At 55.0% G+C, this 56,799-nt stretch carries 55 protein-coding genes; 36 read left to right on the forward strand and 19 right to left on the reverse strand.

The window, feature by feature from the left end:
* From ABWV47_RS20445 to ABWV47_RS20465, 5 genes are all read right to left on the reverse strand, one after another.
* Positions 1–1,609 (reverse strand): recombinase family protein (locus tag ABWV47_RS20445; RefSeq protein ID WP_353315248.1); only part of this gene is annotated, 1,609 nt, incomplete at its 3' end.
* A gap of 2 nt (positions 1,610–1,611) precedes the next feature.
* Positions 1,612–1,764, reverse strand: a complete 153-nt coding sequence (locus ABWV47_RS20450; RefSeq protein WP_353315249.1) for a hypothetical protein — start codon at positions 1,762–1,764, stop codon at positions 1,612–1,614.
* Between the two features lie 142 nt (positions 1,765–1,906).
* Positions 1,907–2,329, reverse strand: coding sequence for a hypothetical protein (locus tag ABWV47_RS20455; RefSeq protein WP_353315251.1), 423 nt, complete (start codon positions 2,327–2,329; stop codon positions 1,907–1,909).
* Positions 2,330–2,440: 111 nt separating this feature from the next.
* Positions 2,441–2,875 carry a hypothetical protein gene (locus ABWV47_RS20460; RefSeq protein ID WP_353315252.1) on the reverse strand — a complete coding sequence of 145 codons (435 nt, stop codon included), beginning with the start codon at positions 2,873–2,875 and terminating at the stop codon, positions 2,441–2,443.
* Complete coding sequence (locus tag ABWV47_RS20465; RefSeq protein ID WP_353315253.1) at positions 2,868–3,413, reverse strand: hypothetical protein; 546 nt, start codon at positions 3,411–3,413, stop codon at positions 2,868–2,870. Before ABWV47_RS20465 ends, ABWV47_RS20460 begins: the two co-directional genes overlap by 8 nt.
* Positions 3,414–3,905: 492 nt before the next feature.
* Between ABWV47_RS20465 and ABWV47_RS20470 the strand changes: the two genes are divergently transcribed.
* Together ABWV47_RS20470 and ABWV47_RS20475 are read left to right on the forward strand one after the other, a co-directional pair.
* Positions 3,906–5,120: a plasmid recombination protein gene (locus ABWV47_RS20470; RefSeq protein WP_353315255.1), complete on the forward strand. Its 1,215-nt coding sequence runs from the start codon at positions 3,906–3,908 to the stop codon at positions 5,118–5,120.
* A 145-nt stretch (positions 5,121–5,265) separates the two neighbouring features.
* Positions 5,266–5,598 carry a hypothetical protein gene (locus tag ABWV47_RS20475; protein ID WP_353315256.1) on the forward strand — a complete coding sequence of 111 codons (333 nt, stop codon included), beginning with the start codon at positions 5,266–5,268 and terminating at the stop codon, positions 5,596–5,598.
* 68 nt (positions 5,599–5,666) lie between these two features.
* On the opposite strand, the gene ABWV47_RS20480 is transcribed toward ABWV47_RS20475, so the two are convergent.
* Entirely contained in the window at positions 5,667–5,873 is a 207-nt protein-coding gene (locus ABWV47_RS20480) for a TA system antitoxin ParD family protein (protein WP_353315257.1), read from the reverse strand.
* A 270-nt stretch (positions 5,874–6,143) separates the two neighbouring features.
* On the opposite strand from ABWV47_RS20480, the gene ABWV47_RS20485 reads away from it, so the two are divergent.
* The 7 genes from ABWV47_RS20485 to ABWV47_RS20515 all read left to right on the forward strand — a co-directional run bounded on the left by ABWV47_RS20485 (position 6,144) and on the right by ABWV47_RS20515 (position 14,715).
* On the forward strand, positions 6,144–7,076 hold the full coding sequence (locus ABWV47_RS20485; protein ID WP_353315259.1) for a hypothetical protein: 933 nt from the start codon (positions 6,144–6,146) through the stop codon (positions 7,074–7,076).
* A 209-nt stretch (positions 7,077–7,285) separates the two neighbouring features.
* The gene (locus tag ABWV47_RS20490) at positions 7,286–8,089 is read left to right on the forward strand and encodes an RNA polymerase sigma factor (RefSeq protein ID WP_353315260.1); all 804 of its coding nucleotides are present in this window, start codon (positions 7,286–7,288) and stop codon (positions 8,087–8,089) included.
* A complete protein-coding gene (locus tag ABWV47_RS20495; protein ID WP_353315262.1) occupies positions 8,076–8,627 on the forward strand; it encodes a hypothetical protein in 552 nt (183 codons plus the stop codon). The genes ABWV47_RS20490 and ABWV47_RS20495 overlap by 14 nt, the downstream gene beginning before the upstream one ends.
* Entirely contained in the window at positions 8,614–12,027 is a 3,414-nt protein-coding gene (locus ABWV47_RS20500; RefSeq protein ID WP_353315263.1) for a UvrD-helicase domain-containing protein, read from the forward strand. Before ABWV47_RS20495 ends, ABWV47_RS20500 begins: the two co-directional genes overlap by 14 nt.
* Positions 12,028–12,096: 69 nt before the next feature.
* The gene (locus tag ABWV47_RS20505; protein ID WP_353315265.1) at positions 12,097–12,951 is read left to right on the forward strand and encodes a multiubiquitin domain-containing protein; all 855 of its coding nucleotides are present in this window, start codon (positions 12,097–12,099) and stop codon (positions 12,949–12,951) included.
* Positions 12,951–14,342 carry a ThiF family adenylyltransferase gene (locus ABWV47_RS20510; RefSeq protein WP_353315380.1) on the forward strand — a complete coding sequence of 464 codons (1,392 nt, stop codon included), beginning with the start codon at positions 12,951–12,953 and terminating at the stop codon, positions 14,340–14,342. Before ABWV47_RS20505 ends, ABWV47_RS20510 begins: the two co-directional genes overlap by 1 nt.
* Before the next feature lie 97 nt (positions 14,343–14,439).
* The gene (locus ABWV47_RS20515) at positions 14,440–14,715 is read left to right on the forward strand and encodes a ubiquitination-like system serine protease family protein (RefSeq protein ID WP_353315381.1); all 276 of its coding nucleotides are present in this window, start codon (positions 14,440–14,442) and stop codon (positions 14,713–14,715) included.
* Positions 14,716–15,100: 385 nt separating this feature from the next.
* On the opposite strand, the gene ABWV47_RS20520 is transcribed toward ABWV47_RS20515, so the two are convergent.
* From ABWV47_RS20520 to ABWV47_RS20530, 3 genes are read right to left on the reverse strand one after another with little or no spacing between them, the layout of a single operon-like run.
* Positions 15,101–15,643 carry a tetratricopeptide repeat protein gene (locus tag ABWV47_RS20520; RefSeq protein WP_353315266.1) on the reverse strand — a complete coding sequence of 181 codons (543 nt, stop codon included), beginning with the start codon at positions 15,641–15,643 and terminating at the stop codon, positions 15,101–15,103.
* Between the two features lie 18 nt (positions 15,644–15,661).
* Positions 15,662–16,003 (reverse strand): cupredoxin domain-containing protein, encoded by a 342-nt coding sequence (locus ABWV47_RS20525; protein WP_353315267.1) that lies wholly within the window; start codon positions 16,001–16,003, stop codon positions 15,662–15,664.
* Positions 16,003–16,527: a DUF4142 domain-containing protein gene (locus ABWV47_RS20530; protein WP_353315269.1), complete on the reverse strand. Its 525-nt coding sequence runs from the start codon at positions 16,525–16,527 to the stop codon at positions 16,003–16,005. Before ABWV47_RS20530 ends, ABWV47_RS20525 begins: the two co-directional genes overlap by 1 nt.
* Positions 16,528–16,665: 138 nt before the next feature.
* Here ABWV47_RS20530 and ABWV47_RS20535 point away from each other — a divergent pair, with 138 nt between their 5' ends.
* The 6 genes from ABWV47_RS20535 (at position 16,666) to ABWV47_RS20560 (ending at position 23,834) form a co-directional block, all read left to right on the forward strand.
* Positions 16,666–17,622: an AraC family transcriptional regulator gene (locus ABWV47_RS20535; protein WP_353315270.1), complete on the forward strand. Its 957-nt coding sequence runs from the start codon at positions 16,666–16,668 to the stop codon at positions 17,620–17,622.
* 108 nt (positions 17,623–17,730) lie between these two features.
* Positions 17,731–18,099, forward strand: coding sequence for an SPW repeat domain-containing protein (locus tag ABWV47_RS20540; RefSeq protein ID WP_353315271.1), 369 nt, complete (start codon positions 17,731–17,733; stop codon positions 18,097–18,099).
* A 61-nt stretch (positions 18,100–18,160) separates the two neighbouring features.
* On the forward strand, positions 18,161–18,745 hold the full coding sequence (locus tag ABWV47_RS20545) for a uracil-DNA glycosylase family protein (protein WP_353315273.1): 585 nt from the start codon (positions 18,161–18,163) through the stop codon (positions 18,743–18,745).
* A gap of 704 nt (positions 18,746–19,449) precedes the next feature.
* Positions 19,450–21,039 (forward strand): arylsulfatase, encoded by a 1,590-nt coding sequence (locus tag ABWV47_RS20550; protein WP_353315274.1) that lies wholly within the window; start codon positions 19,450–19,452, stop codon positions 21,037–21,039.
* Positions 21,036–22,826, forward strand: a complete 1,791-nt coding sequence (locus ABWV47_RS20555; protein WP_353315275.1) for a DUF3604 domain-containing protein — start codon at positions 21,036–21,038, stop codon at positions 22,824–22,826. Before ABWV47_RS20550 ends, ABWV47_RS20555 begins: the two co-directional genes overlap by 4 nt.
* 60 nt (positions 22,827–22,886) lie before the next feature.
* The gene (locus ABWV47_RS20560) at positions 22,887–23,834 is read left to right on the forward strand and encodes a SphA family protein (RefSeq protein WP_353315277.1); all 948 of its coding nucleotides are present in this window, start codon (positions 22,887–22,889) and stop codon (positions 23,832–23,834) included.
* Between the two features lie 676 nt (positions 23,835–24,510).
* On the opposite strand, the gene ABWV47_RS20565 is transcribed toward ABWV47_RS20560, so the two are convergent.
* Entirely contained in the window at positions 24,511–24,903 is a 393-nt protein-coding gene (locus tag ABWV47_RS20565; RefSeq protein ID WP_353315278.1) for a winged helix-turn-helix transcriptional regulator, read from the reverse strand.
* Positions 24,904–25,022: 119 nt separating this feature from the next.
* Here ABWV47_RS20565 and ABWV47_RS20570 point away from each other — a divergent pair, with 119 nt between their 5' ends.
* Together ABWV47_RS20570 and ABWV47_RS20575 are read left to right on the forward strand one after the other, a co-directional pair.
* Positions 25,023–25,886 (forward strand): SDR family oxidoreductase, encoded by an 864-nt coding sequence (locus ABWV47_RS20570; RefSeq protein ID WP_353315279.1) that lies wholly within the window; start codon positions 25,023–25,025, stop codon positions 25,884–25,886.
* Between the two features lie 76 nt (positions 25,887–25,962).
* The gene (locus ABWV47_RS20575) at positions 25,963–26,634 is read left to right on the forward strand and encodes an NAD(P)-dependent oxidoreductase (protein WP_353315281.1); all 672 of its coding nucleotides are present in this window, start codon (positions 25,963–25,965) and stop codon (positions 26,632–26,634) included.
* A 229-nt stretch (positions 26,635–26,863) separates the two neighbouring features.
* Here ABWV47_RS20575 and ABWV47_RS20580 read toward each other — a convergent pair whose 3' ends face one another.
* The gene (locus ABWV47_RS20580; RefSeq protein WP_353315282.1) at positions 26,864–27,787 is read right to left on the reverse strand and encodes a LysR family transcriptional regulator; all 924 of its coding nucleotides are present in this window, start codon (positions 27,785–27,787) and stop codon (positions 26,864–26,866) included.
* Positions 27,788–27,891: 104 nt separating this feature from the next.
* Between ABWV47_RS20580 and ABWV47_RS20585 the strand changes: the two genes are divergently transcribed.
* A complete protein-coding gene (locus tag ABWV47_RS20585) occupies positions 27,892–28,773 on the forward strand; it encodes a pirin family protein (protein WP_353315283.1) in 882 nt (293 codons plus the stop codon).
* 69 nt (positions 28,774–28,842) lie between these two features.
* A complete protein-coding gene (locus tag ABWV47_RS20590) occupies positions 28,843–29,925 on the forward strand; it encodes an NAD(P)/FAD-dependent oxidoreductase (RefSeq protein ID WP_353315285.1) in 1,083 nt (360 codons plus the stop codon).
* Between the two features lie 550 nt (positions 29,926–30,475).
* Here ABWV47_RS20590 and ABWV47_RS20595 read toward each other — a convergent pair.
* On the reverse strand, positions 30,476–31,333 hold the full coding sequence (locus ABWV47_RS20595; RefSeq protein ID WP_353315286.1) for a helix-turn-helix domain-containing protein: 858 nt from the start codon (positions 31,331–31,333) through the stop codon (positions 30,476–30,478).
* 213 nt (positions 31,334–31,546) lie between these two features.
* On the opposite strand from ABWV47_RS20595, the gene ABWV47_RS20600 reads away from it, so the two are divergent.
* The 7 genes from ABWV47_RS20600 to ABWV47_RS20630 all read left to right on the forward strand — a co-directional run bounded on the left by ABWV47_RS20600 (position 31,547) and on the right by ABWV47_RS20630 (position 38,287).
* Positions 31,547–32,755 (forward strand): amino acid ABC transporter substrate-binding protein, encoded by a 1,209-nt coding sequence (locus tag ABWV47_RS20600; RefSeq protein WP_353315287.1) that lies wholly within the window; start codon positions 31,547–31,549, stop codon positions 32,753–32,755.
* A gap of 80 nt (positions 32,756–32,835) precedes the next feature.
* Positions 32,836–33,699: a branched-chain amino acid ABC transporter permease gene (locus ABWV47_RS20605; protein ID WP_353315289.1), complete on the forward strand. Its 864-nt coding sequence runs from the start codon at positions 32,836–32,838 to the stop codon at positions 33,697–33,699.
* Positions 33,700–33,701: 2 nt separating this feature from the next.
* Positions 33,702–34,616 carry a branched-chain amino acid ABC transporter permease gene (locus tag ABWV47_RS20610; RefSeq protein ID WP_353315290.1) on the forward strand — a complete coding sequence of 305 codons (915 nt, stop codon included), beginning with the start codon at positions 33,702–33,704 and terminating at the stop codon, positions 34,614–34,616.
* Entirely contained in the window at positions 34,613–35,341 is a 729-nt protein-coding gene (locus ABWV47_RS20615; RefSeq protein WP_353315291.1) for an ABC transporter ATP-binding protein, read from the forward strand. The genes ABWV47_RS20610 and ABWV47_RS20615 overlap by 4 nt, the downstream gene beginning before the upstream one ends.
* On the forward strand, positions 35,334–36,044 hold the full coding sequence (locus ABWV47_RS20620; RefSeq protein ID WP_353315292.1) for an ABC transporter ATP-binding protein: 711 nt from the start codon (positions 35,334–35,336) through the stop codon (positions 36,042–36,044). The genes ABWV47_RS20615 and ABWV47_RS20620 overlap by 8 nt, the downstream gene beginning before the upstream one ends.
* A gap of 12 nt (positions 36,045–36,056) precedes the next feature.
* Positions 36,057–37,508 (forward strand): aldehyde dehydrogenase, encoded by a 1,452-nt coding sequence (locus tag ABWV47_RS20625; RefSeq protein WP_353315293.1) that lies wholly within the window; start codon positions 36,057–36,059, stop codon positions 37,506–37,508.
* Positions 37,509–37,519: 11 nt separating this feature from the next.
* Positions 37,520–38,287 (forward strand): SDR family NAD(P)-dependent oxidoreductase, encoded by a 768-nt coding sequence (locus ABWV47_RS20630; protein ID WP_353315294.1) that lies wholly within the window; start codon positions 37,520–37,522, stop codon positions 38,285–38,287.
* A gap of 2 nt (positions 38,288–38,289) precedes the next feature.
* Here ABWV47_RS20630 and ABWV47_RS20635 read toward each other — a convergent pair whose 3' ends face one another.
* Both ABWV47_RS20635 and ABWV47_RS20640 read right to left on the reverse strand, forming a co-directional pair.
* Positions 38,290–38,832 carry a 2,4'-dihydroxyacetophenone dioxygenase family protein gene (locus ABWV47_RS20635; RefSeq protein ID WP_353315295.1) on the reverse strand — a complete coding sequence of 181 codons (543 nt, stop codon included), beginning with the start codon at positions 38,830–38,832 and terminating at the stop codon, positions 38,290–38,292.
* Positions 38,833–38,865: 33 nt separating this feature from the next.
* A complete protein-coding gene (locus ABWV47_RS20640) occupies positions 38,866–39,600 on the reverse strand; it encodes an IclR family transcriptional regulator (protein ID WP_353315296.1) in 735 nt (244 codons plus the stop codon).
* A 105-nt stretch (positions 39,601–39,705) separates the two neighbouring features.
* Here ABWV47_RS20640 and ABWV47_RS20645 point away from each other — a divergent pair, with 105 nt between their 5' ends.
* Positions 39,706–41,439, forward strand: a complete 1,734-nt coding sequence (locus ABWV47_RS20645; protein WP_353315297.1) for a thiamine pyrophosphate-requiring protein — start codon at positions 39,706–39,708, stop codon at positions 41,437–41,439.
* A 1,029-nt stretch (positions 41,440–42,468) separates the two neighbouring features.
* Here ABWV47_RS20645 and ABWV47_RS20650 read toward each other — a convergent pair.
* The 5 genes from ABWV47_RS20650 to ABWV47_RS20670 form a co-directional block, all read right to left on the reverse strand.
* The gene (locus tag ABWV47_RS20650) at positions 42,469–42,972 is read right to left on the reverse strand and encodes an anthrone oxygenase family protein (protein WP_353315298.1); all 504 of its coding nucleotides are present in this window, start codon (positions 42,970–42,972) and stop codon (positions 42,469–42,471) included.
* Between the two features lies 1 nt (position 42,973).
* A complete protein-coding gene (locus ABWV47_RS20655; protein WP_353315299.1) occupies positions 42,974–43,444 on the reverse strand; it encodes a Rossmann-fold NAD(P)-binding domain-containing protein in 471 nt (156 codons plus the stop codon).
* A complete protein-coding gene (locus ABWV47_RS20660; RefSeq protein WP_353315300.1) occupies positions 43,445–43,591 on the reverse strand; it encodes a hypothetical protein in 147 nt (48 codons plus the stop codon).
* A 207-nt stretch (positions 43,592–43,798) separates the two neighbouring features.
* On the reverse strand, positions 43,799–44,413 hold the full coding sequence (locus ABWV47_RS20665; protein WP_353315301.1) for an isochorismatase family protein: 615 nt from the start codon (positions 44,411–44,413) through the stop codon (positions 43,799–43,801).
* Between the two features lie 40 nt (positions 44,414–44,453).
* Positions 44,454–45,320 carry a pirin family protein gene (locus tag ABWV47_RS20670; protein ID WP_353315302.1) on the reverse strand — a complete coding sequence of 289 codons (867 nt, stop codon included), beginning with the start codon at positions 45,318–45,320 and terminating at the stop codon, positions 44,454–44,456.
* Between the two features lie 109 nt (positions 45,321–45,429).
* Here ABWV47_RS20670 and ABWV47_RS20675 point away from each other — a divergent pair, with 109 nt between their 5' ends.
* The 9 genes from ABWV47_RS20675 to ABWV47_RS20715 all read left to right on the forward strand — a co-directional run bounded on the left by ABWV47_RS20675 (position 45,430) and on the right by ABWV47_RS20715 (position 56,779).
* Positions 45,430–46,353, forward strand: coding sequence for a LysR substrate-binding domain-containing protein (locus ABWV47_RS20675; protein WP_353315303.1), 924 nt, complete (start codon positions 45,430–45,432; stop codon positions 46,351–46,353).
* A 555-nt stretch (positions 46,354–46,908) separates the two neighbouring features.
* Complete coding sequence (locus tag ABWV47_RS20680; protein WP_353315304.1) at positions 46,909–47,865, forward strand: LysR substrate-binding domain-containing protein; 957 nt, start codon at positions 46,909–46,911, stop codon at positions 47,863–47,865.
* 81 nt (positions 47,866–47,946) lie between these two features.
* Entirely contained in the window at positions 47,947–49,512 is a 1,566-nt protein-coding gene (locus tag ABWV47_RS20685; protein WP_353315306.1) for an amidase, read from the forward strand.
* Position 49,513: 1 nt separating this feature from the next.
* Positions 49,514–50,797 carry a TRAP transporter large permease gene (locus ABWV47_RS20690; protein WP_353315307.1) on the forward strand — a complete coding sequence of 428 codons (1,284 nt, stop codon included), beginning with the start codon at positions 49,514–49,516 and terminating at the stop codon, positions 50,795–50,797.
* Positions 50,798–50,820: 23 nt separating this feature from the next.
* On the forward strand, positions 50,821–51,795 hold the full coding sequence (locus tag ABWV47_RS20695) for a TRAP transporter substrate-binding protein (protein WP_353315309.1): 975 nt from the start codon (positions 50,821–50,823) through the stop codon (positions 51,793–51,795).
* Between the two features lie 56 nt (positions 51,796–51,851).
* A complete protein-coding gene (locus ABWV47_RS20700) occupies positions 51,852–52,379 on the forward strand; it encodes a TRAP transporter small permease (protein ID WP_353315310.1) in 528 nt (175 codons plus the stop codon).
* Between the two features lie 92 nt (positions 52,380–52,471).
* Positions 52,472–53,761, forward strand: coding sequence for a malonyl-CoA decarboxylase (locus ABWV47_RS20705; protein WP_353315311.1), 1,290 nt, complete (start codon positions 52,472–52,474; stop codon positions 53,759–53,761).
* A 10-nt stretch (positions 53,762–53,771) separates the two neighbouring features.
* Entirely contained in the window at positions 53,772–55,295 is a 1,524-nt protein-coding gene (locus ABWV47_RS20710; protein WP_353315313.1) for a malonate--CoA ligase, read from the forward strand.
* A gap of 98 nt (positions 55,296–55,393) precedes the next feature.
* Entirely contained in the window at positions 55,394–56,779 is a 1,386-nt protein-coding gene (locus ABWV47_RS20715; RefSeq protein WP_353315314.1) for an FAD-binding oxidoreductase, read from the forward strand.
* Positions 56,780–56,799 lie beyond the last annotated feature (20 nt).

Below are 56,799 nucleotides of genomic sequence, written 5' to 3' on the forward strand. Positions count from 1 at the left end.
CAGAAAATTGACTCCCGAGCAGGCTCACCGCCTCCGGGAGATTTTCTTTTTCCAAACCTCCGTAAGCCTTTAAGATTCCAGCACAATCACCATGTAGCGTGATCTTGTAGCCGTCTTGAGCCGCGGGATCAGGCTTAAGGACGACCTCCTCGATCATCTCAGCAAGGGCTTCGTGAGCGCGTTGAACAACAGCAGGGTCTCGCTGCGTGTCTTCAAGCGAGCGCACCAGAGTGCTGTAAGCCACGGGCAGGTCCGGCATCACAAACGGTTCCTGTGTGGTGTGCTTAAGAGCGTCGAGATCGGCGACCAGCGCGACACGCTCTGCCTGTCGTTGCTCCAGACGCTCCTTGAGGAGAGCCGAGTGGCCAGCGCCATCTTCGATATGGTCCAACATCCGCGTGATCTTCACGTCCAGCTTGATAATCGCTTTCTCCAGTCCCTTCTGGGTTCCACCAGCTGACTTTTGTTGTTCAGTGAGCGCTTTGCTGACTTGCGAGACAAAATTCTGCAGGTTCTCTGGTGCCAGCAAGGTGGCCTTGAGGCTTGCGAGCACTCGGCCTTCGACCTGGACGCGCGTAATACTCGTGGCGTTGTCGCATGTGCCTTTGCGCTTGCGCGTTGAGCAGCCGTAGCGGTCCCTGGCTTGGATCGCCATGTTGCCGCCACAGCAGCCGCATTTGAGCAGGCCGGACAGCAGGAACTTTTTGCGGTGCGCGCGGTTGAGAGCCAGACCGGTCTCCGGGTCTGTGGCCATCTCGCGTGAGATGGACTGCAAGCGGTCTGATACGGCGTCCCAAAGGTCTTGTGGAAGGATCCGCAGATCGGGCGCATCGACGACGAGAGGTTCGGGACCCGGAATGGAGGTGCGCTTGCCTGTCTTGGGGTCTTTGCGAAACTTCATCTGACCATAGATGATTTGGCCGATGTAGGCGCGATTGCGTAGAATGCCGGTTTGGCGTTTTGCATTCCCTCGGATCGTCGATGATTGCCAAAGGCCACCGGAAGGACCAGAGACGCGTTCGGCGTTTAATGCAGCAGCGATCTTGGCTGGAGCCAACCCGTTCGCAAAATCTTCAAAGATACGACGAACGACGTCCGCCTTCTCTTCATTGATGACGCGGTTCTGGTCCGTGCCAGGCGAAACATCGTAGCCATAAGCCATGCCTGCTGCGACGCGACCTCGGTGTGTTGAGCCGACCTGACCACGTTTGGTTTTTGCGCCCAAATCTTTAGAAAACTGTTGCGCCATCATGCCAAAGACCGCCGCGTGAATTGGCGTAATCTCACCGGTGTTGACGGCATGAAGGGACTGACCGCGAAACGCGAGTTGGTCGCACAGATCCGTAACGTCAGCAGTGCGTCGGCTTAGTCGGTCAATGGCTTCTGCCAGGACAATGTCAAACGCGCCAGCTTTGGAGTCACGCAACATGCGCTGGTAGTCTGGGCGTGCTGCAGATTGCCCCGACATCTCTTTGTCTATGTAGACGGCAGCGACCTCCCAGCCTTTGCTTTCCGCATAGGCGCGGCACAGGCGGATCTGGTCTTCAATGGAGCAAGCGTCTTGCAAGACCGAGGAATACCGAGCGTAGAGTGCGACAAGAAGAGCCATAGCTATTGATCCTTTTTGGGGCGAGGTGCGTGGTTGTCGTTTGCGGCTGTAAGCGTCGCGATGTAGCGCTCAGCAAGAAGTCCAATAAGAACTTCAACAGAAGCGGGGGAGCGGGCGGTGGTATCAGGCGTGGTCGACACGGGAGGTATCCTCATCAGGGGGAAGCGAGCTTCCCGGTGGTTGTGATGAAGAAGATGAACTCTTTGAAAATCCGCCAAGCTGGTTTGAAAAGAAAGTTGGTAGGCCTGACGAAAAATCCGCCAGGCCATTGATTTGTAATGAAAAGAAATTTGCGATTTAGTCGCGAATACCTCGATGCCAGCCCACGTCGCGCTCCGCGGCGAGCAGGTCACGCACGCGATTGGAAAGCGAAATTGCTTGCTGAAGTTGGTGCGCAATCCGGTCGAAAACCTCCGCGCAATCTTCCGGGTGTTCTATGTCGGCGATCTGCGTTCTGATGGCATGTGCAGCGTCTACAAAACGATCGTTTAGTAAACGTCGCGTCTCCACAGCCTGCCGAAGTTCTGTGATGTTTGCGGCTGTCGAGCGGTCAAGCTGTATCGCCAGAGACGAGAGGTCTTCGAGGGCTTTGCGCGCGGCTTGCAGGCCGTTTGCGGTGAGTTCTTCCAAGCGGTCGAAGTCATCTCGAGGCGGCGGCTGCAAGAACAACGCAACGCGGTGTGAATTGTCGTTCGGGAAATGTGTTGGGGCAGGGATCATTGTGTCTCTTTCTGGGTAGGGCGAGCACCTGCCGACCTCACTTCGAAGGTCGGCAAGCGCTGGCGAAATGGAAGCAGGTTGCAGGCGCATCGGCGCCTCCAAGCATTTTGATCAGGTCATATCTTGCCCACGCAGGGTCTGTGCGATTTGCTCAGACCGACGTAGACGACCGAGGGTCAAAAGCGCTCTATGCAGCTCCATCAAAGGCTGGATCTTCTCGTGCAGATCCTGAACTCCTGGGCGGAGTATCTGTTTAAGGGGCCTGCCAGCGGTGTGTCGTGATGAGACTGGGACATCTGTGTGTGGTCCAGCCTCCGCAACTGCCGTCAATGGCTGCAGAACTTGTTCCAGAGCGTCGAGATCAAGCGCAGAAAAAATCTTCTCTTGTGAAATCCGGGCAGACAGCCGTCGCGCAGCGTCCGCACTTCTTCGATCAATCCAATATCCTGAAATTTGATCCAGCGCGTTGTGCGCGCTGGAAGCCAGTGTCAGTGCCTGAAACACCGCTGCCTGGATCGGGTCATAATCGAGATTTGGCTCAGACATTGAGCGTCTCCCATGTCGTTTTGTGGGTTGGAGAACGCCGTTCGACCGTGACCGGACGAAGGCCGCCGGCGTCGCGGCGCTGACGTCTGAGAAAATCACGCCGGATATCGCGTTCTGCGTGAATGCGTGCACGCACGCGGTGCATGCGATCGCTTGCCGGTCCGGTCAGGCGCCCGAGCACTGGCGTGCCAACTTCTGCGCTCAATTCAAAGCCTGGATGATCGAGCGACACGAGGACCCTCCGGGCGGCATTGAAGCGTGTTGGTCGGTGAAGCGCTGCGGGCGCGCGATCATTCTCGGAACGCACATCGACGCAGTAATCGGCTTTGCGGGATCGTGGATTGGAGGTGCCGTAGGCGAGAGATGCGAAGCGGCCGACGTCGGTCTCCTCTACATCGAGCACGAGAGCGGGGCGGACTTTGGGATCGTTTGATCCGTCAGTCTCATGAGGAAAACGAAATGCGACCACGTCGCCGGTTTGCAACCTGTCTTGCCACACGGCTGGCAGCACAACGTCTGGGGAAAGGATATCGGTCATTGGGATCTCCAATTGGATCAAACATCACGTCTTCTTCTGAACCGGGGCTGGTCCCCGTTCTCAGATGCGCGACACAAAGTCTGCGCAGTTGAGAACGGGCGTCCTGTCCTGTGCGGTATCGCAACTTCATAGCGCTGGAAGGGGTTTGGGGAAGGTCGGCGCAAGGACCTTCTTCAAGAGCACGGGGTTTTGGGGTGGTATGCGGAATACCCCCTGAGCCTGTCAGGAGACGCCTTTGGTTTGCAAAGGAGCGTGGCGAACGTTCCTTTGCCGCCCACGGCGCAGGTGGCCTGCGGCAGCACGGGGTTTGGGGCAGGGCCCCGACGAACGCCAGCCAGAGCGGTTTCCATGGGAAACTGCGCGGGCTGATTAGTGAGTAACTTTCCCTGCGCAGCCAAGCAGCGCTCTGGTCAAGGTGGTGCCTCAAACCTGTGATGCACAAGTTTGCAACAGCGGACCCACTTCCCGTCCTCACAATGAGAGGGCGACATTATGGGGGAAGACATCAAGACCGCCGACACGCGACATCCGGTGGTGTTGCGGATGGAGGGGCTCTTTCCAGCAGATCTGGCCGGCTATGAGCGGCATCGCACGCGAAAAGGCGGTGATCTTGGTCACGTGGATGAGACACGCTCAAACCGCAACCGACGCCTGATCGGCGAGGAGGATTGGGGGCAACGGGCGCTTGCCGAGATCGCAGAGATGCGGGCGGAGAACTTTGCCAATGAGCTTGAAGGACTGCAAAAGAGGCGGCGCAGGGCAGAGATGGCGAAGCGCATAGTCGAAGGCCCGAAAGACCCCTGGCGGGGCACGCGGCATGGTCCTTTGCGTGAAGTGATCATCACGGCGCACCAGAATTGGTTTGCGGCCTTTGATCAAGACAACATCAATGACTTGTTTGGCGAAAGTCGCGAGGAGCGCTTTGAGCAGGCCGCTGTGGACTGGCTTAGAGACAGCTTTGGCGAGGACGTCATTCACGCACGCGCGGATCTTGATGAGACTACGTATCACATCCATGCGATTGTGATGCCGCGCTCGCGAACCAAGGATGGGCGCAAGATGTTGCAGCCGTCCGTGCATCCACACATCAAAGATTATGAGAAGGCGCAGGACAGTGTGGGGGAGTGGTTCTCAGAGCTTGGATTGAAACGCGGTGAGCGACGAAAACAGGCGTTGCGGGAGGCGGTGCAGAGGCACCGTGAAGAGCAAGTAGTGGAGGGCAAAACTAAAAGGGAACCAGCCAACCTTCCACAGCATGTGGAGCATGTCAGCCCGCGTGAATGGCGTGAAAAAAAGGAGCGGCAGTTGGCCGACCGTGAAGCCAGCGTAGCCAAGCGCGAGAAAGAAGCCGCGACCAACATAAAGATCGCGAAGGCTGTCGCCGCCGGAGATCCCAAAGTGCTCGAAGAGATAGCGCGACGGCAGGGCACATCCTTCGCCGGGAGCCTGTTCGGAAAAGCCTTTGAGGCTCTACGCCGAAAGGCCCGCGAGGTGGAAAGGCAGGAAGCCTGGGCTGAAGTGCAGTCTCACTTTGAAGAGATCAAAGCGGCAGATGACGCGATTGTGGAAGCGGCTGCTGCGTTGCCAGAGGCGGCGCGCAAGAAGATCGTTGAGGCACGCAAGTCGTTAGTGGGGCGCATCACCGCGTTCAAGCGGGCGGTTCACAAGTGGACGAAGCCAAACCTCAAAGACGGTCCGGAAGTTTGAAGGGAGTCAAACCTCTCCCAAACCATTTTGCTCGCTTGGGCAACGAAACAATCTTTTGAGTGTCGGCGGCAGCGAAAAGCCTCCGTCGGCATTCGTCGGGAGCGATTGTTCCCTAAACTCACAAGGTCAAAAAAGGAGAATTCCTATGGACCTGACTACAAACCTCTCTTCGACGCAGTTGCGCGCCATTGGCGTCATTGCAGACATCGGCAAAACTCAAGCCGAAGACACAGCGAAAATCCTTGAGGCTTTTGCTGCCACTTTGCCTGCGTTCCTGAAAGCGGCAAACGAAGACGAAGTCTTTGGCCGCAAAGTGTTCGTGCTCTTTGAAGCCGTTGCCAAAACTGGCGACGCCAAGAAGATTCAACGTCACCCACTGCGCCCCGAAGGGATCGACCCTGAGGTCGAAAAACTACGGGAGGCACGGAAGCCTAAACCTAAGGCGGAGACAAAAGACGAGCCAAAGCCCGAAGCGTGATGCGCTTGCTGCATGCGTCACAAACAAAAGGGCGCGGCACATGCCGCGCCCTTATGCGTATTGAGGAACTATGTCGGCTCCTCGGGCCAGATCGCCGCGTTGAAACGATCAAGTAAAGCCGTGAGTTCCGAGTGGGTGTAGAGGTCCGACGCTTCGATCGCCTTGCCGATTGCAAGCCAGTGCAAAGCCTGAGCTTTGATCGTCCGGTCATTAAGAGCGGCCTCTCGGCGGAGATGTTCGTAAAGAGCGGGACGAAGAGTGATGTAGCGGGGCATGGGAGGCCTTTCCAATCTGATGCGCTGCAAGCAAAAGCGCAGAAGATTGGGAAAGGGATGCAATCGGCCCCAACCGGACATTGCTCGCAATAAAATTCGCTGCGATGCAGCTTGCGGTTAGCGGTCATTCAATCAAGCAGTGCATTCTGCTTGCTGGATGAAGACGTTCAAGCCAACATCATTGGGCATGCCATTCAAAGCCCAACGCAGGTGATGTTCTCGCCGAAAAATTGAAGAGATGAATTTTACCTACCTCAAAGGAATTACACCGTGAACGATGAGAACGATAAATTAAAGGCATTGATGGGCGCAAAACGCTTCGATGTTGAACATGCTTTAGCGATGTACGCTCTCAGCTTCTTTCATTTTCCTGCAAAGCAACTCTACGATAGCGATCTATTAAAAAGGCTAGGTGAGAGAGTGCAAAACTCCCACATCTACTTAGTGGGATTTGTGCCAAGAATCGACTTGGTGGGCGTTCGACAGAACGGACGAAAGCTCCTAGTCGAATTCAAAAGAAACGGAGCAGCTTTAGAAGTGGAGCTCCCATTACCTGAGGGACTTGAACTCGATTACGTTGAAGAGACATGGCATCTAACCGACGAAGAAGGAAACCGCTTTGCTCCTACTGACGAGCAATTGATGCAAGCGTTAACTCTGCAGCATGGGATCCCAGAATTTGAAGTCGTCTACGTCGGGCGAGCATACGGCAAAGGTGGTTCACGTAGTGCCATAGATCGGCTTCGCAAACACGAGACGTTGCAGAAAATCGCACTTACGGGAGTGCCAGACGGATACCGACTTGAACTACTCTTGCTTGAGATCGAGCCAGCAACCACGATGTTCACTGTTTTGAACCCTTGGGCGAAAGACTCTTCAGCAGGCCAAGATCGGATCGGCCAAGGCCTGGACAAGTTATTCGGCACTAGTGAGCATGAACGTATAACACTCTACGAAGCGTCTCTCATTCGTCACTTTCGCCCACCCTACAATACCGAATTCAAGAATAGCTTCCCTTCGACTAATCTAAAGGTATTGGCAGACTGCTATGATAAGGATTTCGCTGCCGTAGTAGCTGAAATTTGCTTCGATGTTCCTCCGTTTCAACTGTTCTCAGAGTCAGCTCCAGTTCAACGCGACATTGTTATTCGACACGACCTTCACAATGACGAAGATCGGAAGATTTTCTTTTCTAAGGGGTAACAATCCTCTTATCATTTCATCCCTTCAATGACTGCTTTCAATGTATCGATCCACGGCCAGTCAAACCAGTTGTTCGACCAATAAGCATGGAACTTCATTCATTCTCGCATAGGGTCATATCAAATGGGCGCTCGACATAGTTGAGAGCTTGCCGCTGAGGTTCGCCCCGTGATAGAAACGCACAGAGCAAGGATTAATCGTGTATCTGGATGAGTATTGAACCACTGCGGAAACGCAAAACCAGCGGCGAACTCTATACGCGACGATCGCCAACAAAACAGTACATCGAGAAGAGCCTTGCTTGGTCCTTAGAGGATTTGCTTGACCGCGCGTCCATTCGGGATCGGCGACATAGCGACTATGTCCCGTCGGAAGTACTCGTCTACCATCTGCGCCAGACAAAGTCTGACAATTCAGACGGTCGGTTCATTCAGCTCTACGACATTCTTCGCGATCGTGTTGAAGCCGCGTGTCCGCGAGCAAACCGGCACGTAGGTGAAAAAGTCCATGAAGATGCGCGTCTTTCTGAAATACGCGACGCGACCGTCAATCATGTCACGGAGCTGATGTTCACCGACCGGCAGGTTTATGATGAGCAACTCGATATCTATGAAGTTGTCTTCGACAAGGCGGTGCGTGCGGCCCACATAACGAAGCTTCGCAAAGTAAACCGGCGGGAAAACGCGAATGAGGACACGGAGGACGAAGTCACCGGCGATGTGCGCGCCGCCGTCGAAGCCGCTCTCGAGCGTTACAAGAAAGTCAGCCTCACGGCTGAAGAGGATCTCGATTACCGGATTCACCTGCGTGATGCGATTAACGCTCTACCGACAAACGAACGAGAGGTGATTGATTTGATGCTCGCAGACATTCCTATTGAGACGAACAAAGATGGCGAACCCTCGATGACGGAGCTTTTGGGCTGCGTTGAAAAGACTGTGCGCAACCGGCGCGATCGAGCTTTTGCAAAAATCCGGCAAGCGCTGGAACTGGAGGTTCATGATGGCCGATAGAGAAGACGTCCTCAACGACTTCACCGTGGAAGAGGAGATGTCGCCTGCGATTCTCAAGGCATACCTCCAGCGCTTCCCCGAATTTACTCAAGATCTCCTTGCGCTCTTCAACGAACTGTCGATAAGCGATTTGGCGTCGGCTGAGGCAAGTCTTCCACTTGAAACCAAGGCTGTGAGCACGGAGGCGCTGCGTGTCCAACACGTCCGGCAATCCCTGTTTGGAACAGGTGTTAGAGAATTTGCCCGTGACCTCGGTCTGCCTCGAGCCTTTTTCACCGGCTTGAACGCCGAGGTTATCCATATCGCCTCGATGCCAACGAGCCTTTTGAAGGCCCTAGCAAACAGGCTCGGCGTACACATGCAGGATGTCATCAGCGGCATGCAGCAGGGGGATGGGCATGCCGTTGCGATGAAATCAGATGTAAAGCCAGGTGCTGTGCCACAGATCGACTTCCAAGATTACGTTGATCTTGCCGGGCTTTCGGAGGAGGAGCAGCGCGTATTGCAGTCGCTGCTAGCTGACGATGGATCGGATTGAAGCGATACGCGCACGCGCGACTGATCTTCATAATCACCGAGTGAACAAGGGCGGCGATCCCGCACAGCCTTATGAATTTGTTTTGGCTGAAGCCGAAGTTCGCGATCTTGAGGTGAGAAGACTTCCAGCGGGTCATCCGCAGCTCAAAGGCGGCAAAGCTCTTCTGCAACGGGCATCTGCCACGATCCTGCATGAAGACACGGGTAATATGTTTCTCGACGCATTCCTGGTCGCGCACGAAATCGGACATCACGAATTTGGTGGTGAAGTAGACATTCCGCCGACCATGGAGGTCGATCCGGCGCGGTCTGCAGACCCCTCATCCGCCGGCGCTGATCGAGTAGTCGATTATAGCAATCGCGCACGCGAGGAGGTCCAAATGGACCTCTTCGCACGCGAGTTCCTGTTTCCACGAGCCATGGCCTGGTCGTGGCACATCGACAAGGGTTTGAGCGCAAGTGACATCACCAAAAAGCTGGGTGCCCCCTATCCGATGGTGGCGGTTCAGCTTTTTGATGCGCTCTTACTTCCGCAGAGTGAGCCGGATGAGGATACGGTGGCGCCGCCGAAACCCTTGAACGAAGAACAGAGACGCGCGGCGGAACATGAAGGCAATGCTCTACTGCTGAAAGCTGGGCCGGGCACCGGCAAAACTCAAACGCTCGTTGGACGGTTGTCGGTACTGAAGGACCGCAGCGTCGACCCAGAGAGCATCTTGCTGCTCACCTTCTCAAACAAGGCTGCTGGTGAGATGACAGATCGCGCCATGTTGGCGTGGCCGGAAGCGGCCGGGTCGGCGTGGATCGGAACATTTCACTCTTTTGGGCTCGACCTTCTGCGCCGGTTCCATGATCGGGCAGGATTGCCTGCAGACCCGCGCTTGATCGATGCCACGGAAGCCATTGCGCTTCTTGAGGACGAATTCCCGCGCCTGAGGCTAAAGCATTTCAACGATCTTTGGGACCCAACCGACAATTTGCGGTCCATCCTTTCGGCAATCTCACGGGCGAAAGACGAAGTTGTCGATCAACATCGCTACCGCGAGCTGGCGCAGCAGATGGCTGATGCGGCGGAGACGGAAGAAGGCAAGATAGCTGCGGAGAAATGCCTCGAGATCGCGTCCGTTTACGACCTTTATGAACAATTGAAAGCCGAGCGCGGTGCAGTCGATTTCGGCGATCTTGTCGCCCGCCCAACGGCCTTGGTCGAATCTGACAAGGCCGTGCGAACGGAGTTGCAAGGGCGGTATGAACACGTCCTTGTGGACGAGTATCAGGATGTGAACCGTGCAAGCGTTCGGCTTCTGCGCGCTCTCAAACCGGATGGCAAGAATCTCTGGGTCGTGGGAGACGCCAAGCAGTCGATCTACCGTTTTCGGGGCGCGTCCTCCTACAACATCGATCGGTTCGAAATAGAAGACTTCCCTGGAGGGTCGTCACTTGAACTCAGCATGAACTACCGGTCATCCCAGGAAATCTGCGACACGTTCAGCACTTTCGCGACGATACGTATGGCGACTTCGGGCTTTCAGGCAAACGCCTTCAACGGCAAAAGCGGTGTATCGCCCTCTTTCGTTTCTGTTGAATCCAAAGATCGCGAGATTGACGAAATCGCAGCACGCATAATGGCTGCCTGCGATGACACGACTGCACTTCGCGACCAGGCCGTGATCTGCAAGGGAAATGCGCGCTTGGCAGAAGTAGCCGCGGGCCTCGAGGCACGTGGGATCCCGGTTCTGTTTCTCGGTCCTTTGTTTGATCGGCCAGAGATCAAGGAAGCGTTGTCCCTCCTATCGCTCGTGATCGATCCAAGGGTTATGGGGCTGACGTGCATTGCTTCAATGTTGCCGTTTCAGATGTCCATCGAAGACGTCGCCGTCGCCATCGAAACGGTTCGGGCGGCAAAGAAGCCTCTGCCACTTGATTGGCGCAACCTTTTGGAAACAGTGCCAGGAATGAGTGAAGGCGGTCGGGCCTCAGTGAAATCTCTTGTTGATGCATTTGAGGGAATTGAGCCGACGGCAACCGCGTGGCAGGTGATCACGAACATATATCTAGATCGTACCCGCCTTGCGGCCGACATCGCAACGCAGGCCCGCGAGGGCAACGCCAATCCTGCGCTAGCGCTCTGGCAATTCCAAAACTTCTTGCGCTCAGCCCTTCCCGAAAAATCAGGCTACCCTATCCGCGATCTCCTGGAACACATCCGGCGGCTAGTGATCCTGTCGGACGAACGGGATCTGCGCGATCTGCCTACCGCCGCCCAAAGCATAGACGCTGTTCGTCTAATGACGATCCACGGGAGTAAGGGTCTTGAGTTCAAGGTGCTTCACCTCCCGTCTTTGACAAGCGGCTCGATTCCACGCTCGGCTAAACAGAGCCGTGGTCTTCCTCCACCCGACGGTATGATCGAGGGGCCAATATCTCGGGGAAGCGAAGCAATAGATGCTGGGCATGATGAGGAACAACGATGCTTGTTCTTCGTGGCGTTATCGCGGGCGGAAGATGGTCTGTTTCTTTACGCGCCCAACAAGAAGTCAAACGGACACCGGCAGGGCCGGTCCAGTTTTATCGACGACATTTCGGGCCAACTGTCCGACCAAAAGCCGATTTCAGCGATGAGAGATGTCGTCGGAGAGGCTGAGCGCTTCACGTTGAAGGTTGATGGCGTTGCTCGCATGTCGCCGTCACAAATCGCGACCTTCGACAAATGCCCACGACGATTCTTCTTCGCTCATGTGCTGCAGGTTGGTGGACGGCGCCTGGAATCAGCGCCGATGCGGATGCACAACGCCGTGCAGGCTGTCGTCGATGAGTTGACCGCTCGTCCCGACGACACTCCTGATGAGATCGAGATGCGGGCGATTATCGACGCCGCCTGGATTGCTCATGGACCCACAGAACACGGCTACGCATCCGAGTATCGGCAGATTTCCGACGAGTTGCTGAAGTTCTTCATCCAACTTCGGCAGGGTGAACGTCGGCGGACTCCCCAATCTTTGTCGCTGCGTTTCGAGGATGCCGAGGTTGTGGTGACAGCGCACGAGCAGATCGAGACCGGCCATTCGACAGTGTTCCGGCGCATCCGCACAGGGCGAAAGACGGGCAAGGCATTGGACGCACTAGACGCCGCCGCGTTCCAGATTGCGGCAGGAGGGCTTGGGGAGGCGGAATTTGTTTATCTGACTGGCGGTGATCGAGATCCTCTGAACATGTCGGATCGCCAGATTGCCACCAGAAAGAAGAAGATCGCGAACGCCGCGATCTCAATCATCGAGGGACGGTTTCCACCCAACCGCAGCGACCGATGTGCGCGTTGTCCCTACTTTTTCATCTGCAACACGCCACCATCCGGGACGCTCAGAAAAAAAATCGGATCAGACTTACCGGATTCTTCCTGACATCGCGATTGTCCTTGTGAAGGCGCAGACATGGTGTCTGCGACCTCTAAATGCATAAGGACTAACACTATGAAACCGCAAGGAAATGATCCTCGCTTCCCTGTTCTCATCGCCGATGAGGACCTTAACTTCAAAAAACATGTCTTCTACGATCCCAAGGTGCTGGGACGTCAATTGATCGAAGCGGCTGGTGGTCGCCCTGTCGATGAGCATGTGGCCATTGCGATCCTGCCCAATGGCGATTTTGAAGACATCCGGCTCGACGAAAGTTACGACCTGCGCGGTCGTGGCGTCGAGAAGGTGCTTGTCGCTCGTTCGGATCGCAGCTTCAAGTTCAAGATCGATGACGCCGATCTCGAATGGCCGCGTGCCTGCATCAGCGGCTTCGTGCTGCGCAAGCTCGCGAAATTGCCGCCCAACTACAACCTGTGGCAGGAAATCCCGGGTCAGCATGATAGGAAGATTGTTGATACGGATGTAATCAACCTGGCCGATGCCGGTGTTGAGCGGTTCGTGTCGCTGATCGATCAAACGACGGAAGGGGATGCCCTTCCGTCAAAAGATCAGATCTATCTTTCTGGTCATGGCTACAAGTTCGAGGTGGTTTCAGAGGGTGGCAACACAGGGATCATCCTGAAGAACCACGCGCTGCCGGACGGAAAATTCGACCACACGGCGGCAGATGTTCTGATCCTGCTGCCTAGGGGATACCCAGACTGTCCGCCTGACATGTTCTACGTCGCGCCGAAGCTGACTTTGGCAGGCACCGGACAAGTGCCAAAGGCTTGTACCGTTGAGCTCCGCTTCGGTGGTCGCGTATGGCAGCGGTGGTCACGGCACAATAATGCATGGCGTCCGGGCGTTGACGGGCTTCAGACTATGGTCGCCCGTGTGCAAACAGCGTTGGCGGAGGCCCGGGCGTGATGGAGGCACTGGATCTCATCCTGTTGGACCCGCACGAGGCGCAGATTCGGTCCCTGCTGACGGCAGGGGCCGGGTCGGAGCGCTCAGCCTACATGCTCTTTGGCATTGCCGATATCGAAGTCGATCCGTGGACACGTCAACCGCGGCGTAGACTGGTTTCGCATCATTTCCATGCTATTGGCAGTGACGAGCTTGTGTCAGCGTCAGCGCGGCACGTCACTTGGCAGACCGATGGCTTCATGCACCTCCTGAACAAGGCTAAGGTGATGGGTCTCGTTCCTGCGCTGGTTCATACCCACCCCAAAGGCCAGGCCAAGTTCTCGGAGCAGGACGATCGCAACGAAGCCGAGCTGGCCCGCACTGCTCTCTTGAAGGGGGCGTCAGGATTGATAAGCGTCGTTATCGCCGGCAATGGTGACATCGCTGCTCGGATTTGGGCGCAGCCAGAAAAAGCCGATGCTATCGGTCGGATCCTCCATGTCGGACCGCGCATGCGTATCTCGGGCTTAAAGGGAACGCCGGCAGACTTTCTGGATCGCCAGGTCCGCCTCTTCGGGAAGGAAGCCTCGCGTCAAATTGCTGGGTTTCGATGTGGGATTGCTGGCGGCGGCGCGACCGGGAGTGCTGTTTTGCCCCTGCTGTTGCGGCTTGGGGTTCAGGAGGCCGTCCAATTCGACAAGGACATCGTGGACGAGACAAATCTCAACCGGCTTCATGGCGCGCGCCGCTCGGATGTCGATGCAAAATTGCCGAAGACTGCGATTCACACGCGAACCGTGAGGGAATCTGGGCTCGGCATGACGTTGGTGAGCGTGGACGCCTGGGCTGGACACCCGGAAACCTGGGATACGTTGAAAGCGTGTGATGTGATTTTTTGTTGCACAGATGACCACGCTGGACGGTTGTTTCTAAACCGCTTCGCGCGCTTCTACGGCATTCCCGTAATCGATGTTGGGCTTGCGATGCAGCGGCGGACCGACAGATCATATGATCTCTTTGCCCGCGTTTCGACACTCGTGCCTGGGCATCCCTGCCTGCTTTGCGGCAGTTACGTAGAGCCCCGCCGCGCGCGTGAAGAAGCCATAAGACGCGACGACCCTGTCGCCTACGAGAGGCTAAAAGAAGAAGCCTACGTTTTGGGGGAAGGCGATCCATCTCCAGCAGTCGTCACGTTCACTACCGAAGCGGCGGCGATGGCAGTAAATGAGTGGCTGGCGGGCGTGACTGGGCTCGCTGGAGAAGCCGGAATGGTACCTACGCGCATGCGGCGCTTTCACGCAAGAGATGAGCGCAGGCCCCTGGTCGAACCGGGGTCAGATTGCCCCTGTTGCAACCAAGCAGAAACGCTCGGACGGGGGGATATGCACCCGTTTCTGGATATGGTGAACTGATATGAAACACACCGCTTCAAAGCTCTTGCGATGGCTGCACCTTCTGCGTTTCGACTTTCTTATAGACCGCGCCTCAAAACTGCCGGACCACTCATTTATGGTGCCTGATGAGCTCACGCTTGTGGAGAATGGTGACATCAAGAAGTGGGCATGCCTGAGGTGCCCCGGTGGCTGTGGGGAAGTCATCATTCTGTCGCTCAACCCCAATCAGCGGCCACGCTGGCGGGTCTCAGAAGACTTCTGGCTGCGACCAACGGTACACCCGTCGGTCCATCAGAAGAACGAGTGCGGATGCCATTTTTGGATCAAGAAGGGGCAGATCTCGTGGTGCAGGGGCGGTCGACCATCTAAACGCCCCAAGGGAGACAGATGATGTCTCCAAGGTGGGTTCTTACTGAAGGTCCGCTTTCTAACAAGCTCGAAGACTGCCGATGCGGCGCAGCGAACTTCCGCTTTCCGCCCAAAAGGGTCGGATGATTGCTGTGTAGTTTTCGGTGGTATCAAGCTCCCGCAACCAAAATTAACCATACATAACAAACCCTTGCCACCCACCTCAGGGTGGACGCTCGCGTTCGAACAACTCCAGTGGAAGCACTGTCGAAACAAGCGGAGAGTAAACCCGGGTGTGGCGGAAAAGCGACAGGGCAGGACGGCGGCTAACGGCCCAGAGCCGACATGCGAACGTTCTGCAATGAATGACCAGAAAGAGCCTTTGCCTGTTTCGATGAGCAAACGAAGGTCTATCCGTAGCTTGTGCGCTAAATGTCCTGATCTAGCGGCACTAGATGCCTTTCACGTAGCCATGGGTTAATTTTCAGCGCCTCTCGAAGCGCCACATAGCCGACCTCGACGCGTCCCATACTTAGGAGAGTTGTCGCCCGCCCCGCGAGCGCACCGAAGTGACGCGGTTCGTATTCCAATGCGATCGATACATCCTCAAGAGCGTCACCGTAATCCTGTCGTAAGAAGCGTACGTATGCGCGTTGATTCCAGCCTTCTGCGTAGTGCGGGCAATACTCAATGAGGTCTGAGAATAGCTCTTCGGCGCGCGCGTAGTCTGCAACTCTGATCCGTTCGCGTCCCTGATCCATCAAGGCCTGCGCGTTTTCATCAGGGGCTGATATCCAAGTCTCCCAGATCTGGGCTTCTATTCCCCGACCTATCATCTCATTGGGTGCAGCTTTTAGCTCGGAATACAATTGATCCTGAATTGCGTGGTCGGTTTGAACAGTTGGGCAACCCAGAGCAACGACCGGCATCAAGAGTGCGCAAGCCAAAGCGATCGATCGGCAGATTTTCATGTGAAAGCTCCTCTGAGATTACAGGATCTCAATTGTCCCCTTCATGTGGGGGTGAAATACGCAGAAGTACGATGTTTCCATGTCTTTGGTGACAATGACCTCGCCAAACTCACCCTTCGAGATCTCTTCGGTGTCCCAGCCAAACTCATCCGCAGTTGCAGTATGTGGGGCAAGGTCATGGTTGATCCAACGGATTGTATCCCCAACTTTCACCTGCACCTTGTCTGGATCGAATGAGAAGGCTCGGATGTGGACTTCATGGACGGTCGGGTCTTGTGCGCGAAGCGGGGCTGCGGTCAGGACGGCTGCCGATGCTGCCGCCCCCACCATCACGCTGCGACGTGAATAGGTGTTTTTCATCATTTCAGCGCCTTTACCATCATTTCGGCGTGCCCTTCATGCGCCTTAAAAATCTCTAGCCCCTGTTCGAACAGCGCCTTCACTTCGGCATTGTCGATATTCGGTATCATGGTGTTTTCAACGAGGTCATTTACCGCCTGGTGATAGGCCAATTCGTTGGCCGCATAGGCCGCGTCAAACTCTGCGCCGCGCAGTTCGACGAAACCAGCAATGATCTTCTCCGCGTTCGCGTTCAGCGTTTGGCTAAAGGCATTGTCTTGCGCAGACGCACCAAGCTTGTCCAACAGACCCAAGGCTGCCTCGTTCACCGCGGTATGGTCGCGGATCATTGTGTTGGCGAAGTCATGGATGTCGGGATTGGTAGACAAGGCCAGCGCGAGGTGTGCATAGCGGATATCGATGTTGTCAGCCGTATAGGCGATATGCGCGTATTCAAGGTCATTCATGGCGGCAATGTCTTGAGCGTTCGCTTGGGCGCCGGTCATGGCAAGCGTGACGGCAAGTGCGGAAATCAGTTTCTTCATCTCGGAAGCTCCGTTGAGTGTTTCGATAATGAATGCGTATCCTCAAGAGATGTGATCGCGACATGCCCTACCGTCCCGAATTTCATGCAGATCGTTCAGAAGTCTGTACAGGTTCGATCAGAAAGGTTTGAATGCGGTATGCTTGACCTTCTCAGTGATATTCTCACCAACCTGTCGATGCGCGGGACGCTATATTTCCGTACGTCCTTCACAAAACCATGGGGCGTTGCCGTTCCAAGCTACGAAAATGTGGCCCGGTTTCACTTTGCGCACCGGGGCAATTGTCTGGTGAAGGTTGCTGGGCAAGACGAACCAATCTCTCTTGCACAGGGCGATCTGGTCATCATTCCGCACGGGGCGTCTCACGATCTGTTTTGCGGCCATGAACCCGAACGCACTGTCATGCCCTTGGATGCGGTGTTGGAAAAATCCGGTTTTGATGGCTCGGGCGTTCTTGTCTATGGCGGCGAAGAACCGCAAAGCGAAACCCAGCTGATCTGCGGGCATTTCTCTTTTGAACCGAACTCCCGGCACATTCTGATGGAGCGACTGCCACCCTTCATTCACCTGACCAACTACGGTGAAAACGCAGGGCGATGGATGGAAGCCACCTTGCGTATGATCGGCGAAGAAGCAGGCGGGCGCAAAATGGGTGGCGATCTGATCGCGCTCAAGATGTCCGAAGCCATTCTTGCGCAGGCCATTCGAAGTTTCATTGAAAGCAGCGACGCGCAAAACTGGGCATTGGGGGCCTTCTCTGACAAGAACATTGCCCGCGCGCTGGACGCCTTTCACAAAGCGCCCGCCGAGCGATGGACGGTCGAGATGCTTGCCAATGCAGCCGGTATGTCACGCACAGGCTTTGCCGTGCAGTTCCAGAAACTGATGCTGATGTCTCCGATGGAATATGTAACCTCATGGCGGATGGAGATTGCCAAGAAGGTTCTTCAGACAGGCAGTGCATCCCTGACGGATGCCGCAGAAGGCGCAGGCTATGCCTCGGATTCTGCTTTCACCCGGGCGTTCAAGAAAGAGACGGGCCACACACCGGCTGAGTTCCGAAAAGGTATTTCCGCCGTTCGTTCGCAGGTTTGAACGATCTGCATAATTTTGGGGACGGCTGGGCATGTCGGCTCTGCACTTTCGAGATTAGCTTCTGTTTATCAACAATGACAATTGGCCAAACAGAAGAAAGAAAACCCCATGTCTCCACGATTCATCACCAAAACCATTCACGCCTATCTCGACTACCCAGTTGCCTTGGGCCTGATCGCAATGCCATTTCTGTTCGGCTTAGGAGAGACCGCTCCGCTGGCGCTTTGGTTGTCTGTCATCACTGGGGTTGCTGCCTTTGTGCTAACCGTTCTGACAGATCACCATCTGGGCGTGATCCGCATCCTGCCCTACAGCCTGCACTTGACGGTCGATGCAATGGTTGGCGTCGCCTTTGTCGCCGCCCCCATCCTTCTGGGCTTCGTCGGTGTGGATTTCTGGTACTATATGGGTCTGGGCCTAACAGTTCTCGCCGTCGTTGGATTGCATCAACCAGAAGACAGCACCGCGACAGCCTAAACCGCAAAAGTACGACCAAAGGGCCGCTTAAGCCGCGGCCCTTTCATCAATTGGACACAACATGGCCCGCACACCGACCGCCAGTACTTTGCTCGAAGACCTGCGCGCTTGCACGATCTGCAAAGACCTGCCTCTCGGGCCGCGTCCTATTTTCCAAGTCGCGCCGAGCGCCAAACTGCTCATAGTGGGCCAAGCTCCGGGACGCATCACGCACCACAAGGGCATTCCATTTGATGATCCGTCCGGAAACAGACTCAGGGACTGGCTCGGGGTCGATCGGCAGACCTTCTACGACGCCTCCAAGATTGCGATCCTTCCGATGGGGCTGTGCTTTCCGGGAACCGGCAAAGGCGGCGATCTGCCTCCGCGTGCCGAATGTGCCCCGGCGTGGCGGGCGGATATTCTGGACATGCTGAAGGCCGTCGAGCACACGCTGATCATTGGCCGGTACGCGATTGATTGGCATCTTCCCGATTACGCTGACCATACAGTGACCCGCGCGGTGCAAGCTTGGACGGAGGTCTGGCCAGACAGGCTCATCCTTCCCCATCCAAGCCCCCGAAACAACAGATGGCTCAAGTCGAACCCTTGGTTTGAAGATGAGGTCATTCCTGCATTGCAGAGCCGTGTTGAGAAAATACTCTAATTTCAATAGAGTCGCTTAAGCAGACCTTGGTCCAATGCCTGCGCACGGTCACAATTCCGCACAGCCGACCTCGGTGCGGGACGCAGCGAAAGTCTCCTTTCCACCCAAAGGGACGGATGATCTTTGTGTAGTTTTCGGTGGTATCAAGCTCCCGCAACCAAAAATACACATAGTGCCAGATGCTTAGCAGCCACCTCAGGGGGGCGCTCGCGTTCGCACAACTCCAGTGGAAGCACTGTGCTACACTGGTGCTACGCCAGAGAGCAAAGATCAACGGACAAAGAGCGCCGTGTTCTAGGCCGTGGAAGTGGTGGTCCGCTGGATGTTTACCTAAACGCAGTAAAATCGGCTCGCGGCCCAATCGGACACCAAGTGTCCCATCACTCCATTTCGCCCGCTCTCGTAAAAAACGTTCATTGCAGACTTTCGCCGTGGTGATGAAGCCGCCTCGCTAGTCAGTGCGAGCAAGCGGTGTACTGGTGATGGTTCTTCTGTCAGAGCATTTGAACAAACACCGCGTCAATGTTTGCCGACAAGGCGGCACTAAGCACGGGAATTATTGGGGATTGGAGCAAAGGGCCTACAGCTGCCCGATGTGCTCCATAAGTTTGTTTTCTTTACTTGTGACTGCGAATTCGTAATGCTGCCCTCAATTAATCTACCTTTTTGACAATTCCATTTTGCTCAGTTGGTGAGGAACATTGATGTTCAAACCGTTCATTATCGCCGTTGGCGTTTTACTTACATCTGGATTACATGCCGAGATCGTTCCTGACCCAGCTTCCGAGCTTTCCAGAGCAACGACAGAGACATTCAATCGCCAACCTTTCATCCACCGTCCCGATCAAGATGCCAAAGCGTCCCAAAAGCTGTCTGCGCTGGAGGGGAAGACCGGTAAACAGCCAAACATCCTGATCTTCTTGGTTGACGACATGGGCTATGGCGATCCCGGCGCCTTTGGTGGTGGAGAGATGATCGGTGCAGCCACCCCGGAGATGGATTCTTTGGCAGCCGAGGGGTTGAAGCTGACATCGACCTATTCACAATATACCTGCACCCCAACTCGCGCCGCGATTTACACCGGTCGTTTGCCAGCCCGCACCGGATTGATACGTCCGATCCTTGCGGGGGATGACCTTAGGGTGAATCCGTGGGAGGGCGAATTGACAGTTGCTGGCCTATTAAGCGACGCAGGATATCACTCGATGCTGGTTGGTAAGTGGCACATCGGTGAAGACGAGGGCATGCGGCCGCATGATGTCGGGTTCGATGAATTCTTTGGGTTTTACAAGGCTCAGAAGGAATACACGCAAGCTTTTGACCAGCGGCGATTTCCTGATCTTGTATTGGATGATGACAAATACGCCCGATACCTATCGATTGGGTCAAACAACGATCTGATCTATGGGTTGGCAGATGGCACAACAGAGACCGTTGAGATCATCGATAGCATTGAGGCAATGGCCGAAGGCGACCGCAAATTGCGAGACTACACGGTTTCTCGGATTGCCGAGCTGTCTAAAGCAGACAAACCCTTCTACATCAGTCATTCATTTATGAAGGTCCATGCAGACAACTTTCCGTCCCAAGAATTTCTCGGGGCAAGTGCGTCAAAGTTCCCTTATCGTGACAACATGGTCGAGGTCGACGCCTACATCGGCGACATAGTGCGAGCGCTCGATGATGCCGGTGTGCTTGAGAACACTTTCATCTTTGTTACATCGGACAATGGACCTCAAATGGACAGCTGGCCGGACAGTGGCTACACGCCGTTCCGCGGTGCGAAGGGGACGACGTGGGAAGGTGGCGTGCGGGTTCCAGGGATTGCATATTGGAAAGGCATGATCGAACCGGGGCGGGTTTCTGATGGGTTGTTCGATCTAATGGACCTCTTTGACACTGCTCTGGTCTTGGGGGGAGTGGATCGCAGCGCCCTGCCTACTGATCGGTATTGGGATGGTATAGATCAAACGTCGTTCCTGCTCGCAACGGAAGGGCAGAGAAAGCGCGAGCATATCTACAACTGGCTCGGAGCACAGCTTGCAGCTATTCGGATGCGGGAATACAAGGCGCATCTGCTGGTAAGTTTGCCGCAAGAAAAATTTCTTTACATTGACATGGCAGCAGTTGTTCCAACCGGCCTCGCGCCTTGGTTGTTCAATCTCTACATCGATCCAAAAGAAGAATACCCCGTCGGGCATCGTTTGAACGCCTGGACCGCTTCACTGGGCGCCGAACTCAAAGCCCATGCCGCGACCTTCGCCAAATTTCCACCAAAGGACTTGGGACTATGAACAATAGACATCTCCTGGTTTCCACTGCTCTTCTCGTCTGCACATCGTCGGCGTGGGCTGAGGATGCGATCACACGCAACGCCTATTTTGGTGAAACACATATGCACACAGCGTTGTCACTTGATGCATTCATTGGTGGCGCACGTCTGATGCCCTCTGATAGTTTGCGATTTGCCAAGGGGGCGTCTGTTATTGTCGATGGTCGACATAAACAGCTTAAGCGGCCGCTGGATTTTGCCGCCGTCAGCGATCACGTGGAGTACTTGGGTGAAATGTACTCGACAATCTATCCGGATGCACCGGGACATCTTCAGGACGACCTGAAACAGTTGCGCAGTCTGGAAACACTCGAAGACAAGCAAAAGTGGTTCTATAAATATGTGGTGTCCAACAATCGGGGCGATGATCCTTCCCATCCGCCTTTTTACATGGGGCCTGAGACCACCAAATCTGGCTGGCAGATTATCAAGGACGCCGCTGAAGAGCACAATGATCCCGGCACCTTTACCGCCTTTGTGGCGTTTGAATGGTCTGCCGCACCAGGCGGCGGCAATATGCACCGTAACGTGATTTTTCGAGACTCAGTTGCGCCGGAATTGCCCTATTCGAGCTATGACAGCAACAAGGTCGAAGATCTCTGGGACTGGTTACAGATGTCGGCGGACGAAGGCTCCACGCTTCTTGCAATTCCCCATAATTCAAACGCCTCAAAACAGTTGATGTTTCCCGACACCGACAGTTTTGGCAATGACCTCACCACGGATTGGGCCGAGCGACGGCAAATGTGGGAGCCATTGATCGAAATGATGCAAATTAAAGGTAACTCGGAGGTCCATGAGGCGTTTTGGCAGGCAGATGAATTTGCGGATTTTGAAAATGCAAATTCAATCCAGAAAAACTCTAACCGGTATTTCCACAAGCGGGACTTTGTGCGCGAAGGTCTGAAAATTGGCTTAGCCGAAGAGCGAAAACTTGGAGTGAATCCCTATCAGTATGGATTTATTGGCGGTACCGACAACCATAATGGCCTGCCAAGTGATGTGGCCGAAGATGACTTCACCGGTGGTCACGGACCCGAAGATGGAACTGTAGAGCGCCGACGCACAGGCGGTGTGGGAGGTTGGATTGATGGCGCTGATCTGTCTATTGGATCGCTCGCTGGTGTGTGGGCCGAAGAAAATACCCGGGCATCAATTTGGGACAGCATGAAGCGACGCGAAACATTTGCCACTTCAGGCACGCGCATCAAGGTTCGTATGTTCGGGGGCGTTGGCTTGTCTGCAACAGATCCTGCGACAATGGTTAGTGAGGGATACGACACAGGCACCCCGATGGGCGGCATTTTAGCTGCGTCGGATATGGCTCCGACATTCACGGTCTACGCTGAAAAAGACCCGGATGGTGCAAATCTTGATCGTGTGCAGATAATCAAGGGCTGGGTCGATAGCTCTGGCGACATTCACGAAACGGTTGTTGATGTGGCTTGGGCTGGTGATCGAGCGCCTGATGAGGGCGGAAAGCTTCCATCTGTTGGGAACACGGTCGACCTGAAAACCGCACTCTACACCAATGACATTGGTGCCACGACGCTGTTTGGTCGCTGGACTGATCCAGATTTTGATCCGGGCAACGGTGCGTTTTACTACGTCAGAGCGTTGGAAATCCCAACCCCGCGTTGGACAACATATGATGCTGTGCGCAATGAGCTTCCGCTCTTGGCAGACATTCCTGCGATCATTCAAGAACGGGCATGGGGCTCTCCGATTTGGAGCTCTCCAAAACCTTAACCGTTTGATTGACTGGAGTTTATCAAGATGAATTCGTATAAAAATCTCCTTTCCATCTTGATGACGTGTGCAATCGGTAGTCCGGCTTTCGCCGTTGAAGGCGGTGCTGGCGCCTACCTTTTGGGCTCCAGAGAAGGATTCGCGGGTGTCGTTCCAAGCGCAGGCACATATGTCGGCATAGATCTCGTGCATACTGAAGGCGAAATACACGGCCTGTCGATGGGTGGTTTGCCGATCAAGGCTGCCACTGATTTGAAGGTGACCTTCGCAAAACTGAGCGTAACTCAAGTTCTGCAAACGGAGCTTTGGGGCGGCACTCCGGCGTTGAACATCAATGTTCCATTTGTACTTGATGCAAGCTTGTCATTCATCGGCGAAACACCCCCAATCGTGGGTGTTCCGATTAAGGACACTGCGTCGGGTATCGGTGACACAACGCTGACCGGCTTGGTCGGTTGGCATCAAGGGAATTTACACTACAGCGCAGCATTTTCTGTGTTTGCGCCGACCGGGGCCTATAGCACGGCCTCAATTGACGTGCCGAACCGTCGGGTCAATGCGCTCAATACGGGCAAAAATATCTGGTCGTTTCAGCCAGTATTCGCCGCAACCTATTTTGACCCAACACGTGGCCTCGAATTTTCCGGAGCAGCGAGCCTTCTGTTCAGCACCAGAAACAAGGCGACGGACTACCAAAACGCGCCTGCGTTGAACTTAGAAGCTGCCGTGACGCAACACACAAAATCCGGCTGGGCTTTTGGCCTCGCGGGATATGCATACACCCAGATTGGCGATGACTCGGGATCCGGCGCAGACGCGACACGTTTCTTTTTGGGAGCCGACAGCCTCAGGGCCGAGGTCTTTGGTGTTGGTCCGGTCGTCAGTTATTCTGGCGCCAGCCTATTTGGCAAGGACACTACCTTCAAACTCAAGTATTTCACCGAGTTTGGCGCAAAGAACAGATTTGAAAGCGATACGCTGTGGCTCAATTTGGCGATCAGTTTTTGATTGGGGTATTCCAAAAAAGCTCATTGAGGCTAACGGGCACTGCTGTTTTTCGGAATTTACGAACCAGTTGAACGCCGTTTTGCAGCAGCGTCGGTGGTTTTCTCCAACGATGGAATTGATCAATCGGATCTCCCGGCTGCGGCTGTGGTGAGGCAAACTTTGCAAATTTCGCTTCCTGCGCGTTGCCGCGCTTGGAGCGAATTGTTTCGCAGCGTCGAGGCCCGCTCGAATTTCTCAAAAACTATATGGAGATTGTGACTGGTAGCGAATGTTCGAAATATTTGGCAACAAGGGACAAGGAATTTCGAACCTTCTTCTATATTGGTGCGTGGCGTCAACAGAGCCTCTGTCCATTTGGTCGGTGAGACCGGTAAATGGGGCCCAGATGCAATGCCTATGGTGTGATTGGGGAGCAGGCTGAAGCACAATACGTCCACGACGTCGCGAAGCGCCTACTACATCTGACCTGTTTTCCATAGGCCTGAAATCAACTCAGACACTCGGGAATGATATGATGCCGCCATCTTAGGATGAATATGGATCAGACCTGGTCACAGATGCGTGCGAATGCTGGGCCTTGAGGGCTTCACGCCGCTTAACGAGGGTGCAAATCTGTATCGCATTAGGTTGCTTTGCTGACATTGCGTGTCTACACGATGATGCGCCCGGCACCGTGTCACTTATGCTTGTCAAAGCTTGTGCGAGAACTTTTGATCTGGTCGTGCTGCGTCATAGCCCATTCGATCATGTGGCCCAGCGGCGCCAAGAAGGATTTGCCCAGATCGGATAGGCTATAGGTGACACTAGGCGGCTTGGTGTCAAACACTTGCCGTATAACCAGCCCGTCCCGTTCTAGATCGCGAAGCGACTGGGTCAGCATACGTTTTGAAATATCCGGAATCGCGCGCGCGAGCGCGTTGAACCGCGTGGGTTTCGCTTCGAGCTCCAGTAGGATCAGACTTGTCCATTTGGACGAAACGTGTCCAAGCACAGTTCGAACGGGGCAGTTCGTGGCGTCAAAACCTTCGGTTTGCATTTTTTCCAGTTGGGCGCGTCCTTGTCCTGTCATCGAAGTTACCTCCATGTAACCTGGGCACAAAATCATGCCTCCTTTACGGGATAATTCCTAGTCTCTATCTGAGACCAATAAGCGAATTGAAACCAAGAATGAACCCTAAAGGAAACGCAATGGCAAAACTTCTGATCACTGGAGCATCTGGCCAACTGGGCAGGCAAGCTATCGAAGTCCTCGCCCAAAAGACAGACAAGTCAGACATTATCGCCATGGTACGGAGTGATGCACAAGCGGCTGTATTGGCGCGAACGGGTATAACCACCCGTTACGGCGACTACAATGATCCTGCAAGTCTGGCACAGGCGTTTGCGGGGATCGACAGGTTGCTGCTTGTGTCTGGCTCTGACATGGAAAACCGAGTGACCCACCATAAAGTGGCCATTGCAGAGGCAAAGACTGCGGGAGTCAAACATATCGTCTATACATCGCTGTTGAAGGCAGGCGACAGCCCAATGCCGTTGGCCGCTGACCATAAGGCAACTGAGGAGTTCATCGCGGAAAGTGGCTTGTCCGCTACCATCTTACGCAATGGTTGGTACAGCGAGAATATGCTGATGGGGCTAGAACAAGACCTGTCCATGCGCCAGCATTTCGGTGCCGCTGCAGATGGAAAATTCTCCTTCGCTTCACGTGGTGACCTGGCCGAAGCTGCCGCGATTACGCTTTTGGGAGGTTACGACGGGCAGACGCTGGAACTGGCCGGGGACGAGGCGCTGACAATGGCCGAATACACCGCGATCCTGTCTGATATCGCTGGCAAACCGGTGGCCTATGTGGATATGCCACAGCAGGCTTATCAAGACGCACTGGTTGGCGCGGGCCTGCCCGAGGTGTTCGCATCTTTCCTCGCCGCAACGGATGCTTTCGCCGCGCAAGGGGCGTTGCACGACGATAGCGCAACTCTGTCACGGATACTCGGCCGTCCGACAACACAAATGGCAACGGTTTTGAAAACTGCGCTGGCGACGCAAAGCTAGAGGTGGCAGTGGGGCTGCCCGATGCTGGCCGGGCTTGCCTCAGCTTCAAAATCAGATGCAAAGAAGGACTATCAATATGACTAAAAAAAAGGTTTTGGTACTCGGCGGCACAGGTCGCACAGGATCCCATGTGATTGATAAGGCGCTGGACGCGGGGCACGTGGTCCACGTACTTGCACGTCGGCCCGAAGCGGTTGCGAAAAAACACGACATGTTGAAGGTGTTCAAAGGTACACCGGAAAATGCAGACGAACTGGATGCGGCCATTGCGGGCTGCGACGCGGTGATCGCCACGATGAACAACGCACGCGCGTCGGACTCTCCTTTCGCAAGGATCGTGAACTCTCCGACCCTGTTGACCGACATCTTCGGCAATGTAGTTGCCGCAATGAATGAGCATGGCATTCGCCGCGTTGTTCAACTTGGAGCAACTGGAGCAGGCGACAGTTTTGAGGCGGCTCCTTGGATTTTCCGGCAATTCATCAAACGCACCAATCTTGGGGTTGCTTATAGCGATCATGAAGGGGTGGAAGCCGTTTTGGTCGCCTCGGGCCTAGACTGGACAGTGGGCCGTGCTGTGGGACTAGGCAAAAAGACCGGAGCGGTTACCGAAAGCTATGTGGTGGCTGGAAAGTCTGCGCCCAAGCCATCCATGCAAATCGCTCGTGAAAGCGTTGCCGAATGGCTGGTCGCAGCACTGGATCGCAGTGATCTGTACGGTAAGACACCCACGATTTCCGTAATCTGAAACGGCCGTTCAACCACACATGTTTCACTGGAAGCTCGTTTGATCGTTGGTTGCGCTCCGATCCAATTGTCGAGAGGCGGAACGAAGCTGACCTTGCCGTTAAGGTTGCCGATCGAATAGAGAAGCTCGGCGAGAGCTCCGCCTGTCGACCCAGAAACAAAATATTGATCATTGGTTTGTCGAAAGTCATTGCCGATAGGCAACACTTCATTCGCGGCCTGATGTCTAGTCATGTCGCTTGTCGAGAGTGCTTTTCAAGCGATACGGGTGTTGCTCCGAATGCGTCCCAGATTGAGGAACCTACCGGCCCAGTTATCAGCTTGGGTTGGCGGAAGACAAAAATCTCTATGTCAAAGCTTAGATGGGTATCGGTCAACCTGATTTCCTGCAACGTGCCCTGTGCCAATTCTTCGGCAATCAAGTGCTCTGGAAGGCGGCCCCACCCAAGACCGGTCACAAGTAACTGTTTCTTCATGTGCAAATCGCTTACGTACCATCGCCGTTGCCCCTTTTGCACGCCCAGTTCGCGGTCAAATAACCCGCTGCCCTGACCGCTGTCCCTTGCGATGACCTGATGGAATCTCCGAAGGTCGGCCAGTGTGCGCGGCGCGCCCATCGTGTCGATAAGCATTGGCGCCGCGACGTTGTGCATGACCGACTTATCGACTGGTATATATTCGAAACCTTCCTCCTCGAGCATCACCTGAAGCGCGGGAGCCACTGCAAAGGCGGCGGCCCCCGTTTGCACGGCTTCAATCGCACCCGACAGAAGCTCGGCCTGCAAGATAATGCGCGTTTCGGGAAAGCGTAATTGGATGCTGGCCAAAACGGGCGTAAGGACATCCGGATCAGAGGCCGCGTCGATGGCGATGGTGATCTGTTCTTCCTGTCCTTTCTCGAAGTGCATGATCAGCTCAGTCAGGTCTTCGGCCTCTGATAGAACCCTCAGGGATTGTAGATAAACTCGTTTGCCAACTGGCGTGAGCTCAAGCCGATAACCGGAGCGGTCGAACAATTTGGTGCCGGTCTGGAACTCTAGCGCCTTCAAAGCTTGGCTAATCGCCGGCTGGGTCCGGTTCAGGGTTTCGGCGGCCAATTTGACCGTTCCCGTTTCGACCACGGCGCGTAACACCTTCAGATGATCCAGTTTCATTGGGGGTCCAAATTATAAGGCTTTCTTATATAGATCCGAAAAAAACATAATTATCAATTCATCCTCTGAAAATCTACATCTCGATCAGCAAAAGGAGAAATCCGATGAAACAGGTGACTTCACAACACGACGTCCAGCCCGAGAAAGTTGGCTCCATAACTATCGGTCGTGCGTTGCCCAATGCGGCGGCGAAATTTGTGGGGCCGATTATGATGTTGGATCACTTACCACGACGGGTCATCGCTCCAGGCGAAATCCCCGAGCCTGATGGCTCATTCGCGCACCCTCACCGGGGCATTGCAACGTTTAGCTATGTTCTTGAGGGCGGGCTTGTCCACGCTGATAGCACTGGTGGGTATGGCACAATCAGCGCTGGAGGGGTGCAATGGATGAAGGCCGGGAACGGTATCGTGCATGACGAGATGCTGCCTGCCGACCTTCGCAAGAATGGCGGCACAACGCATTGCTTCCAGTTCTGGATCAACTTGCCCGCCAAGAACAAGGCAGAACCTGCGGCGTACATGCCTGCCCCGACCGAAGATTTGCCCGTTGCGGCATTGCCGAGCGGACAGGCTAGCCTCAAGGCCCTCCTGGGCACGTACGAAGGCAACAGATCGCCAATCCCGACCTATGCGAACGAATTCATCTGGCATGTCCGCATTGAACCAATGGGATCGGCACGGGTGGACCTGCCTAGGGGATTGCACGCAGCAGGGTTTTTACCCGGGCAAGGCGCGATTGTGGGGGGCACGGGAGTCGCCGCGCAACGATTGTTCTTCTTGGATGAAGACGGAGCCGAGGTCGAAATCGTCAACGCAAGTGCTGACCCACTTGACGTTCTATTGTTCGGTGGCGAGCCGATTTTAGAACCGGTCGCTAGCCGTGGCCCTTTTGTGATGAACACCGAGGCCGAACTGAACGACGCCTTCCGCGAATTCCGCGAAGGCAAATATGGCCAGATCACCTATCCCCCAGAGGTCGCCTGACCACCGGCATCTCCGCCTGCCTCGTTGTCGGACCATTCGACCAATGCCACTCATAAAGGATCACTTATCATGTCCAAACGCATCGCCATCATCGGAGGCGGCTACCTTGGGGCCGAACTGGCAAAATCGCTAGACGATACCGCCGACATTACCCTGATCGAGCAGCGCAGCCATTTCGTACACACGCCCTCAATGATCCGTGCCCTTGTGGATCCGACTCTGATCGATCGTTCCTTAATCCCCTATGACAAGCTGCTGAAAAACGGCCAAGTCATTAGCGCCCGTGCGACAGGTATCGACGAAGGTGTCGTTTCGCTGGACAACGGCACGCGGGTCGAAGCGGATTACATTGTGGTGGCAACCGGGTCATCCAATGCGACGCCGTTCAAACCTGTCGGCAACGATATCGAAGGGTTGAGGCAGGCCAACCGGCAGATTCACGACCAACTGATGGCGGCGCGCTCTATTTGTATCGTCGGCGCGGGCGCCGTTGGCACGGAGCTTGCTGGCGAAATTGCCCATGCCATGCCAGACAAGAAGATCACGCTGATTTCGGATACGGACCGTCTGTTTCCGACCATGCCCGACAAGCTGGGTAACGAGCTGGCCAAGAAACTGCGCGATGCTGGCGTGACGCTTCACCTTGGAAATAGGGCCGAGAACTTGCAAAGTATGACCGAACCGTACGCAGGCAGCCTGAAACTTTCGGACGGATCGGAACACGAGTTCGATCTGATTTTGCCCGTTCTCGGCTCTCGTGCCAGTTCCGAACTGCTGGAGAATCTGCCGGGAGCTGCTAGAAGTACTGCAAACCGGATCAAAGTCGACGACTGGCTGCGCCCTTCGTCCCTGAGCAACGTATTCGCCGCAGGCGACGTGGCCGATTCTGGCGACGGCATGACCATTGTTGCAATCAGCCGCCAATTGCCATGGCTTTCGGCAATGCTGAAGGGGCTGGTTGCAGGCAAGGAGCTTGGACATACAAAGCCCTACAAACCTTGGGGGCCAAAGGCACCGATCCTCGTGCCGCTTGGTCCTAAGCGCGGTAATTCATTCATGAGCCTGTTCACCGCAGGTGATTTCCTGACGAGAAAAATGAAGGGCGAAGGCCTTTTTATAACGAAATACAACAAGCTGCTGAACCGGTCCTAAGTGGCTGTAGCCGGAGAGATGCAACTCAAGTGATCTGGTTTCGATGTGGAAGAGGTTGCTTGGGTCTCTCTATCCTTCCCACTGCCATGAGGTGCGATGAATGCAAAATATGCGAACGCCAACGCGAACCGCATCGGCCTTTTCGATGACAACCAATCAAGCTGACTTCAATAGATGAGCTTTAGGCGCCCCATTTTTTAGGACGCATTGAAGGGCAAACAGATGCGAGCATGCTTATTCGGTCCAAAGTCGAGGGGCTGTTTTCTCGCATCCCTTGCGATTGTAGTGCCTCTGCAGCGAAAGCCCATTTTCCACTCGTTTTGATGATCAATGTCGAATGGCTATATGCTCAAGCCATCTAAAGAGCAGCTGATGCGCCACGTCGCTCAAAGGCACGGGCTCGGCAATCATCAGGCTAAATCCCTGCAAAGCTTCAAACTGCAGTAACTTAGATAAAATCTTTCGGTTTTTCTCGTTTGTCAGCCGTCATGGTGAGGCAAGCAACTATCCGAGTTGCGTGCCAACTTTCACGGGGCTACGCCGGTCGGGCCTATGGCCATTCAGCAAAGGAAACCTCTTTTGTGCGGGTGCGATACAGTGGGGTGTAGGTGCGACGGAATTGCGCTGGCGCAAGATTCTCGTGACGGCGGAAAAACCGCGTAAAATAAGCGGCGTCACTGAACCCGAGCTTATATCCGACCTCAGCCACTTGCAGATTGGTTGTCACCAAAAGTGTCTTTGCCTCTTCCATCAAACGTCGTTGCATATGTTGATGAGGAGGTATGCCGATCGCGCGGCGTACTGTCTCATTCAGGCGATCGCGTGTAACGCCGATGCGGTGGGCGTATTCAGCGACGGTCCAATGGTTCTGCAAGTGCAATTCCACAAGGTTGAGAAAACTATCCGAGATCCGGTGCGGCTGCGGTGCAATCGCTTCAAGCGGAGGCGCAGAGGCGCGCCAAATTTCGATCAGCAGCAGTGAAATGCAATGGTGTAAGACAGCGTCAGTGCCCGGCGCCAAAACCCGCAATTCGGTTTCAATCTTATCGAATAGCGCGACAAAGGACTGAATCACCTGCGCCGTCACATCGGCTTGGAAAATCCGACGGCTTACGATTTGACGCACATGGGCGGAGATCAAATCCGTCGGTAGTGCGCGACCAAGGGCGCGTTCCGGCATGCGGATCATAACCCCGGCGGACCCGGCTGCGAGAGTTATTCGAGTGGGCCAGCCTGACGGTGACCAGATCAAACAGGGGCCGGCAACATCACGTTCTATTTCGTCCGAAAAAAAAGTTCCGCGGCCCTCTTCCAAAAGGACAAAAATCGCCCGCCCGCCTGACGTCGCAAATTCGGTTCTGGTGAGTGCGCTTTTGATGCGCTCTGCCTGAATGGTTTGACGTTCCAAAGCTAATGGTTTCCTTTACGACCTAATGCGGGCGTCAAAAGTACCATTATAACCTCAAAATGTCTATTATCTTGAAGGTCACTCCCGCCTACGTTCTTTCTATCCCCGCTTTGGGAACTGCGTGGGATCGGGGCGGCAGGTCAAACTGACCTAGAAGTCCTGTGAAAACTTGGGAGGAATGAAATGAGAAATTTGTTTTCTGAAGGGGGCCTCATGACGCGCCGCCTGGCAACTTGTGCAATTGCAGCGCTTTCAATAGCAGTTGCGACGAATGGAGTTGCCGCACAGGATCGCGAGAAGGTGACCGTTGGATATGCAATATCCAAATCGGGCCCAAACGCGGGTGGCGCGGATATGACGGTCACGCCCAACTATGAGCTATGGGTCAAAGAGGTAAATGCCGCTGGTGGATTGAAAATGCCTGATGGCAGTCAGTTGCCGATCGAAGTTATCGCTTATGATGATCGATCTTCAGCAGAAGAAGTCGTCCGCGCGGTCGAGCGTTTGGCGTCACAAGACAAGGTCGATATTATTCTTCCACCTTGGGGTACCGGCTTCAACCTTGCGGTTGCACCGATGATGGCCAAGTTCGGCTATCCTCATTTGGCTGGAGCGGCTGTTACGGACAAAGCATCGGATTTTGTTAAGCGTTGGGATACCAGTTTCTGGTTCATGGGCGGCAGCGAAGACTATGTATCCGCATTGACAGAAATTCTTGTGGCCGAGCGTGAGGCGGGGCGGATTAACAACAAAATCGCAATGATCTCTGTCGCTGATGGCTTTGGCATTGATTTGGTAAAAGCGGCGCGGCCCAGCTTTGAAGCCGCAGGTTTCGATGTTGCGTATGACAAGAGCTTTCCGCCAGCAACATCTGATTTTGCCACTATTTTGAACGAGGCAGGCAACGCCGAGGCAGACACTTTTGTGGCCTTTACATATCCTCCGCACACCTTTGCATTGACCAAACAGGCCAAAATCGCGAGCTACAGCCCACCGGTCTTTTACCTTGGTGTTGGCGCGGCATTCCCTGTCTATCCAAAAATTGCAGATGGATCTGTTGAAGGCATCATGAGCCTCGGCGGTGTTGATCCGAACAATGAGCTCAACAATGCTTACCGCGCAAAACACGAAGAACTGGTTGGCCGTGGTGCGGACTACTGGGGTTCGGTTTTGATCTATGCGTCACTTCAGATGTTGGAGCAAACCATTGAACGCGTCGGCCTTGATAAAGCGGCGATTGCCAAAGAGCTGTCCAGCGGTACGTTTTCCACCGTGCTGGGCGCAGAAACGCGTCTTGAAGACAACCAGTTGCGTGCGATCAACTGGGTCGGTCAATGGCAAGACGGCAAGTTTGTGGCCGTATCATCTGCAGGTGGCGAAGGCACGCAGCAGGTCAAACTGCCTAAGCCTGGTTGGGAATAAGCCCTACAAACCTCATAGAAGCAGGAGCGCGGCGGAGCCATCCGCCGCCTCTGTGCACACAGAACAAGATCGGACTTTCCATGCTTGAACACGTCGTCAACGGGCTTGTGCTCGGCGGCACCTATGCGCTTGTCGCGATGGGGCTCACCATTCAATACGGCATTGCGCGCATTATGAACCTCGGGTTCGGGGATATGATAATTGCTGCCTGTTTTGCCACCTATGTTCTCTTTACGACCTTTGCGATCAGTCCACTTCTCGCGCTGTTGATCCTTGTGCCTGTCGGATACCTCGTGAGCGATGTGATGTATCGGGTTCTGATGAAACCGTTGGTGTCACGTGCGCCGGATGAAGGTGCGCTTGAAGTTGACAGCATCCTTGTGACCTTCGGGTTGCTGTTTGTTATCCAAGGCGTGCTTTTGGCGCTCTTTGGTGGCGGCTATGCGAGCTACAGTTTTCTCAATACGCCGGTTCATATTTTTGGCACCGTGGTCGCTGGTAACCGCTTGCTTGCGCTTGTTCTGAGTTTGGCGATTGGTGGGGCGATGGTGGTGATCTTGTTCCGCACACGCTGGGGTATGATTTTGCGTGCGGTGGCGCTGGCCCCCAACAGCGCGCCCTTGTTTGGCATCGATACAAACCGAGCAGCACGCATGGCTTTCGCCATCGGTGGCGCGATGGCAGCCACAGGTGGTGTGGTCCTTTCAATGTTCCAGACATTCACCGCGACTGCTGGTGTTGTTTTTACGATGAAGGCATTGATCGTCGTCATTCTTGGCGGCAAAGGCAGTGTGCCTGGGGCCATCGCGGCGGGGCTGTTGCTTGGGCTCGTCGAAACCTTTGTTGCCGCTTATGTCGACCCCGGTCTCACTCTTGCCGCTGTTTACGCGGTGTTTCTAGCGTTGCTCCTTGTGCGGCCCAACGGCTTGTTCGGAAAGGCATGAACATGAAAGCTCTACATGGTTTCGCACTTGCTGCAGTCGCGATTGCTATACTGGCCTGCGTGCCGCTACTGATTTCAGACTATTGGACTGGCGTCCTTCTGGGCATGACTGGCTACGTTACTTTGGCTACGGCTTGGGCGCTGTTCTCTGGACCAACACGCTATGTTTCACTGGCGACAGTGGCGTTTTTCGGCGTCGGCGCCTACACAGTCGCAGTGCTGAGCGAAGTGATGCCTTATCCTTTGGTCCTGCTAAGTGCGGGTGCCATCGGCATGATCATGGCCTTGATCGTCGGTCTATCAACGCTGCGCCTTGCCGGGGTCTACTTTGTGATTTTTACCTTTGGCTTGGCCGAGCTCGTGCGCCAAACAGTCAGCTGGTGGGAGGTCAACGTTACCTACACCATGGGCCGCTATATCTTTTTGCCCTTTGAAGGGCGTCACATCTATTGGCAGCTTCTCGCGCTTGCGGTTTTCACTTTTCTGATATCATGGGCAATCGGACGGTCACGCCTTGGTTTGGCGCTCAAGGCGCTGGGCGATGACGAAACCGTCGCGGCCCATGCAGGTGTCGATGTGACCCGCATCAAGCTGCTGCTTTTTGTGATCTCTTCAACGATCATTACTCTTGTCGGTGCAATTCAGGCCCCACGCTGGACTTACATTGAACCGTCTATTGTCTTCAATCCTACGGTCAGTTTCATGACGCTGATTATGGCGCTTTTGGGCGGTGCGATGCGGCTTTGGGGGCCTTTGGTTGGCGCTGTGCCATTGTTTTTACTGTTTGAGTGGCTATCGGTCAGCTTCCCTGATCACTTCTCGATCATTCTAGGTCTGCTGTTCATCCTCATCGTTTTCGTGATGCCCAATGGGGTTTTGGCCAAGATCGAAGACCTGCGAACAGGAGGCCGCACATGAGCAAGCCGCTTGAAATTACGAACCTGTATAAACGTTTTGGCGGGCTGATCGCGGTCAACGATGTGTCTTTCAAATTGCAACCCGGAGAGGTGGTAGGCCTTTTGGGGCCAAACGGATCTGGTAAAACCACCGTGCTGAACATGATCTCGGGAGCACTGCCTTGCGATGGGGGTTCTGTGCGCATTGGCAGCACGGATATCACCAAGATGAAGCCGCACAGAGTCGCAAAAAATGGGGTTGCGCGCACCTTCCAACTCGTCCGTCCACTTCCGACTTTGAGTGTTGCTGAGAACGTGCAACTCTCGCTGGCCTTTGGGAAAAAACGGCATTGGGGGCGCGAGGCCCGCACGCTTGCGGAAGAGAAACTCGCATTTGTCGGCTTGGAGGGTCGCGGCGACGAGCGCGTTGGCAATCTAACTTATATCGACCAGAAGCGGATGGAAATGGCACGTGCACTGGCGTCTGAGCCTGAGTTGCTGCTGTTGGATGAGTGGCTTGCGGGGCTCAATCCTTCCGAACTGCGCATCGGCATCGATCTTGTAAAAAACCTGCAAGGGCAAGGCATGACCGTCTTGCTGGTCGAACACATCATGGAGGCCGTGCGTGCGCTTTGTTCTCGGTGTGTTGTGATGAGTGCGGGTGAAAAAATCGCGGAGGGGCCATCTGCTGAGGTGTTACGGGAACCTGCCGTTATCAAGGCTTATCTGGGAGACGATCATGCTTGAGCTAAAGAACGTGACCGTCCGGTATGGCAAACACCTTGCAGTAAATTCAGTCAACTTTTCAGTCGCGAAGGGCGAGGTCGTCGTCGTTCTGGGGGCCAATGGCGCTGGTAAGTCATCTATGCTGAAGGCAATTGCTGGCATGGTTCCGACCGCTGAAGGTGCTGTCGCGCTGGACGGTGATCAGATAACCGGTGTACCAGCCCACAAAGTGACCAATCTCGGCATCGCCCTTGTGCCTGAAGGGCGCGGTATCGTGGGACGGATGACTGTGGAGGAAAATCTGCGGCTTGGTGCGACGCCTCCCCGCGCCCGAGTCTCCGAAGGCGATACACTCGCACAGGTCTTTGACATCTTTCCGAGACTTGGCGAGCGACAACAGCAATTCGTGCACACGATGTCCGGAGGTGAACAACAGATGGTCGCCGTCGGTCGTGCGATGATGTCTAAACCTGATTTCTTGCTACTGGACGAGCCAAGCCTTGGTCTCGCGCCCATCGTAGTCAGCGAAATGTTCAAGGCGCTGGCGCAAGTGCGCAAGACCGGTGTGGGCCTTTTGATTGTCGAACAAAACGTCAAAATCAGCCTGCGCCACGCGGACCGAGGTTATTTGCTTGAAGCTGGTCGGATCACCGGCTCAGGCACTTCAGATGAATTATTGAATGATACAGCTGTCAGACAGGCCTTTCTGGGTGGCGACCTGTAAATGGAGGAAAATATGAAAGTTTTGGATTTATTGATCGAAGGTGAAAAGGTTCAGGCCGAAAATGCTCGGACTTTCACACGCAACAATCCTCTCACTGGAGGCATCGCCACCGAAGCCGCCGCCGCGACTGTTGCGGATGCAAACCGCGCAGCCAATGCAGCGGCGCGCGCTTTTCCGGAATGGTCGAACACAGGCCCGTCAGAACGGCGACGCCTATTACTGGCAGCCGCAGACAATCTCGAGGCCTGCTCAGAAGAAATCTCCCGCGCCATGGCTGATGAATTGGGGGCCACGGCCGCTTGGGCTGGGTTCAACGTCTCGTTGGGCGCTGGAATGCTGCGCGAAGCGGCATCGATGACCACGATGATCAAAGGCGAGGTTATTCCTTCGAACAAGCCGGGCTCTTTGGCGATGGCGATCCGCCAGCCTGCAGGTGTCGTACTTGCAATGGCCCCATGGAATGCGCCGGTTATTCTGGGCGTCCGTTCTATCGCTATGCCGCTGGCTTGCGGCAATACGGTGGTGATGAAATCCTCAGAGCTTTCGCCGCGCACACACGCTCTGGTCGTCGAAGCCATACAGGATGCGGGTTTTCCCAAGGGCGTGCTCAACGTTCTGTCCAACGCACCAGACAACGCAAACGAGATTGTCGAGACTTTGATCGCCCATTCGGCTGTGCGCCGGGTCAATTTTACCGGATCGACACGGGTGGGACGGATCATCGCTAAGTTGGCGGCAGAACACCTCAAACCTTCGCTGTTAGAGCTGGGCGGCAAGGCCCCAATGGTCGTTTTGGACGATGCCGACATTGATGCTGCTGTCGCAGCAGCTGCTTTTGGGGCCTATATGAACCAAGGTCAGATTTGCATGTCGACGGAGCGTCTTGTTGTGATGGATGCTGTTGCAGATGCTTTTGTCGAAAAATTGACCGCTAAGGTCCGCAGCCTGACCGTTGGCGACCCACGGAACGGTAACACGCCTCTTGGCTGTGTTGTGGATACAGGGGCTGTTTCTCGGATCATGGGATTGGTGCGTGATGCCGAAGAGAAAGGTGCAAAGATAATGGCGGGCGGTTTTGCAGACGGCGTTCTTATGGAGGCGACGTTGATCGACCATGTCACACCGTCGATGCGCATTTACACTGAGGAAAGCTTTGGCCCGACCGCTTCGGTGGTCCGTGTGGCAAGCGTGGACGAGGCCGTACGCGTCGCCAATGATACCGAATATGGGCTGTCCGTGAGCATCTTTGGCCGTGATACGGTGCGCGCTATGTCTATTGCTAAAAGGATCGAAAGCGGCATTTGCCACATAAACGGGCCGACAGTGCATGACGAAGCGCAAATGCCCTTTGGTGGCGTCAAGGACTCTGGTTACGGACGGTTCGGCGGTATGGCCGCAATCGACGAATTCACCACTCTGCGCTGGATTACCATTCAAGATGGCAATTCCCAATATCCGATCTAAGGAAGACACCTATGTTTGATCTCAAAGGCAAGGTTTGCCTCATAACTGGGGGTGCAGGGTCTCTTGGACTGGCCACGGCTCGTCTTTTGCATCAACACGGCGCGCAGCTGGCATTGGTCGATTTGGACATGGCTGCGCTCGACGCCGCTTGTGCCGAAACCTTTGGGGAGGCTGCGGGCGATGTGCTTTGCTTTGCTGCGGATGTTACTGACGAAACGCAGATCAGCCATGCTGTTGTGCGTTGTGTAGAGCATTTTGGACCGATTGACGTGCTCATATCCAATGCTGGAACATTTGGCACCGTAGCGCCAATCGACGACTACCCGACCGATGTGTTCGACAGCGTCATGGCCGTGCATGTCCGTGGTGCATTTTTGCTTACAAAACATAGCGTGCCTCATATGAACAAAGGTGGAAGCATTGTGTTGACCTCAAGCGTGGCAGCAACGCGTGGCGATCCCGGTGTTTACGCCTACATCACCGCCAAACACGCGCTTACAGGCCTTATGCGCGTTCTGGCAAAAGATCTTGCTCCGCGTGGCATCCGCGTGAATGCCATTGCTCCGGGCCCGATCAGCAACGGGTTTCAAAAACGGGTAGAAGATGGGTTGGGCGCCGAAATCGGGCGGGATGGCACCGCATTTTTTGACGAAATCATCCCAATGGGGCGCCATGGAACAGGCGAAGAAATCGCCGCGTCAATGCTGTATCTCGCATCGTCGCAATCATCCTTTACCACCGGCCATGTGCTCATGGCAGATGGTGGCATGTCGGTGTGATTTTAGCGAAAGAGACCCTCGATATAGTCAGCGCCGATGCCTGACTTTTCGTAATGCTCTTTGCACATGGCGATGTATTGATGCACATCGTAATAGCCATCAGGTTCACCGTCCTCGTCCAACCAGATCAAGGGGCCGGTGACCTTGAAATACACTTTCATAGGGTCTTCGTGTTCGTAGGCCACAAGGGTATGGCCTTCACCGGGGGTCTCGTAGACAAAATCGCCAGTTGTGGCGATCCAGTCATGTTCGAGGTACCCCCACTTGCCAGAAAGGGTAAAGGCGAAGACCTCATGCGGGTGGTAATGTCGGTTTACCAGTCCCGGTCCCGTCGCCAACAAAATGTCGCACCATTGATTTTTGCTGGGCGAGATCCACAGTGGCTTAGAAAACACTGTATCTGTGAAAGGCACATAGTACCGCATGTCATCATCCGCGGCATTGGGCAAATAGACTTCAGGTGACGCGTCAGGTTGGAACACTTTCGTGATGGGTTTAAGGTCGCGCCAAAATTCTGCACCGATGTTCCTAGACGTATCATTCATTCTTATGGTCCTTTTCTGCCGTGTTCGGGGGGATCAGGCCGCCATCGCGGCCATCAGTTCGGTTGCCGCCTGCTTCAAAACGCTCTCAGCACATTCGAAAAACGCTTCATCAAATCGGCTCAGGGTGCCAAAAGCGGACAAGGTCAAAACTGTGCGCCCCTCCACTATGATCGGCACTGAAATGGCGGCTATGTCAGGTTCATTATCGCCCTGATTCAGTGCGTGACCCTCAGCCTGCAAACGGGTCAAAAGCGGCTCGAGTGCGGTCAGTGTGTCTTTGCATTCGCCTTGTGATGCCACCCATTGTGCACGATCGCGTGGCGACATACCCGCCAAAAACAGCCGTCCCTGCGCCGTTTGCATCATCGGCAAGGTGGTGCCTGTCCGGATTTGTACTGAAATTGAGCGCTGCGCGAGCGACACTGCCACGCAGAGAGGACCGCGCGGCGTATACCGACAGGCCATGACAGATTCTCCCAAGTTCTGCCGCAACCTATCGAGCAAGGTCTGAAGGCTGGGCGGAAGGGGGGACAGATCCTCGGCCATACGCCCCAAACGCGACAGTCGCGGACCGGGCGCATAGACCCCACGGCGCACAGCGGTCAGGACGCCTGCGACTTCGAGGGTGGTCAAAAACCTATGCGTGGTCGCATTGGTCATGCGCAATTCGCGGGCCGCGAGCTCGACTGACAGCTCAGGACGGGTTTCGTCAAAGAGATCAAGCACGTCAAAGGCTTTCAGAACAGACAGGTTGAGTGCGGTGGCCATTGGGGGATCTCCGAAATAGGCTTGACCCAATGTGGCAACCAATCTCATTATGTGCAAATAGAATCTCGTTATATGAGATAAGTTTGTCTCTTGAAAGGCCACAGAATGACCGATACGCCCTCAATGACCGCCGCCGGCGCAATCTTTGGCAAGCTAAAAGCGCTTGGCGTGGAGTATGTGTTTGCAAATTCAGGCACGGATTTCCCACCAATCATCGAAGGATTGGTCGAAGCCCATCGCGCTGGCATTGATTTGCCCAAACCGATAACCGTGCCTCACGAACATGCGGCGGTGTCGATGGCGCATGGCTATTGGCAAGTGACAGGTCGCCCGCAGGCGGTGTTGCTGCATACCAATGTCGGCTTGGCGAATGGCGCGACAGCCGCGATCAATGCTTGGTGCGATCAAGTGCCTATGATTTTGATGTCTGGACGTACGCCAGTCACCGAACACACACGCTTTGGGGCGCGGACTGTTCCGATCGGTTGGGGGCAAGAGATGTTCGATCAAGAAGCGCTCATTCGCGAGACAACGAAGTGGCACTACGAATTGCGTTTTGCCGATCAGATTTCCGAAGTGATGGACCGAGCATGGGCGATTGCCAATTCAACGCCCAAAGGACCAGTTTATCTGAGTCTGCCACGTGAGGTGTTGTGCGAGCCTTGCCCAACGGCCGGTCTTGATGCGCCTTCGCGGATCGCACCTGTCGTGACAGCCCCTGATGCGGACGCTCTGGCATGCGCGGCCAAAGCACTGGCAGGTGCCGAAAACCCAATTGTCATTGCGCAGCGTGGTGCAGGTAGTGTTGCTGGTTTTGCGGCGCTTCAAACTCTGTGCGAAACCTATGCCTTGCCGCTGTCGCACTATTGGTCAAACCAATTGGCGCTCCCCTTATCGCACCCTTGTCAGGTGGGGGCTGACCCAGGTCCTTGGCTGGCCAAAGCGGATGTTGTTCTGGTTCTTGACGCCCTTGCGCCGTGGTTTCCGGATAGAGTGAAATTACCGGATGATGTCACAGTGATCCATTCTGGGCCAGATCCGCTGTTTACCCGAACGCCTGTGCGCAATTTCGAAGCAGATATCACCTTGGCTGGGCCAGTAGATCGCGTGATCGACGCACTCACCCGCGCACTGGCGGATCAAAAAACGGATCAGATATGTCTTGCGCGGCGTCGCGATAGCATCGCTTTGGCAGCCCAAACCAGTAGGGAGGCTGCGGTGGTAACAGCGCAAAGCGGATCGGGCGCGCCAATGACCAAAGACTGGGTCAGCTTGTGCCTCGGCAAAGCGATCAAAGTCCAAGCTGAACAGCATGGTCGCCGGGCGACGGTGTTTCATGAACTCGGGTGTCCTTTGATGTCGCTCGATCTTGACCAACCCAACAGCTACTTTCAAGAACCGCATTCTGGTGGCCTTGGCTGGGGTTTGCCGGCTGCCATTGGGGCGCAGATGGCGTGCCCCGATCGGTTGATCTTTGCCACGATGGGGGATGGCAGCTATATGTTCGCCAATCCCACAGCGTGTCACCTCGTCGCGGAGGCAAACGATGTGCCGGTGGTCGTGCTGGTGTTGAACAACGAAGAATGGGGCGCTGTGCGTCATTCGGTCGAAGGGCTGTATCCCGAAGGGGCGGCACGTGCCTCAAATGAAGTGCCGCTGACCTCACTTCGGCCCAGCCCTGATTTCACCCGTACCGCTGACGCCAGCCGCGCGTGGACCGAAACCGTGTCCGATGGTGCCGATTTGCCCGACGCATTGAACCGCGCCATCGAGGTAGCCACGACAAAACGTAGGCAAGTGCTACTCAACATCGCCATTGCAAGAACGGCGCCGCATTGAGGTGGTATGTCCGATCAAACAGCATTCTGAGTACGATGGCATAAATCCATGAAACTGACTTAAAATACCAACAACCGCGTTGTGCCAAATGAATCTAGCCGTCACGATTGAGAGGGTTCATTATATTCAATAGCCCTGGGGCAATAGCATGTACCGAAACCTTCTGTATGCAATCCCGCATCAGCGCCTTGTAGACATTGGCAGATCGTAAGTCGCAGAAGCAGCAGAAACTCTGAAAGCTTTCGCGGCAACTTTGCCCAATTTCCTTGAAGCGGCGATCTAGGATGGAAATTTTGGCAGCAAAGTTTTTGCTTCTTTTGAAGCCGTTGCCAAAGATAACTAGTCAAAGGCGGTTCGATCTAACCAACTTCGTTCCAAAGGTATCGACCAAGAGATCGAGACGCTGCGTGAAGACAATAGACTGAAGTCGGAAAAACCGCCGCTGAAACCTCAAGGGAGAGGAGCTTCTAGCGACCAACACAAACAGGACAAGGGCTTAGCAAAAGCCGTGCCCTTTCGTGTGTAGGAGGAGCCGCCAATGCGGTTGCTCAGAGATTTTTACCGCGTCGAACACTCACGCAGTCTGGGCAGTTCCGAAGGGTTATAGAGACCAGATGCGTCGATCGTCTCATCGATGACCAGGCATTGTAGAGCCCGCGTTTGGATCGTTCGGTCCACGCGCCGCGTAGGTGTTCGTAGAGGTCACCGGAAAGCGAAAAGTAACGGGGCTTGAAAAACTTTTCCGTTCTGATGCGCCGCAAGTGACGAGCGCAAAAGAAACGAAACGGATGCAAACAGCTCATTCCTGCCATTTACATGGCGTCACTTCTGCAGCCGCGCGGCCCGTCGGACCGGCCTTTCGCTGCAGGAGCATAAACTGAAATCATCTGAACTGTCACAAAACGGACAGAGCTGCCATTGGCGTTTTGGGATAGATAGAAGGAGAGCCATTGACACCTCCTTATCACTGGCGTCGGTTCAGGACGGCAAATCCCTCCAAATGGCTGGCCGACGCTTCCGATAAAGAACTCAAAGCAATCGGCTTTGGGCCATCCTTACGAGTCCAACTAGCAGTAAGGTGGCCGAAGTAGCGCAGGCCATTGTGCGAGCCGAATTCCAGAAAGTCCAACACGGGACATAGGTTTGAAACCAATAGTCTTGGGTCTTTGCGCCCGTCATTTCCATCTGAGCCAGTGCCTTGTTCATCGGCACGTTTAAAAAGATGGTGACGCCGAAACAGCCCACCAGATAGAATAAACCGGCAAGCATGATCAGTGTTCTGGACGGGCCGGAAAGAGCAATAGCGCCATAAGCAGTGATAACCAAAGAAACCGCTGCCAATCCAAGAAACAGTGTCATAAAGACCCAGCGAAAAACTTCTCTGTTGATTGCCTGCATGGCCTCGACGCCACCATGGCCGCTGGTCTTCCTAAGCGAACGCACAACGAAGTCAGAAAACGCAAGAAAAACACCGCCGACGTAGGCGTAGTAAAGAATGGCGCATTGGATCAGAAGGATGAAGATGGTGGACATGTCACTCGCTTTTATTGTGAAAATTGGGCAGGTGACTCTTGTCACCAACCCCCGCATTCTGCCAAGCACCAGCGATCATTGCGGTTTGCGCAAACTCTGCGAAATCCCGCGGCTTGCGGCCCAAGGCGCGCTCGACGCCATCGGTTGTATGGGCGTTTCGCCCGTCAAGGGTTTCTCGGGCGATTGCGGTGAAAACATCTGCCACGAATGTATCGCCTGAGGCGGCGACATTTGCGTGGAAGTCCTCAAAGCCAATTGGAATATGTCGGATCGTGCGGTCCAAGGTGACGGTGAGAACCTCGGCCATTTTGGCAAAGGTCATCAGGCGCGGGCCGGTGACTTCGTACCGTTCACCCAAGTGACCGTTTTCGGTCAGTGCCGCAACAACCACATCGGCTATATCATCGATGTCGATGATCGGCTCCGCGATATCGCCGCCGGGCATCGGCAGAACGCCACTGAGGATCGGCAACTAGGTGCTTTGGTCTTCCCAATCAAAAGGGGTCTGAGAGTGCCGTGCGCCGCTCCTAACGGACACGCCTTTGGCTTCAATTTTTGCTGCGACGCGCGATCCGGTTTTCCCAGTGGCGCCGATGACGAGAATAGGCTGATTTGACATAGTTTTCTCCTGTGGTGAGCCGCAAGCCCACCCTTAATTTGGGTTTCAATGCGTTCTGTTGTGGTGGTTGCGCCTCTGAAATGGAGGGTCGCAGCCGTTCCCATCGTGATCAAGCAGAACAGTGACGAGAAGCAGAGAAAGTAGAATTGAATTTGCATGCCGTGATGCGGGTACCGGCGGTAGGAGCGTGTGAAGAACGATGCATCGCTACGCACTCTCACGGACTTGACCGACTAGGATCGACCAGTCCATGCCCAACGCGCCGTAGACTTCACCAGCCTGACTGCTCGCATTGTCTGCGAGGATCTCAATCATCAGGCTGGCGCCATCAGCAACAACCACGCCGGCTTGGGTCAAACGGACAAGTGCGGTTTCGCGCTTGGTCATATTGAAGGTGCCACTGGCATCCACGGCAACATAGGCCTCATACCCTTCGCGCACGGCCTGCATGGCGGGAAACGCGGCGCAGACTTCTAGGGAAAGGCCCGCAAAGATCAATTTTCTCCGACCGGTAGCGCGAATGGCCTCTTCAACCCTTGGGTCATCCCATGCATTGACCGTAGTCCGGTCGATGAAGGTCTGGCCGGGCAAGGCCTCTTGCAACTCGGGAATGGCGGGCCCCCAGAGTGTCTGGGACGAGGTGGTGGTTGAGACAATCGGCAGGCCGAGCGCCTTCGCAGCCTTCGCCAGACCGACGATGTTGTGTTTCAGATCGGCGACCGAATAGTCGCGGATACCTGTCATCAGGCCGACCTGATTGTCGACAAATACCACAGCGGCGTTTTCACGTGTCAGCGGTTCGGGATTGTGCAAAGTGGTCATGGTCTTCTCCTCTCAAGGTTGGTTTTCGGTGGTATCGATTTCAGTCAATCGATCCGAGGCGACCGGAACGGTAGGCCGCCTCGACTGCGTCAAGCTCTTGGGTGTTGCCCATGGCGTACGGGCCTCTTTGGACAAAGGGCTGACGAAGGGGTTGGCCCCGGAACAGGACGACCTTTGCGCCGTGTTCCGAGAAAAATGAGATGTCGGTGGCATTGGCGCATGCGAGGGCCTCGCCGGGCCGCAGATCGGCAAACCCTGCGTTCCACGTCACGCGAGAGATTCCCGTGATGGCAAGGATCCATGCGTGGTGGTCCTTGTCACCTGAATGCGTGAACCGGCCACCTGCGTTCATGTCGATATCAAGCAGCGTCAGCGGACTGTCCGGCGCAATCGCTCCCTGAAGTCGGCCGACTTTACCAAGGACCAACCGTGCATTGGCGCGCTCGCCCTCAAGCCGTGGAATGTCCGCCGCAGCGACGTGAAAGGCGGACGGGGCGTCATGCCGATGCGCTGCGGAGAGGTTGACGAAGACCTGCAACGCATGGGTTCTGGCACCGGGGCGGGTTGATTCGTAGTGAAGGGCCCCGCGCGCGGCCTTGAACCAGTACAGATCACCGGGTGCCAGATCGAGGTTGTTACCAAGGGAGTCGCGGTTGTGAAACGCGCCTTCGCTGTCCTCGAACATGACCGTTACGGCGGACAACCCGGCATGGGCATGTGTCCCTAATGTGGGCTCTGTCATCACGAAGTGATCCACCATAATCAGAGGGTCCATCAGCCCCCGAAATTCTGCGTGTTGATAGCTTTGGGCCTGAAAACCGTCTCCAATTGTGAGCGGGCGCCCCTCGCTTAGAGCATGGGTTTCGCAGGGGACACCTGCGAGCTTGTCGATATGTTGCGTGTTCATGTCAGTCTCTCGCTTCTGTTGAATTGATATTATCAACGAGACAATTGACGGAAAATCCGTCAATACTAGAACTCATCGTTCTATTTTTGGAACGTTTGGAGGGATCAGGATGGATCTCAACGACGCATTCTATTTTGTTCAGGTTGTGGAGAAGGGCGGCTTTTCCGCTGCGGCGCGGGCGTTGGCTATCCCGAAATCACGCCTCAGCCGCCGTGTGCGTCAACTTGAGGATGACCTTGGCGTGCGCCTATTGCAGCGCACATCGCGCATCGTCACCACGACAGAGGTTGGCAAGGAATACTATCGCCATGCTAGAGACGCCTTGGCGCGGTTCGAGATCGCCGAAGCCGCCGTCCGCCGCAAAACCAACACTATAGAGGGGACCGTTACGGTATCCTGTTCGGTCGGCATGGCGCAATTCGGCCTCGATCAGATCTTGCCGCGTTTCTTGCAGGACAATCCCGGCGTAACGGTGGTCCAGCGGGCGTCAAATCAGATGGAGGATTTGATACAGGGCGGGATCGACGTGGCGATACGGGGCCATGTTGACACTCTACCAGACTCGAGCCTGATCCAGATGCGACTCGCGCGGGTGGAATGGCACCTGTTCTGTTCGCCTGAGTACCATGACACTTTGGATCAAGGTGCCGATCCAGTCACGCTGGCAAATCACCCGGCATTGGTCCTTGGTCGGCCGGGAGCAACGCATCAATGGTTGCTCACGGGCGGCGACGGGCAAACCGCATCGGTCCCTTGCCCAGTGCGTTTTGCCAGTGACGATATGTCGACGCTCAAAAACGCCGCAACTTTGTCTTTGGGGATTGTCGCGCTGCCAGCCTACGTTTGTCGATCAGAGGTGGAAACCGGATCTCTTGTGCGTGCCTTGCCGAGTTGGACAGCAGGTCGCCCGCAGATCAGCCTTTTGATGCCATCGCGCCGTGGCTTGCTACCGGCGTTCGAGGCGTTCCTTGAGCGCTTAAAGCAAGATATGCCCACTGTTTTGGCTGGCGATGCGGTAGCCGTCAGTGGATAGCGTGCTCCTTAGATACCATAACGTAAAAGACCGCCTTCCGATTATTCGACCTTTGCGACGAAACTGAGCGGCGACACAACCCAGTCCAAGCCTCAACACAGCATTGGCACCTGTGGGCACCTAGCGGACCTCGGATGTCGCGCCGTATCTTCTGGGATTGTGCACCAGTCAACGCCGATTTGTCTTTGTGGTACGGCATGACAGATCGACGGATCAGTCATGGAAATGTCAAATTTACTTGCCGTTCGAGCTTTGTGTACTGTAGGGAACGCGGGCCAAATTCCGCGGCACATTGAATGAGTCTGGAGCCGGGGTTAGAGATCTAATACGGAGAACGTCTGAGCCCTCCACCCAATACTGCAACGCAAATACAAAGGCCATGCGCCAGAGGTAAGGCCTTCTACGCGCGCTGAGACTACTTCCATACAAGCAATCGCAAATCGTGATTGTCAATAAACCCATTTTCAAAGAGGGCGGCGGAGTGTAGAGCCGTGTGAACCAAACTCACGGCACTTTCAGAAGGCGATCGCGCCGCAGGTTTGGCGTTGCGTGGAGGTGGAACACATTCTGGGTAAGAGTTTTCAACAGGGTATCACACTTCGGCACTTGCGTGCGCTCGTGGCACTCTCAGATCTCAAGCTGGTCGCGCGTGTGTCTGAGGCGCTTGGCGTTACGCAGCCAGCCGTGTCAAAACAGATTGCCGAGTTGGAAAAGATAGTAGGCGTGCCTGTTGTTACACGAGACCGAAACAGGCTTTACCTAACGCCTATTGGCCTCCGTCTTGCAGATCATGCCCGCCAAGCACTTGGTCAACTTGATCGCGCAGCATTTGACATTGAGGCGATGACGAGCGGCGTGTCCGGCTCTGTATCTGTTGGCGTCGTTAGTTCAGTTGCGCCCACTTTGTTGCCCGGCACCATTGCACTGTTAAAGCGCAGCACGCCACAGGCAAATGTATCTGTCTCCGAGGGCCATTTTGTTGAGCTGTTGCCACAACTTGAGGCGGGCGCGCTGGACCTGGTGATCGCGAGAACTTGGCAGCCTCAGGAATTGGCCGGGATTGACCAAATGGCGTTGTTCTCAGAGCCCATTGTTGTTGTCGCCGGGCGTAATCATCCGCTTTCGCAAGAAGTGGACGTGTCATGGGCGGATGTCACTAGCTATGCTTGGATATTGCCGCAGCCGAACTCGGTCGCCCGTCAGGCGGTGGATGCTCTTTTTGCAGCAAATGGCTTGTCGCCTCCCAATAATACAGTCGCATCTTTGTCGATTGCCTTGAATCTTGAGCTAATACGGGCGATGCCTGCACTTGGACTGCTTCCGCAGCGGCTCGCGCAGGCTCAGGCCGCGCGGGGAGAAACCGTGATCTTGCCACTTGATACACGTGACTTGCTTTCAGAGGCGCGCTGCTTTTGGCGCAAAGACCAAGTTTCGCAGAACGCGACACTGGCGTTGTTCCTTAAATGCCTGCGGCAAACCACTGAGGATCTAAGAACTATTCCATTTGGTTAATGTTATTGGCGAATTTTTCACTTTTTTCTAAATAGATCCCACTTTATCTTAACCAAACACGCGGTTTGGGAGGGCTTGGGTGTGAATTCGAACAATTGCGATACTTGGTGTGAGCCATTGAGCGGGGACGCGTTGCTCGCGCGATCAGCCTGTGAAGTTCTTGCAGCCTTTAAGGCTCGGACTTTGACGCCGAGTGCCTACTTGACGGCTTGCCTCGAGCAAATCTCCCGCTTCAACCCAAAAATAAACGCCATCGCCGCAATGAATATCGAGAGCGCCATCGCTTGCGCAGAGGCCGCGACAGAGCGTTGGCAGGATGGATGCCCGGTGGGGCCACTCGATGGTTTGCCGATTGGCGTAAAGGATTTGCAAAACACCAAAGGCTTGTTGACCACCCATGGCAGTGTTCGTGCGAGGGGTTACATCCCCGAGAACGACTTGCCGATGGTTGCGCGGTTGCGGGCGGCGGGCGCCATTATTCTGGCAAAGACTAATGTCCCGGAAATGGGTGCAGGCGGAAACAGTCGCAATCGGGTCTGGGGGGCGACGGGCAATCCCTTTGATGCCAATCTCATTGCGGGCGGCTCGTCTGGCGGCTCTGCTGCAGCACTTGCGGCCAATTTCGTTCCGCTGTGCACAGGGTCGGACACCGGTGGATCGCTTCGCATGCCTGCGGCACTGTGTGCTGTGGTAGGCTATCGGCCCTCTGTTGATGTGATCGCCCATCCCACACGACCCTTGGGATGGTCGGGCATTTCAGTGCTTGGCCCAATGGCGCGTACAGTAGATGATCTGACGCTGATGCTGGACGTGTGTCAGGGTTATCACGCAGATGACCCTTTGACCGAGCCCTCTGTCACGGGCCGTTTCGCGAAGTTGCCATCTACAGACCTAAAAGACCTGCGGGTTGGTTTCAGCGAAGACTTTGGCGGTGCTCCGGTCGAACAAAGCATCCGAGATACGTTCCGTGCGCGACTTGAGGTGCTTCGTCCTCAGGTCAAAGAATGCCGTGCGGCGGATCTAAACCTTGGAGACATGGACCGCTGTTTTGATATTCTCCGAGCCGAAAGTTTTGGCGTGGCCTTTGGCGAGGCTATGGCACAGGACCCCGACAGCTTCGGTGAACATATCAAAGAAAATGTCGCCCTTGGTAAAGCTATGTCACTGGCCGATCGTGGTTGGGCTCATGCCGAGCAAACCCAGATTTTGCGTAAATTCAACGCGCTGATGGCGGAGTTTGATGTGATCGTGTTGCCGACATCGCCAGTGTCGCCGTTTGCGTGGACGCAGCCCTATGCCAAAGACATCGATGGGCAGGAAATGGACATCTACTATCGCTGGCTCGCGCTCTGCTATCGGGGGTCATTGACGGGGGGGCCGTCGATCACGCTGCCCTGTGGTCGGGATGCGGCAGGTCTGCCGTTCGGCCTGCAGATGTTGGGGCCGCTTCGAGGCGACGAAGGGCTGCTCAGCGCCGCGAAAGCTGTGGAAGAGCTCTTTGATCGCTCAGAGGAGACGGCACGCCCTCTGGCAAATTTGCATACGCTCCCTAATTCCGATGTGGATCTGAGGTCTATTGTGACGCATCCCGCTGACCTAAGCGCAGAACCTGCACCCAAAAATTCCGCTTTGCGGACGGCGGTTTAACATGTGGCTGATCCCGATCATCTTTGTTTTGCTGCTGATAAGCGGAACGGCCTTTGCGTATCTGATGGGCGCGGTGTCTGTCGTGACGTTTATCGCGGTCGACAAAAGCCAATTCCTGTCGATCCTACCCCAACGCATATTTGCCCAACTTGACGTCTTCGCCTTTATGGCGATGCCACTCTTCATTCTGACGGCAGAGATAATGAGCCGCGCCGGAGTAACGCGCAGCCTAATCGATTTTGCGATGGCTATTGTTGGTCGGTTTCGCGGCGGACTGGGACATGTGAATATCCTCACAAGCGTCTTTTTTGCGGGCATTTCGGGATCGGCGATCGCAGACAGTGCTGCTCTGTCGCGTACATTCGTGCCCGAAATGAAAGCGCGCGGTTATGACCCGTACTATGCGGGGGCCATCACCGCGGCATCTTCGATGATTGGGCCGATTATCCCGCCCTCGATCATCATGATCATCTACGGTGGCTTGACAGGGGCATCTGTCGCGGCCCTGTTCATTGCAGGCGTTGTGCCCGGCCTGCTGCTTGCAGTAGCCCTGATGGGTCTGAACGCGATCATTGCGCATATCAAAGGGCACCCCGGCGGGGCGTCTGACGATCTGCCACGGTTCTTGCCAAGCTTGCTGAACGCGGCACCAGCACTGTGTTTGCCTGTTGTGATCCTTGGCTCGCTTGTGTTCGGGTTGGCGACACCCACAGAAGGGTCCGCCATCGCGGTGTTCTTCGCGCTTTTGGCTGGCCAGTTCTACAAAGGGCTAAATTGGAAGATGATCTTTGACGCGGTTGAGGCCACTGCAAAGATGACCGGCACGATTTTTATCATTCTCGCTGCGATTTCGGTTCTGGGGTATCTGGCAGGTCAGCTTGGCTGGTCACAAGCTCTGGCGGTCTGGGTCGACTCGTTCGGGCTGACAGGGACAAAGTACCTGTTTTTCCTTGTGTGCATCTTCCTGATCGCGGGCATGTTCATGGATACACCCGTTGCCTTGACCCTGTTGATCCCATTGTTTGCCCCGCAAGCCTTGGAACAGGGCATAAGCCCAATCCAACTGGGTATCGTGTTGTGCTTTAACCTTTGCGTCGGTCTAATTACGCCGCCCTTAGGAAAGTGCCTGGTGGTCGTATCGGCCCTGACAAGCCTCAATTATTGGCGGTTGGCTTACGCTGCGCTGCCCTTCATTTTCGTTCAGGTGCTGTTGTTGCTCGCTTTGGTCTATTGGCCGGCGCTAAGCCTCACATTGCCACGCCTGTTCGGATTTTCTGTGAACTAACCAAAACTAAGGGAGGACGATTCATGAAACTTAAGGCACTTACACTTGCGGCATTGCTTGCGACGGCTACATCTGCATCGGCGGAGGTCAAAATCGCATTGGACAGCAAGCCAGATCTGGAGACTTCAGGCTCGTACAACTGGGCATTTGCCTTTGGTAATGCGCTGAAAGACGCAGGCATGGACGTGCGTGAAATGCCGCGCGGCTCTGTCGGCAATGAAGCCGAGAAATTCGATCAAGTCTCTACAGGACTACTTGAGATTTCATTGTCAGATGTGCGTGCCGTCGCGCAGGTTGATCCGTTTATCTATGGCGTCCGACTGCCGTATATTTTCTCAGACATCGCGCATATGGACCGGGCCCTGGCTGCGGGCGACGTTTACACTCGCATCAATGAAAACCTGTCAGAGCAGGATGCGGTCCTGTTGGCTTTGGCTCCACTGGGACCCGCATCCGGCGTGATCACAACAACACAGGCAGTGCGCTCTCCGGCGGACATGGCATCGCTGCGGATGCGTGCTTTGGACGATGCGCAGATCGCTATGTATCAAGCTTGGGGATCGAGCGGCACAATCGTGCCTTGGGGAGAAGTCCCTGCTGGCCTGCAAACCGGCGTTATTGATGGCTACCTGAATTCGCCATTCATTCCGGTGATGTTTGGTCAGACAGACTTCATCAAAAACTTTGCCGATGCGGATGTGATTTGGCCGCTACGGGCGGTGATTGCATCCAAAGGTTGGTATGACGGGTTGTCCGACGCGGATCGTGCCAGCGTTGACGCGGCAGTAGCAACCGCAGATGCGGCAGCGCGGGAATGGCTCGCCGCGGCATCGATAAACGGACTGCTTGCGCTTGAGGAAAAGGGTGTGACAGTTCAGCGCCTCACGCCGGAAGAGCGTGCGGTGTTCCGCGAAGCCTCGTTGCCAGTCTACGATTCAGATTTGATGACAGCCGAAGACACCGCGTTGTGGAAGAAACTGTCTGACGAAAGCCGCTAAACAAATGGGAGGGCCGTGCCCTGCGGCCCGTCCCCTTCTAAAGCCGGAGTATGAAGATGCGCCACTTTATCATCAGTACCAGTGACCGCTTACACTTCCTGATGCGCCGGGTCGCCGTTTTTGCTGTCTGCGTGATGTTCGTGACGGTCGTTGTGCAGATCATAGCGCGCTATGTTTTCTCTTCGCCCCCCGTCTGGACCGAAGACGTCGCTCGCTACGCCATGGTGTGGACCGGACTTCTGGGCGCAACCTTGTCATTCAAGACACAGTCGGATGCTGTTTTGATGCAAAGTGTATTTCCCGAACCACCCCACATGCTGGCAGTCTTTGCAAAAGCGGTCCAAAGTGTTGCGGTTCTGACCTTTATTTTACCAGTCATCTACTTTTGCTTCATTGGCCTGAAGGGTGGTTTTGCAAAGGGATATCTGGCACGCCAATCCGGCCTGACAGCTGACACCCTTGGCATACCAATGGTATGGATTTCGGTAGCCGTGCCCGTGTCGATGGTCATCATTCTTCTTCACCTCGTGGCTCGATGGGCCGGGGACGATACATTGGAAAATCCGGCCGCTCAACTTGATTAACAGATTTGACGTTGGGCAGACGTAATGAAGTGGTTGTTCGGTCTCCTCAGATCTCTCGATCTGAAATAGACCCATTTGGAGGGCTGATCGCGATGGCGCAGCAAAGTTTTCTAAGTGAAATTCTTGCCAGAGTGGCAGGGACCGGGCGCAGCCGAACAGAAGCGCCAGCAGATGCGTCTGCAAAGCTAATTTCGCTATGTCATTCATTGATCGGTGATCGCAGCGAGGCCGCAGGACTTATGATATCCCGCCAAATTCTTGATATGTACGCGGCCTCGAAGAGCGATGAACACGCAGCCTTCTTTTCCGCTGTCAGCCAGGAATTCGGGCCGGACAAAGATGCGTTGAGAGCCGCCATAAGTTCATGGAAACCTGGAAACATAGACGCCGCACGCGCGCTGCACTTTGCGGCTGAGCCCCGGACGCAAGAGCTGATCCGCACGATCAACCGAGTCCCCGGTGCGACGGCTGAACTGGTTGCCATGCGTGCCGATTTATTGACCCACGCTAGACAAGATCCAAAGTTGCGCGGGCTGGATGCGGATTTTCAGCATCTCTTTGCCTCTTGGTTCAACCGCGGATTTCTCGAGATGCGTCAGATCGACTGGTCAACACCAGCCCAAATTCTAGAAAAGATCATCACGTACGAGGCAGTTCACGAAATTGCAGATTGGGATGATTTGCGCCAGCGTGTTGGAGACCCCGATCGAATGCTCTTTGCTTTCTTTCACCCGGCAATGCCCGATGATCCGCTGATCTTTGTCGAGGTCGCCTTGTTAAGTGAGATACCCAATGCGATTGGCCCGATCCTTGCTGCTGATCGTGAGCAGACGGACCCCGACACTGCGACAGTTGCGACCTTCTATTCGATCTCTAATTGCCACTCAGGGTTACGGGGAGTTTCGTTCGGCAATTTCCTCATCAAACAGGTCGTGGCAGAACTGCAAAAATTGCGACCTAACCTAAAGACCTTCGTCACACTGTCGCCTGTGCCGGGCCTCAGGACTTGGGTCGCGCGCTCTTTGGAAGACGACGACCCCTTGTTAAGTGGCACTGAAAGGGCGGCGCTTAGCGCTCTTGGTGAAGGCGAAGGGCCAGAAGATACCATTGCCGCCAGCATCGCTGCGCGTTTTTTGACCCGAGCTAAAAGGGAACCCGGTACAGCTGCGGACCCGGTGGCGCATTTTCATCTGGGAAACGGGGCGACCTTGTTGGGTGTTCACCCACGTGCCGATCTAAGCCTGCGTGGTATGAGCAATTCATGGGGTGTTATGGTCAATTACCTCTACGATGGGGACAAAATCGAAGAGAACCATCAAGCCTATACAAGCGATTTCAATGTGTCCGTATCGCCTAGTGTGACGGCGATGGCCAAGGCGTAAAGGAGTTACGATGTATCAGAGAAACTATCTGGCGGAGAAGCTGCGCGCCGCCAGCCTCGGAACAACCAAAAGCATGTTTTTGCGAAGTCATAAGGCCGGCGAAGAGGTCACGTACGAGGCCTTCTTTGCAAATGTCGAACGTGTCGCAAAGGTATTGGCTGCATCTGGTGTTGAGCCCGGTGATCGTGTGGCCGTGCAGGCACCGAAGACCATCGCGATGCTAGAGCTTTATGTCGCCACTGTATTGGCTGGAGGCGTGTTTGTGCCCCTCAACACAGCCTATACGCCTGCTGAGATTTCGTACTTTCTGACTGATGCGGAACCACGGGTTTTTGTCTGTGATCTTGCACGCGAAGGAGAGCTTTCACCCGTGGCGCAAGACGCGGGTGTTGTGAAAGTGTTGACTGTCGGGGCCGATGAAAGCGGATCATTGGTTGAACTGCGCGACTCAGCGGCGTCGGGGTTCAATGCTGCCTGCAGAGGGCCAGACGATCTCGCCGCAATCCTGTACACGTCCGGAACAACAGGGCGGTCCAAAGGGGCCATGCTGACGCATAAGGCGCTGGCGTCAAACGCCGAAACTCTGAAGGAAGCTTGGCGCTTCAGCGCTGATGACGTCTTGATCCACGCCTTGCCGATCTTTCACACGCACGGGCTGTTTGTTGCGACAAACATCACGCTGATGGCAGGATCGTCTTGTATCTTCATACCCAAATTCGAGGGGGATGACATCCTCCGCTACATGCCGCAAGCCACGGTTCTTATGGGCGTTCCGACGTTCTATGTGCGCCTGCTTAACTCTGAAGGGCTGGCCGAAGCTTCTGCGAACATGCGCCTTTTCGTATCCGGCTCTGCGCCCTTGCTGGCCGAAACGCATGATCGCTGGCGCGAGGTGACCGGTCACGCCATTCTGGAGCGCTATGGCATGACCGAAACCAATATGAACACCTCTAATCCCTATGAGGGCGACAGGCGCGCGGGCACGGTGGGCGTTCCATTGCCGGGGATCGAGGTGTTGGTCACAGACCCTGCAACTGGTGTATCTTTGCCTCAAGGTGAAACCGGCGTGCTCGAGGTGCGCGGCCCGAACGTCTTTGCAGGCTATTGGAATATGCCCGAGAAAACCGCTGAAGAGTTGCGCGACAACGGATTTTTCATTACGGGCGACCTCGGGCGTATCGATGAGGACGGATATGTTCATATCGTCGGGCGCCAAAAGGACTTAATCATCTCGGGCGGCTACAACATCTATCCCAAGGAAATCGAGCTTTTGATTGATGAGATTGAGGGCATTAACGAAAGCGCCGTTATCGGTGTCCCGCACCCGGATTTTGGCGAGGCAGTCGTGGCAGTCGTGGTTGCTCAGGCCGGCGCTGAAGCCTCAGCCTCAGACATCATGGCCGGTATCAAGGGTGATCTGGCGCGGTTCAAACAACCCAAACGCATCGAGTTTGTCGAAACTCTACCCAGAAATGCCATGGGCAAAGTGCAGAAAAAAACTTTGCGCGAGGATTATGACTGGGTTTTCAAATGATGCCAGCTGAAATTGTGAGTCAAACGTCAGCATCTCGAAGGGGCTGATCCCCGCTCCGGTGTTTTGAAATTACTAGTCAGACAAAGAAGGAAAATGAGATGATTGAGGGCAACGTCGGTCCAGCCATTTCAGCGTTGAAGAACTTATTGGGTGATCGCCTTTCGACAGGTGAGAGCATTCGAGAAATCCATGGCCGTGACGAAGCCTATTCGGAACCGGCATTGCCAGATGCGGTCGCTTTCCCCGAAAGCACGCAAGAAGTCTCACAGATCATGAAGATCTGTTCGAAATTCCATGTGCCCGTCGTTCCATTTGGCATTGGCACCTCACTGGAAGGTCACGTCATTCCAATCCATGGTGGGATCAGCGTGGATACCAGCCGGATGAACAAAGTTCTCCAAATTCGCGAAAACGATTTGGATGCAGTTGTTCAGCCTGGGGTTTCGCGCATGCAATTGAATGACGAACTTCGCGCCACCGGATTGATGTTCACGGTTGATCCAGGTGCCGACGCCACGATTGGCGGCATGACGGCCACGCGTGCTTCGGGCACCAATACCGTTCGATATGGCACCATGCGGGAGAACGTTTTGGCGCTGGAAGTCGTGCTGCCTGACGGAACGATCATCAAAACCGGTTCGCGTGCTCGAAAATCTTCGGCAGGATATGACCTGACCCATCTCTTTGTTGGCTCTGAAGGGACACTTGGGATTGTCACCGAAATTACAGTGCGCCTGTTCGGTCAGCCCGACGCAATTCTGGCTGCAACCTGTGCCTATGAAACGGTCGACGACGCCGTAAATAGCGTTATCATGGCCATTCAAATGGGTCTTCCGTTGGCGCGGGTCGAATTGCTGGACGAGATGCAGATGAAAGGCATGAACCTGTTCAACCCCGACCTGAATCTGCCCGAAAAGCCGCATCTATTTCTCGAATTCCACGGATCAGATGCCAGCGTGAAGGAACAGGTGGAATTGTTTGAGAGCGTCGGAGAGGAATTCGATGTTTCGGGATTCGAATGGGCGACCAAAGTTGAAGACCGCAATCGTCTGTGGGCTGCACGGCACAACGCTTATTACGCCGGGAAATCGCTACGCAAAGGCTGTGACAGTGTCGTGACAGACTGTTGCGTCCCTATTTCGGCGTTGGCTGACTGTATTGCGCGCACCAAAGAATTGATTGAACAGGCTGAGCTTATTGCGCCGATCGTCGGGCATGTTGGTGACGGCAATTTTCACTTGTTGATCCTGTTCGACCCGAACGATCCAGACGAATTGGTCCGTGCCAAGTCGCTTGCGTCGGATGTTAACCGCGTTGCTCTGTCTTTTGGCGGTACGGTCACCGGAGAACATGGAGTTGGCACTGGCAAAAAGAAATACATGTTAGAGGAGCATGGGGATGCTTATGCGCTGATGGCGACGCTGAAGCGTGCAATTGATCCGGAGAACATCATGAACCCGGGCAAGATAGTCGAACTCAATTGACGTGTGCTTGAGGAGCCGTG

This window comes from Shimia sp. NS0008-38b (assembly GCF_040370365.1).
In the GTDB taxonomy this organism is placed as follows: domain Bacteria; phylum Pseudomonadota; class Alphaproteobacteria; order Rhodobacterales; family Rhodobacteraceae; genus Shimia.

Coding starts and splice junctions, on each gene's coding strand:
- ABWV47_RS20605 (WP_353315289.1), top strand. CDS start 32,836: ATGCTTGAACACGTCGTCAACGGGCTTGTGCTCGGCGGCACCTATGCG.
- ABWV47_RS20555 (WP_353315275.1), top strand. CDS start 21,036: ATGAACAATAGACATCTCCTGGTTTCCACTGCTCTTCTCGTCTGCACA.
- ABWV47_RS20600 (WP_353315287.1), top strand. CDS start 31,547: ATGACGCGCCGCCTGGCAACTTGTGCAATTGCAGCGCTTTCAATAGCA.
- ABWV47_RS20490 (WP_353315260.1), top strand. CDS start 7,286: ATGAGTATTGAACCACTGCGGAAACGCAAAACCAGCGGCGAACTCTAT.
- ABWV47_RS20510 (WP_353315380.1), top strand. CDS start 12,951: ATGGAGGCACTGGATCTCATCCTGTTGGACCCGCACGAGGCGCAGATT.
- ABWV47_RS20585 (WP_353315283.1), top strand. CDS start 27,892: ATGAAACAGGTGACTTCACAACACGACGTCCAGCCCGAGAAAGTTGGC.
- ABWV47_RS20575 (WP_353315281.1), top strand. CDS start 25,963: ATGACTAAAAAAAAGGTTTTGGTACTCGGCGGCACAGGTCGCACAGGA.
- ABWV47_RS20580 (WP_353315282.1), bottom strand. CDS start 27,787: ATGAAACTGGATCATCTGAAGGTGTTACGCGCCGTGGTCGAAACGGGA.
- ABWV47_RS20690 (WP_353315307.1), top strand. CDS start 49,514: ATGTGGCTGATCCCGATCATCTTTGTTTTGCTGCTGATAAGCGGAACG.
- ABWV47_RS20495 (WP_353315262.1), top strand. CDS start 8,076: ATGATGGCCGATAGAGAAGACGTCCTCAACGACTTCACCGTGGAAGAG.
- ABWV47_RS20545 (WP_353315273.1), top strand. CDS start 18,161: ATGGCCCGCACACCGACCGCCAGTACTTTGCTCGAAGACCTGCGCGCT.
- ABWV47_RS20675 (WP_353315303.1), top strand. CDS start 45,430: ATGGATCTCAACGACGCATTCTATTTTGTTCAGGTTGTGGAGAAGGGC.
- ABWV47_RS20705 (WP_353315311.1), top strand. CDS start 52,472: ATGGCGCAGCAAAGTTTTCTAAGTGAAATTCTTGCCAGAGTGGCAGGG.
- ABWV47_RS20710 (WP_353315313.1), top strand. CDS start 53,772: ATGTATCAGAGAAACTATCTGGCGGAGAAGCTGCGCGCCGCCAGCCTC.
- ABWV47_RS20520 (WP_353315266.1), bottom strand. CDS start 15,643: ATGAAAATCTGCCGATCGATCGCTTTGGCTTGCGCACTCTTGATGCCG.
- ABWV47_RS20515 (WP_353315381.1), top strand. CDS start 14,440: ATGGTGCCTGATGAGCTCACGCTTGTGGAGAATGGTGACATCAAGAAG.
- ABWV47_RS20535 (WP_353315270.1), top strand. CDS start 16,666: ATGCTTGACCTTCTCAGTGATATTCTCACCAACCTGTCGATGCGCGGG.
- ABWV47_RS20530 (WP_353315269.1), bottom strand. CDS start 16,527: ATGAAGAAACTGATTTCCGCACTTGCCGTCACGCTTGCCATGACCGGC.
- ABWV47_RS20500 (WP_353315263.1), top strand. CDS start 8,614: ATGGATCGGATTGAAGCGATACGCGCACGCGCGACTGATCTTCATAAT.
- ABWV47_RS20665 (WP_353315301.1), bottom strand. CDS start 44,413: ATGACCACTTTGCACAATCCCGAACCGCTGACACGTGAAAACGCCGCT.
- ABWV47_RS20505 (WP_353315265.1), top strand. CDS start 12,097: ATGAAACCGCAAGGAAATGATCCTCGCTTCCCTGTTCTCATCGCCGAT.
- ABWV47_RS20625 (WP_353315293.1), top strand. CDS start 36,057: ATGAAAGTTTTGGATTTATTGATCGAAGGTGAAAAGGTTCAGGCCGAA.
- ABWV47_RS20480 (WP_353315257.1), bottom strand. CDS start 5,873: ATGCCCCGCTACATCACTCTTCGTCCCGCTCTTTACGAACATCTCCGC.
- ABWV47_RS20550 (WP_353315274.1), top strand. CDS start 19,450: ATGTTCAAACCGTTCATTATCGCCGTTGGCGTTTTACTTACATCTGGA.
- ABWV47_RS20570 (WP_353315279.1), top strand. CDS start 25,023: ATGGCAAAACTTCTGATCACTGGAGCATCTGGCCAACTGGGCAGGCAA.
- ABWV47_RS20590 (WP_353315285.1), top strand. CDS start 28,843: ATGTCCAAACGCATCGCCATCATCGGAGGCGGCTACCTTGGGGCCGAA.
- ABWV47_RS20455 (WP_353315251.1), bottom strand. CDS start 2,329: ATGATCCCTGCCCCAACACATTTCCCGAACGACAATTCACACCGCGTT.
- ABWV47_RS20695 (WP_353315309.1), top strand. CDS start 50,821: ATGAAACTTAAGGCACTTACACTTGCGGCATTGCTTGCGACGGCTACA.
- ABWV47_RS20560 (WP_353315277.1), top strand. CDS start 22,887: ATGACGTGTGCAATCGGTAGTCCGGCTTTCGCCGTTGAAGGCGGTGCT.
- ABWV47_RS20635 (WP_353315295.1), bottom strand. CDS start 38,832: ATGAATGATACGTCTAGGAACATCGGTGCAGAATTTTGGCGCGACCTT.
- ABWV47_RS20475 (WP_353315256.1), top strand. CDS start 5,266: ATGGACCTGACTACAAACCTCTCTTCGACGCAGTTGCGCGCCATTGGC.
- ABWV47_RS20660 (WP_353315300.1), bottom strand. CDS start 43,591: ATGTCAAATCAGCCTATTCTCGTCATCGGCGCCACTGGGAAAACCGGA.
- ABWV47_RS20645 (WP_353315297.1), top strand. CDS start 39,706: ATGACCGATACGCCCTCAATGACCGCCGCCGGCGCAATCTTTGGCAAG.
- ABWV47_RS20465 (WP_353315253.1), bottom strand. CDS start 3,413: ATGACCGATATCCTTTCCCCAGACGTTGTGCTGCCAGCCGTGTGGCAA.
- ABWV47_RS20450 (WP_353315249.1), bottom strand. CDS start 1,764: ATGAGGATACCTCCCGTGTCGACCACGCCTGATACCACCGCCCGCTCC.
- ABWV47_RS20540 (WP_353315271.1), top strand. CDS start 17,731: ATGTCTCCACGATTCATCACCAAAACCATTCACGCCTATCTCGACTAC.
- ABWV47_RS20670 (WP_353315302.1), bottom strand. CDS start 45,320: ATGAACACGCAACATATCGACAAGCTCGCAGGTGTCCCCTGCGAAACC.
- ABWV47_RS20620 (WP_353315292.1), top strand. CDS start 35,334: ATGCTTGAGCTAAAGAACGTGACCGTCCGGTATGGCAAACACCTTGCA.
- ABWV47_RS20640 (WP_353315296.1), bottom strand. CDS start 39,600: ATGGCCACCGCACTCAACCTGTCTGTTCTGAAAGCCTTTGACGTGCTT.
- ABWV47_RS20610 (WP_353315290.1), top strand. CDS start 33,702: ATGAAAGCTCTACATGGTTTCGCACTTGCTGCAGTCGCGATTGCTATA.
- ABWV47_RS20460 (WP_353315252.1), bottom strand. CDS start 2,875: ATGTCTGAGCCAAATCTCGATTATGACCCGATCCAGGCAGCGGTGTTT.
- ABWV47_RS20615 (WP_353315291.1), top strand. CDS start 34,613: ATGAGCAAGCCGCTTGAAATTACGAACCTGTATAAACGTTTTGGCGGG.
- ABWV47_RS20700 (WP_353315310.1), top strand. CDS start 51,852: ATGCGCCACTTTATCATCAGTACCAGTGACCGCTTACACTTCCTGATG.
- ABWV47_RS20650 (WP_353315298.1), bottom strand. CDS start 42,972: ATGTCCACCATCTTCATCCTTCTGATCCAATGCGCCATTCTTTACTAC.
- ABWV47_RS20470 (WP_353315255.1), top strand. CDS start 3,906: ATGGGGGAAGACATCAAGACCGCCGACACGCGACATCCGGTGGTGTTG.
- ABWV47_RS20715 (WP_353315314.1), top strand. CDS start 55,394: ATGATTGAGGGCAACGTCGGTCCAGCCATTTCAGCGTTGAAGAACTTA.
- ABWV47_RS20525 (WP_353315267.1), bottom strand. CDS start 16,003: ATGAAAAACACCTATTCACGTCGCAGCGTGATGGTGGGGGCGGCAGCA.
- ABWV47_RS20565 (WP_353315278.1), bottom strand. CDS start 24,903: ATGACAGGACAAGGACGCGCCCAACTGGAAAAAATGCAAACCGAAGGT.
- ABWV47_RS20630 (WP_353315294.1), top strand. CDS start 37,520: ATGTTTGATCTCAAAGGCAAGGTTTGCCTCATAACTGGGGGTGCAGGG.